Origin of the sequence: Mucilaginibacter sp. UR6-11 (genome assembly GCF_020880695.1) — a bacterium.
In the GTDB taxonomy this organism is placed as follows: domain Bacteria; phylum Bacteroidota; class Bacteroidia; order Sphingobacteriales; family Sphingobacteriaceae; genus Mucilaginibacter.
In genome coordinates, this window is sequence record NZ_JAJIWO010000006.1 from 115344 (window position 1) to 173014 (window position 57671).

At 41.9% G+C, this 57671-nt stretch carries 52 protein-coding genes (1 of these 52 only partly in view); 26 read left to right on the plus strand and 26 right to left on the minus strand.

Annotated features, from left to right (window positions below; genetic code table 11):
- Positions 1–16 precede the first annotated feature (16 nt).
- Entirely contained in the window at positions 17–2359 is a 2343-nt protein-coding gene (topA, locus tag LJ658_RS14740; RefSeq protein WP_230547288.1) for a type I DNA topoisomerase, read from the plus strand.
- Positions 2360–2452: 93 nt separating this feature from the next.
- Positions 2453–2857, plus strand: a complete 405-nt coding sequence (locus tag LJ658_RS14745) for a hypothetical protein (RefSeq protein WP_230547289.1) — start codon at positions 2453–2455, stop codon at positions 2855–2857.
- Between the two features lie 96 nt (positions 2858–2953).
- On the opposite strand, the gene LJ658_RS14750 is transcribed toward LJ658_RS14745, so the two are convergent.
- A complete protein-coding gene (locus LJ658_RS14750; protein WP_230547290.1) occupies positions 2954–3673 on the minus strand; it encodes an RluA family pseudouridine synthase in 720 nt (239 codons plus the stop codon).
- A gap of 146 nt (positions 3674–3819) precedes the next feature.
- On the opposite strand from LJ658_RS14750, the gene LJ658_RS14755 reads away from it, so the two are divergent.
- On the plus strand, positions 3820–4284 hold the full coding sequence (locus tag LJ658_RS14755) for a hypothetical protein (RefSeq protein WP_230547291.1): 465 nt from the start codon (positions 3820–3822) through the stop codon (positions 4282–4284).
- A 48-nt stretch (positions 4285–4332) separates the two neighbouring features.
- On the opposite strand, the gene LJ658_RS14760 is transcribed toward LJ658_RS14755, so the two are convergent.
- The 4 genes from LJ658_RS14760 to alaS form a co-directional block, all read right to left on the minus strand.
- Positions 4333–5022 carry a response regulator transcription factor gene (locus LJ658_RS14760; protein ID WP_230547292.1) on the minus strand — a complete coding sequence of 230 codons (690 nt, stop codon included), beginning with the start codon at positions 5020–5022 and terminating at the stop codon, positions 4333–4335.
- 97 nt (positions 5023–5119) lie between these two features.
- Positions 5120–6250 carry a TlpA disulfide reductase family protein gene (locus LJ658_RS14765; RefSeq protein ID WP_230547293.1) on the minus strand — a complete coding sequence of 377 codons (1131 nt, stop codon included), beginning with the start codon at positions 6248–6250 and terminating at the stop codon, positions 5120–5122.
- A complete protein-coding gene (gatB, locus tag LJ658_RS14770; RefSeq protein ID WP_230547294.1) occupies positions 6247–7713 on the minus strand; it encodes an Asp-tRNA(Asn)/Glu-tRNA(Gln) amidotransferase subunit GatB in 1467 nt (488 codons plus the stop codon). Before gatB ends, LJ658_RS14765 begins: the two co-directional genes overlap by 4 nt.
- Before the next feature lie 102 nt (positions 7714–7815).
- Positions 7816–10494, minus strand: a complete 2679-nt coding sequence (gene alaS, locus LJ658_RS14775; RefSeq protein WP_230547295.1) for an alanine--tRNA ligase — start codon at positions 10492–10494, stop codon at positions 7816–7818.
- Between the two features lie 177 nt (positions 10495–10671).
- On the opposite strand from alaS, the gene LJ658_RS14780 reads away from it, so the two are divergent.
- The 4 genes from LJ658_RS14780 to LJ658_RS14795 all read left to right on the plus strand — a co-directional run bounded on the left by LJ658_RS14780 (position 10672) and on the right by LJ658_RS14795 (position 15824).
- Complete coding sequence (locus LJ658_RS14780) at positions 10672–11007, plus strand: MerR family transcriptional regulator (protein ID WP_230547296.1); 336 nt, start codon at positions 10672–10674, stop codon at positions 11005–11007.
- Positions 11008–11077: 70 nt separating this feature from the next.
- Complete coding sequence (locus tag LJ658_RS14785; RefSeq protein WP_230547297.1) at positions 11078–13180, plus strand: ComEC/Rec2 family competence protein; 2103 nt, start codon at positions 11078–11080, stop codon at positions 13178–13180.
- Between the two features lie 69 nt (positions 13181–13249).
- Positions 13250–13888: a DUF4412 domain-containing protein gene (locus LJ658_RS14790; RefSeq protein WP_230547298.1), complete on the plus strand. Its 639-nt coding sequence runs from the start codon at positions 13250–13252 to the stop codon at positions 13886–13888.
- A gap of 67 nt (positions 13889–13955) precedes the next feature.
- Positions 13956–15824 (plus strand): LTA synthase family protein, encoded by a 1869-nt coding sequence (locus LJ658_RS14795; protein ID WP_230547299.1) that lies wholly within the window; start codon positions 13956–13958, stop codon positions 15822–15824.
- Between the two features lie 38 nt (positions 15825–15862).
- Here the strand turns inward: LJ658_RS14795 and LJ658_RS14800 are convergent, their stop codons facing one another.
- The 4 genes from LJ658_RS14800 to LJ658_RS14815 all read right to left on the minus strand — a co-directional run bounded on the left by LJ658_RS14800 (position 15863) and on the right by LJ658_RS14815 (position 19330).
- Complete coding sequence (locus tag LJ658_RS14800; protein ID WP_230547300.1) at positions 15863–16471, minus strand: hypothetical protein; 609 nt, start codon at positions 16469–16471, stop codon at positions 15863–15865.
- A 186-nt stretch (positions 16472–16657) separates the two neighbouring features.
- Positions 16658–17923: an adenosylmethionine--8-amino-7-oxononanoate transaminase gene (bioA, locus tag LJ658_RS14805; RefSeq protein ID WP_230547301.1), complete on the minus strand. Its 1266-nt coding sequence runs from the start codon at positions 17921–17923 to the stop codon at positions 16658–16660.
- Positions 17910–18359 (minus strand): NUDIX domain-containing protein, encoded by a 450-nt coding sequence (locus tag LJ658_RS14810; protein WP_230547302.1) that lies wholly within the window; start codon positions 18357–18359, stop codon positions 17910–17912. Before LJ658_RS14810 ends, bioA begins: the two co-directional genes overlap by 14 nt.
- Positions 18359–19330 carry a cation diffusion facilitator family transporter gene (locus tag LJ658_RS14815; protein WP_230547303.1) on the minus strand — a complete coding sequence of 324 codons (972 nt, stop codon included), beginning with the start codon at positions 19328–19330 and terminating at the stop codon, positions 18359–18361. The genes LJ658_RS14810 and LJ658_RS14815 overlap by 1 nt, the downstream gene beginning before the upstream one ends.
- Before the next feature lie 216 nt (positions 19331–19546).
- On the opposite strand from LJ658_RS14815, the gene LJ658_RS14820 reads away from it, so the two are divergent.
- Positions 19547–20740, plus strand: coding sequence for a pyridoxal phosphate-dependent aminotransferase (locus LJ658_RS14820; RefSeq protein WP_230547304.1), 1194 nt, complete (start codon positions 19547–19549; stop codon positions 20738–20740).
- A 98-nt stretch (positions 20741–20838) separates the two neighbouring features.
- On the opposite strand, the gene LJ658_RS14825 is transcribed toward LJ658_RS14820, so the two are convergent.
- From LJ658_RS14825 to LJ658_RS14840, 4 genes are all read right to left on the minus strand, one after another.
- The gene (locus LJ658_RS14825) at positions 20839–21399 is read right to left on the minus strand and encodes a hypothetical protein (RefSeq protein WP_230547305.1); all 561 of its coding nucleotides are present in this window, start codon (positions 21397–21399) and stop codon (positions 20839–20841) included.
- Positions 21400–21834: 435 nt separating this feature from the next.
- A complete protein-coding gene (locus tag LJ658_RS14830; protein ID WP_230547306.1) occupies positions 21835–24999 on the minus strand; it encodes an efflux RND transporter permease subunit in 3165 nt (1054 codons plus the stop codon).
- Positions 25000–25026: 27 nt separating this feature from the next.
- Complete coding sequence (locus tag LJ658_RS14835; RefSeq protein WP_230547307.1) at positions 25027–26205, minus strand: efflux RND transporter periplasmic adaptor subunit; 1179 nt, start codon at positions 26203–26205, stop codon at positions 25027–25029.
- A 19-nt stretch (positions 26206–26224) separates the two neighbouring features.
- Positions 26225–27577, minus strand: coding sequence for a TolC family protein (locus LJ658_RS14840; protein WP_230547308.1), 1353 nt, complete (start codon positions 27575–27577; stop codon positions 26225–26227).
- Between the two features lie 355 nt (positions 27578–27932).
- Between LJ658_RS14840 and LJ658_RS14845 the strand changes: the two genes are divergently transcribed.
- From LJ658_RS14845 to LJ658_RS14900, 12 genes are all read left to right on the plus strand, one after another.
- A complete protein-coding gene (locus LJ658_RS14845; protein WP_230547309.1) occupies positions 27933–29141 on the plus strand; it encodes a pyridoxal phosphate-dependent aminotransferase family protein in 1209 nt (402 codons plus the stop codon).
- 80 nt (positions 29142–29221) lie between these two features.
- Positions 29222–30340: a GNAT family N-acetyltransferase gene (locus tag LJ658_RS14850; protein ID WP_230547310.1), complete on the plus strand. Its 1119-nt coding sequence runs from the start codon at positions 29222–29224 to the stop codon at positions 30338–30340.
- Positions 30337–31323 (plus strand): NAD(P)-dependent oxidoreductase, encoded by a 987-nt coding sequence (locus tag LJ658_RS14855; protein ID WP_230547311.1) that lies wholly within the window; start codon positions 30337–30339, stop codon positions 31321–31323. The genes LJ658_RS14850 and LJ658_RS14855 overlap by 4 nt, the downstream gene beginning before the upstream one ends.
- Before the next feature lie 33 nt (positions 31324–31356).
- Positions 31357–32679 carry an inositol-3-phosphate synthase gene (locus tag LJ658_RS14860; RefSeq protein WP_230547312.1) on the plus strand — a complete coding sequence of 441 codons (1323 nt, stop codon included), beginning with the start codon at positions 31357–31359 and terminating at the stop codon, positions 32677–32679.
- A 1-nt stretch (position 32680) separates the two neighbouring features.
- Positions 32681–33145: a phosphatidylglycerophosphatase A gene (locus LJ658_RS14865; protein ID WP_230547313.1), complete on the plus strand. Its 465-nt coding sequence runs from the start codon at positions 32681–32683 to the stop codon at positions 33143–33145.
- 206 nt (positions 33146–33351) lie between these two features.
- Entirely contained in the window at positions 33352–35910 is a 2559-nt protein-coding gene (locus tag LJ658_RS14870) for a DUF5686 and carboxypeptidase-like regulatory domain-containing protein (protein ID WP_230547314.1), read from the plus strand.
- A gap of 23 nt (positions 35911–35933) precedes the next feature.
- Entirely contained in the window at positions 35934–36650 is a 717-nt protein-coding gene (locus LJ658_RS14875) for a CDP-alcohol phosphatidyltransferase family protein (RefSeq protein WP_230547315.1), read from the plus strand.
- A 12-nt stretch (positions 36651–36662) separates the two neighbouring features.
- Positions 36663–37235 (plus strand): DUF4833 domain-containing protein, encoded by a 573-nt coding sequence (locus LJ658_RS14880; RefSeq protein ID WP_230547316.1) that lies wholly within the window; start codon positions 36663–36665, stop codon positions 37233–37235.
- A gap of 6 nt (positions 37236–37241) precedes the next feature.
- Entirely contained in the window at positions 37242–37862 is a 621-nt protein-coding gene (locus LJ658_RS14885; protein ID WP_230547317.1) for a sterol desaturase family protein, read from the plus strand.
- Between the two features lie 2 nt (positions 37863–37864).
- Positions 37865–38803 (plus strand): phosphatase PAP2 family protein, encoded by a 939-nt coding sequence (locus LJ658_RS14890; protein WP_230547318.1) that lies wholly within the window; start codon positions 37865–37867, stop codon positions 38801–38803.
- Between the two features lie 164 nt (positions 38804–38967).
- A complete protein-coding gene (locus LJ658_RS14895; RefSeq protein WP_230547319.1) occupies positions 38968–39738 on the plus strand; it encodes a hypothetical protein in 771 nt (256 codons plus the stop codon).
- Between the two features lie 122 nt (positions 39739–39860).
- Positions 39861–40430, plus strand: a complete 570-nt coding sequence (locus LJ658_RS14900) for a CAP domain-containing protein (RefSeq protein WP_230547320.1) — start codon at positions 39861–39863, stop codon at positions 40428–40430.
- On the opposite strand, the gene LJ658_RS14905 is transcribed toward LJ658_RS14900, so the two are convergent.
- The 11 genes from LJ658_RS14905 to argS form a co-directional block, all read right to left on the minus strand.
- Positions 40427–40630: a DUF1456 family protein gene (locus LJ658_RS14905; protein WP_230547321.1), complete on the minus strand. Its 204-nt coding sequence runs from the start codon at positions 40628–40630 to the stop codon at positions 40427–40429. The genes LJ658_RS14900 and LJ658_RS14905 overlap by 4 nt on opposite strands.
- Before the next feature lie 24 nt (positions 40631–40654).
- Positions 40655–41956, minus strand: a complete 1302-nt coding sequence (locus LJ658_RS14910; protein WP_230547322.1) for a DEAD/DEAH box helicase — start codon at positions 41954–41956, stop codon at positions 40655–40657.
- Between the two features lie 79 nt (positions 41957–42035).
- Positions 42036–43412, minus strand: a complete 1377-nt coding sequence (locus LJ658_RS14915; protein ID WP_230547323.1) for a putative oxidoreductase C-terminal domain-containing protein — start codon at positions 43410–43412, stop codon at positions 42036–42038.
- A gap of 13 nt (positions 43413–43425) precedes the next feature.
- On the minus strand, positions 43426–43974 hold the full coding sequence (locus tag LJ658_RS14920; RefSeq protein WP_230547324.1) for a DUF4337 domain-containing protein: 549 nt from the start codon (positions 43972–43974) through the stop codon (positions 43426–43428).
- Positions 43975–44064: 90 nt separating this feature from the next.
- Positions 44065–44334, minus strand: coding sequence for a hypothetical protein (locus LJ658_RS14925; protein ID WP_230547325.1), 270 nt, complete (start codon positions 44332–44334; stop codon positions 44065–44067).
- 38 nt (positions 44335–44372) lie between these two features.
- Positions 44373–45050, minus strand: a complete 678-nt coding sequence (locus tag LJ658_RS14930; protein WP_230547326.1) for a pseudouridine synthase — start codon at positions 45048–45050, stop codon at positions 44373–44375.
- Between the two features lie 4 nt (positions 45051–45054).
- Positions 45055–45525, minus strand: coding sequence for a nucleoside triphosphate pyrophosphohydrolase family protein (locus LJ658_RS14935; protein WP_230547327.1), 471 nt, complete (start codon positions 45523–45525; stop codon positions 45055–45057).
- 519 nt (positions 45526–46044) lie between these two features.
- Positions 46045–46827, minus strand: a complete 783-nt coding sequence (locus tag LJ658_RS14940) for a DUF1080 domain-containing protein (RefSeq protein ID WP_230547328.1) — start codon at positions 46825–46827, stop codon at positions 46045–46047.
- 167 nt (positions 46828–46994) lie between these two features.
- Positions 46995–47240, minus strand: a complete 246-nt coding sequence (locus tag LJ658_RS14945; protein ID WP_230547329.1) for a hypothetical protein — start codon at positions 47238–47240, stop codon at positions 46995–46997.
- A gap of 130 nt (positions 47241–47370) precedes the next feature.
- On the minus strand, positions 47371–48219 hold the full coding sequence (locus LJ658_RS14950) for an SDR family oxidoreductase (RefSeq protein ID WP_230547330.1): 849 nt from the start codon (positions 48217–48219) through the stop codon (positions 47371–47373).
- Positions 48220–48327: 108 nt separating this feature from the next.
- The gene (gene argS, locus LJ658_RS14955; protein ID WP_230547331.1) at positions 48328–50091 is read right to left on the minus strand and encodes an arginine--tRNA ligase; all 1764 of its coding nucleotides are present in this window, start codon (positions 50089–50091) and stop codon (positions 48328–48330) included.
- 156 nt (positions 50092–50247) lie between these two features.
- On the opposite strand from argS, the gene LJ658_RS14960 reads away from it, so the two are divergent.
- From LJ658_RS14960 to ctlX, 4 genes are all read left to right on the plus strand, one after another.
- A complete protein-coding gene (locus LJ658_RS14960) occupies positions 50248–51702 on the plus strand; it encodes an arginine deiminase family protein (protein ID WP_230547332.1) in 1455 nt (484 codons plus the stop codon).
- 88 nt (positions 51703–51790) lie between these two features.
- Positions 51791–52411 carry a DUF2975 domain-containing protein gene (locus LJ658_RS14965; protein WP_230547333.1) on the plus strand — a complete coding sequence of 207 codons (621 nt, stop codon included), beginning with the start codon at positions 51791–51793 and terminating at the stop codon, positions 52409–52411.
- On the plus strand, positions 52411–52617 hold the full coding sequence (locus LJ658_RS14970; RefSeq protein ID WP_230547334.1) for a helix-turn-helix transcriptional regulator: 207 nt from the start codon (positions 52411–52413) through the stop codon (positions 52615–52617). The genes LJ658_RS14965 and LJ658_RS14970 overlap by 1 nt, the downstream gene beginning before the upstream one ends.
- A gap of 49 nt (positions 52618–52666) precedes the next feature.
- Positions 52667–53593, plus strand: coding sequence for a citrulline utilization hydrolase CtlX (gene ctlX, locus LJ658_RS14975; protein ID WP_230547335.1), 927 nt, complete (start codon positions 52667–52669; stop codon positions 53591–53593).
- A gap of 9 nt (positions 53594–53602) precedes the next feature.
- Here ctlX and LJ658_RS14980 read toward each other — a convergent pair whose 3' ends face one another.
- The gene (locus LJ658_RS14980) at positions 53603–55963 is read right to left on the minus strand and encodes an endonuclease MutS2 (protein ID WP_230547336.1); all 2361 of its coding nucleotides are present in this window, start codon (positions 55961–55963) and stop codon (positions 53603–53605) included.
- Positions 55964–56509, minus strand: a complete 546-nt coding sequence (locus LJ658_RS14985; protein ID WP_230547337.1) for a DUF4296 domain-containing protein — start codon at positions 56507–56509, stop codon at positions 55964–55966. It abuts the gene before it with no gap.
- A gap of 40 nt (positions 56510–56549) precedes the next feature.
- On the opposite strand from LJ658_RS14985, the gene LJ658_RS14990 reads away from it, so the two are divergent.
- Both LJ658_RS14990 and LJ658_RS14995 read left to right on the plus strand, forming a co-directional pair.
- Positions 56550–57239 (plus strand): YggS family pyridoxal phosphate-dependent enzyme, encoded by a 690-nt coding sequence (locus LJ658_RS14990; RefSeq protein WP_230547338.1) that lies wholly within the window; start codon positions 56550–56552, stop codon positions 57237–57239.
- A gap of 98 nt (positions 57240–57337) precedes the next feature.
- On the plus strand, positions 57338–57671 hold the 5' portion of the coding sequence (locus LJ658_RS14995) for a GNAT family N-acetyltransferase (RefSeq protein ID WP_230547339.1). The gene runs 134 nt beyond the window's last position; 334 of the gene's 468 nt are visible here — the first part of the coding sequence; the start codon lies at positions 57338–57340; the stop codon falls past the right edge of the window.

Sequence of the window (57671 nt, forward strand, 5' to 3'; positions counted from 1 at the left end):
AAAATAACTGTATTAAATGGCTAAAAATCTACTAATAGTTGAATCTCCGGCGAAAGCTAAAACCATTGAGGGATACCTGGGCAAAGACTTTACAGTGAAGTCGAGTTACGGCCATATCCGTGATCTGGTTAAGTCTGAAGACGCCATTGATATAGCCAATAATTTCGAACAAAAATACGAGGTTCCGGCCGATAAGAAGCAAATAGTTAGCGAGTTAAAGAAGCTGGCTAAAGAAGCCGACATGGTTTGGCTTGCATCGGACGAGGACCGCGAAGGAGAAGCCATATCATGGCATTTGTTTGATACCTTAAATTTAAAAGACGCAACCACCAAACGGATCGTTTTCCACGAGATAACTAAACCGGCCATTATGGCGGCTATAGATAACCCGCGCAAAATAGATTATAACCTGGTAAATGCACAGCAGGCGCGCCGGGTTTTAGACAGGCTGGTAGGTTTTGAACTTTCGCCGGTTTTATGGAAAAAGGTTAAGCCATCCTTATCTGCCGGTCGTGTTCAATCGGTTGCAGTACGTATAATTGTTGAACGCGAGCGCGAGATCAATAAGTTCCAGTCAGAAGCTGCATTTAAAATTGTGGCCATTTTTGGTAAAGGCAAACAAGCGTTTAAGGCCGAATTGCCCGAGCGTTACAGCAGGCAGGAAGATGCAGAGCAATTTCTGACCGATTGCATTGGCGCCGATTTTAACGTCAGGTCGCTTGAAACCAAACCGGCAAAACGATCGCCGGCGGCACCATTTACCACGTCTACCCTGCAACAGGAAGCCAGCCGTAAATTAGGTTATTCTGTTTCGCGGACGATGCAGATCGCACAAAAATTATATGAGGCGGGCCACATTACTTATATGCGTACCGACTCGGTAAATTTATCAGAGACCGCTCTGGCCGCCGCCTCGCAGGAAATTATATCCGCCTACGGCGATAAATACCATCAGCATAGAAAATATAAAACTAAAAGCGCGGGCGCGCAGGAGGCTCACGAAGCGATACGCCCCACGTATTTTAGCAACCATACCATTGAAGGCGACGGCAGCGAAAAACGCCTTTACGAGCTGATCTGGAAACGTGCCATAGCTTCGCAAATGAGTGAAGCCCAGTTTGAGAAAACCACTGCAAAGATCAGTATATCAACACGTAAAGAAGAACTGACCGCCAATGGCGAGGTAATGAAGTTTGACGGTTTCCTGAAAGTTTACCTGGAATCTGACGACGACGAAGATGACACCCAGCAGGATGGCGAGAACACCATGCTGCCGCCTTTAACAACAGGACAGCGGCTGGACCTGGAAGAAATGGCAGCTACCGAGCGCTTCTCCCGCCCGCCGGCAAGGTATACCGAAGCCAGCCTGGTTAAAAAATTAGAAGAATTGGGCATAGGCCGTCCGTCTACCTACGCCCCTACCATATCAACGATCCAAAACCGCGGCTATGTGGTTAAAGAGGAACGCGAAGGCAAGCAAAGAAAATTCAGGGTATTAACGCTGAAAGATAAAAATATAGTTAAGGAAGAGCGCCTGGAAAACACCGGTGCCGAGCGCGGCAAGCTGTTCCCCACGGATATAGGCGCTGTTGTAAATGATTTCCTGGTACAGCATTTTAAAGGGATTGTCGATTTTAATTTTACGGCTAAGGTTGAGAAACAGTTTGACGAAATAGCTGCGGGACTGGAAGAATGGACGACGATGATAGGCAACTTTTATAAGCCTTTCCATGCTGATGTACAAAGCACCATTGAAACTGCTGATAAAGCTACCGGGATCCGTGATCTTGGTGTGCATCCTGAAAAAGGCGAAAAAGTATCTGTACGCATCGGCCGTTACGGCCCTTTTGTACAGGTAGGCGAAAATGCCAGCGATGATAATAAAGACTACAAACCGTTATATGCCAGCCTGCGCAGCGGGCAAAGCATAGAAACCATCACGCTTGACGAAGCGCTTGAGCTTTTTAAACTGCCTAAAGTTATAGGCGAGTATGAAGGTAAACCCATGAAGGTTGCCATAGGCAGGTTTGGCCCGTATATCAGCCATAACAGCGCGTTTGTATCGTTACCCAAAGAGATTGACCCGCATGACGTAACCGAAGAGCAGGCTATCACTTTAATTGAGGAAAAACGAAAAAAAGACGCCGAAAAGCTGATCAAAGCCTTTGATGAGGACCCGACCGTTAAAGTATTAAACGGACGTTGGGGGCCCTATATTGAATTTGGTAAACAAAATGTTAAGATCCCCAAGGATATAACCGACCCGCTGACGCTGACATTTGAACAATGTAAAGCCTTGGCAGCAGCCGATGCCAAAGCGCCCAAAAAAGGCGGTAAGAAATTTGCAAAGAAAAAGTAACGGTTGCAAGGTTGTGTTGTAGGTTGTAAGTTATGAGTTGTATGAATCTAACTTACAACCTACAACCTGTAACTTACAACATACACCACTAAAATGATAAAAGACCTCCCCGAAAATAATGTAACTGATATTGCGGTAGCGGTAGCTTTAGAAAAAGAAAGCGCCGAGAGCAAAACCTGGCACGTATACCTGATCAATCTTAAAAAAGAGCCTATTGAAAATGTGCTGGTCACCTCTAAGGGCTACGGCGAAAAGAATGGCGAGCAGGTTAAAACATCTACCCTGCGCCACATGTTCCCGGTTGTAGCCAATGGTTCGTACCAGCAAATTGAGATGATTGACGAGCAGACGTTTGGCTTGAACAATGAGTACTGGGTTAGTTATTACATCGGCACCCAGATCTACGATAAGAAATTCATCTTCCTGCCCGAAAGTATTATTGATACCAACTTTATTAAGCTGCCCGTGGTTAATAAACCGGGGGTGATGATTAAGTAGTGTGATGAGTTGTGAGTATTGAGTGGTGAGTGTTGAGTGGTGAGTGTTGAGTTTTAATTTTTAGTAATGGGGTTAAATCTATCACTCAAAACTGAATTACGAATCAAACTTCTCCAGCAACTTCAGCAAGGTTTCAAAATCCTTTGGATACGGCGCATGAATGGTGATTGGTGTGCCATCCATTTTCTTGAAGGTAACCTCGTAAGCATGCAGCGCAAACCTTTTCATGATGGGCAGCTCTTCCTGATCCTTGCCTAAATGATATTTACGTTTGATGGCCGACAGGAACACCGGCTTACCCTTATACATCTCGTCGCCGGCTATTGAGGCCCGTTGTGTGGCCAAATGTATCCGGATCTGGTGCATGCGGCCGGTTACCGGGCGGCACTCAACCAAAGTATAATGTTTGAAAAATCTTAACGACTGGAACCAGGTCTCGGCACGTTTGCCCTCCTGCCTGCTGATGGTTACATTGCCTTTGCCAACGTTCAATATCGGGAGGTCAACCAATAGTTTATCAAATACATGCGTACCGTCAATTACCGCGTGGTATACTTTGTTAACCTGGCGTCTCTCAAACTGCATTGATACAGCCCGGTAGGCTTCGGGGTTCTTAGCCACTATTAAGGCGCCTGAGGTCTCTTTATCAAGCCGGTGACATATCTGGGCGTCGTCCGAATAATCTTTCGCCATACGCAGTATATTGATCTCGCCACCCTCCCGTTCATCAAGCGAGCTTATAAAGGCAGGCTTGTTAATCACAATCAGGTCATCATCTTCAAACAAGACGAGGTCGGCAAACTTTGGAATCTTCATGTATTAAATAATAGGCGGTAAAAGTACGGTTTTTTAAGCATTTATGAGCCTGGCATGTTGCAATAGCTATGTAAATGCAAACAAACCACCGTTGGTGCGGTTATTGTATTTTGTAAAACATATTATTCAATCTAACTATAAACACCATGAGTAAACAACCAACCAAACCTGAAGAAAAGGGATTTTTCGAGAAGGTGAAAGAAACCATTGAAGAGCTTTGGGACGGTACCAAAGACAAAGCCGAAGATATAAAAGAAGCAGCCGAAGATAAATATGATGACATCACCAAAAAAGCGGCCCCGGCTAAAAAGGCGGCAGCTAAAAAGGTGACTGCCGCTAAAACAGCCGTAAAAGCCAAAGCCGCAAGCACAACCGCCAAAGCAAAAACCGCTGTTAAGGATGTTAAGGCTAAAGCCGATACCAAAGTAAAAGAAGTGAAAGCGAAAGCTGCTGATGTTAAAACTAAAGCCGATGCCAAAGTGAAAGACATTACCGCAAAAGCAAAAACCGCAGCGGCCGACGTAAAAGCCAAAGCCGATACCAAAGCTAAGGCGGTTACCGCTAAAGCCAAAACAGCAACTGCTGCTGCAAAGAAAAAACCGGTATTGTAATTTAAATCTTACAAAACAACAAAGGCCCCGGTTATGGGGCCTTTGGTTTTATGCTTCAAATTTATAGCCTACGCCTTTTACGGTGGCTACAATATCGTCTCCTAATTTTTCGCGCAGTTTACGGATGTGTACGTCTATGGTACGGTTGGTTACTACCACCGAATCTTCCCAGATATTTTTAAGGATCACCTCGCGGGTATAAACTTTGCCGGGTTTAGATGCCAGCAGATACAGCAACTCAAACTCCTTTTTGGCCAAAACAACTTTTTCGCCCTTTTTAAAAACCAGGTAAGCCTCACGGTCAATCACCAGGTCGCCTATTTCTAGTTTGTTATCGCTGATGTCTTCGGCCGGTGCATTTCTGCGCAGTATAGCGTTGATACGGCTCACCAGGGCACGCGGTTTTATCGGCTTCGCTATATAATCATCAGCGCCAACGTTAAAGCCGGCTATTTCCGAGTACTCTTCGCTCCTTGCTGTTAAAAATACCATAAAGGTGTTTTTAAACTCGGGCATGGTGCGCATTATACGGCAGGCCTCGATGCCATCCATTTTAGGCATCATAATATCAAGCACGATAAGGTCGGGTAATGATCTTTTAGCTTCGGTTACAGCCTCCTGGCCATTGCGGGCCAGAAATACCTGGTAGCCTTCTTTTTTCAAGTTATACTCAATAAGCTCCAAAATATCCGGCTCATCGTCAACTATCAGTATCTTTTGTTTTGTAGAGTTGCTCATGAACGATTCTAATTTTGTTATAAAAGTATGTACTTAAAAAAAGCTTACAGTAAATATAATATTAACAAATTGTTAAGTAGTACTTTATCTTAACATATTATTCAGGCTTATTAAACGTTTTGTTTAAAAAGTCTTCAAGAGCAGCGCCGGTAATGTTCTTGGCTATGATAACTCCCTGCGGATCAATAATAAAGTTGGCAGGTATCGCTTCTATATGATACAGGCGTTCGGTCGGTCCGTCAAATCTTTGCAGGTCTGACGCATGTGCCCAGGTTAATTTGTCAGCAAGTATAGCCTTTTGCCAGTCGCCCTTTGCTACATCAAGCGATATGCCCAATATATTAAATCCTTTATCCTTAAATGCGGCGTAAGCTTTAACTACGTTAGGGTTTTCGGCACGGCAGGGGGTGCACCATGATGCCCAAAAATCAAGCATCACATATTTACCTTTGTAGTTTGATAGGCCAACCGGTTTACCGTCAAGGCCCGCTGTTGTAAAATCAGGCGCTTTATGACCGATTGAGGTTGGCTTAATCTCCATCATCTGGTGGATGAACCGTTGTACAGCCGGGTTATCATCAAACAGGTTTTTATCTTTTAACTCATCGGCATAGGCCACCATTGGCTGCTCATATTTCATGGGCTCTAATGATGACATGGCGTAAAATGCAGCTAGCGATGTTTTGTTATCATTAACAAATTTCAAAACAGCAGTTGCATAATCCTCCATGTTTTTCAAAAACAACGGCCGGTAGATAGCAACGAGCGAGTCTGATTCTTTGCCCAGTTTCTCTACCCTGCCCTGGTATTCTTCAACTATTTTGCCGTTTTTTTCGCCCCAGTAATTGCTTAACTTATTAAACTCCTGTATTTTTTCAGAATTTTCTGATCCTTTAACTTCATAGCTGTGCACTTTATCAGCCTGGTCGGTTGAAAATTCAATGGCATCACCATTTTTGGCGATCAGGTCATAAACGGCTCCGCCTATCCGCAGTTTATATAAATTGGCATACGGCGCAGGATGTTTAAATTCAAATTTACCATCGCTGCTTAATGCTGTCGAGTCAATAACGCTTATTTGTACGCTATCTGCCACCAACAGGTAAACCTTCTTTATTTTATCTGGATTTTTAACTGTACCTGATAATTTAAATACAGATTCATCTTTACATGAAGCCAATACCAGGATAAAAGCGACCGCGCTATAAACTATTGAACGTAATTTCATTTTGACTCTAATTCTTTGATTAATAATTGATTGGTGGCCTGCGGATCGATCTTCCCTTTTGAGCTTTTCATGATCTCGCCCATAAACAGACCCAAAACGCCTTTCTTGCCTTTTTGGTATTCTCTGACCTTATCGGGATACTTGGCAATGGCATCCTGGATATATTTGCTTACATCATTGCTATCGGTAGTGATCAATAAGTTCAATTCGGCCGCAAGCAGATCAGCAGTTTTGCCGGGCGATTTTAGCATAGCCGGAAATAACTTATGTGCAGCAACGGTATTATTGATTGAACCGTCATCCACCAGCTTAATTAAGCCGGCCAGATTAACCGGTTCTATATTTAAACCGGTAATATGCAGGCCGGTTTCATTCAGGTATGATTTAACGGCACCCATCATTAAGTGTGCGGCGGCTTTATAATTGGCCGTATGTTTTATCAGCTCTTCAAAGTATAAGGCCACTTCTTTATCCGCAGTAATTACCGAAGCATCATAATCTGACAGCCCCAGGGCTAAATATTTTTGGTAAAGCTGACCGGGTAATACGGGTAATGAATTGCGGATATTTTCGACATAAGCGTTATCCAACACCAGCGGCATTAAATCGGGCTCGGGGAAATAACGGTAATCGTTAGCCATTTCTTTTGAACGCAGTACCGACGTTTCGCCGGTATCGGCATTAAAGTTTAAGGTATTTTGGTCTATGCGCCCGCCCGCTTCAATAACTTTTACCTGGCGCGCAAATTCATGTTCTATAGCACGTTGTACGTTGCGGATTGAATTAAGGTTTTTTACCTCGCAGCGGTTGCCATATTCAGCGGCGCCGTGCAGGCGAACGGAAATATTGGCATCGCAACGCATACTGCCTTCTTCCATATTACCATCGCAGATATCCAGGTACCGCAACAACTTGCGGATCTCGGTTAAAAATTGCCCGGCCTCTTCCGCACTGCGCATATCCGGTTGTGAAACGATCTCGATCAGCGGCACCCCTGCCCTGTTCAGGTCTATCAATGAGTCTTCATGATGATTATCATGCATGCTCTTACCGGCATCTTCTTCCATATGGATATGGTGGATGGCCAGTGTTTTGACGGTACCGTTTGCCAGCTTTACGTCTACCGTGCCACCCAAACAGATCGGCTCATGGTCCTGGGTGATCTGGTAGCCTTTAGGCAAATCGGCATAAAAATAATTTTTACGCGCAAAACTGTTTTTTAAATTGATGGTACAATTACAGGCCAGCCCCATTTTAACGGCATATTCTACCATGCGTTTGTTAATACGCGGTAAAGTACCGGGATGACCGAGGGATATGGCGCTGATATGATGATTAGGTTCGGCGCCAAAGGCTGCCGAGTCGGACGAGAAAGATTTGCTTAAAGTAGATAGCTGTGCATGAACCTCTAATCCAACAACTAATTCATACTTTTGGGCTATTTCTACAGGTAGAAGTGTCATAAATTAAAAGATGAGCAATATTTGTGCTTATCAACGCCAAATATAATTATTTATATGTCATTGCGCATTTTGCATTGTACGCACTGATGCCGGTGAATTCAACTAGGCGATAAAGCCTTTTGCTTTTTCTAATACAGCGGGTAATCCGTTTATATCTTTACCACCTGCGGTAGCAAAAAACGGCTGGCCGCCACCGCCGCCCTGTATCTCTTTAGCCAGTTCGCGGATAATATTGCCCGCGTTCAGGCCCTTTTCTTTTACTAGGTTCTCGGCTATCATCACCGTAATGTTTGGCTTGCCGTCAATTACGGCGGTTAGCACCAGGTAAAGATTTGGGACGATATCTTTTAAATTATAAGCCAGGTTTTTGATCGCGTCGGCGTTTGGCAGTTCAACTTTTTGGGCAATGAAATTAACACCGCTTATAGCTTCTGCCGTTTTAGCTAACTCATCTTTTAAGCCCGACGATTTCTCTAAGATGCCCTTCTCTATCTCTTTCTTCAGGCGGGCGTTCTCTTCCAGTAAGCCTTCAATGCTTTTAGCAATATCCTTCGGGTTTTTAAGCAGCTCTTTAACCTGGTAAACCAGCCTGGTTTGCTCATTTATATATTTTTCGGCACCTAAACCTGTAATAGCCTCAATGCGGCGCACACCTGCGGCAACAGCGCTTTCGGCTATTATTTTAAAGTAACCGATGGCGCCGGTAGCTTTTACGTGCGTACCGCCGCAAAGTTCTTTTGAAAACGTTTCATCAAAAGTGATCACCCGTACGAAGTCGCCATATTTTTCGCCGAATAGAGCAGTTACTCCACTGGTAATGGCTACATCATAAGGCACATTGCGCTGTTCATTCAGGGCAATATTCTCACGTACTTTTTCATTGACTATCGCTTCAATTTCGGCCAGTTCTTCCTCGGTTACCTTAGCGAAATGCGAGAAATCAAAACGCAGATAATCTGCATTAACCAACGATCCCTTTTGATTGACGTGGGTACCCAATACCTGTTTCATAGCGGCATGCAGCAGGTGCGTGGCGCTGTGGTTGTTCATGATATTGTTACGGCGTTCTTTATCCACTATAGCGGTTAAGGCGTCGTCTATATCCTCCGGCAATTTATCTACATAATGAACGATAAGGCCATTCTCTTTCTTGGTATCGGTAACATAAACCACCTCGCCGTCAGGGAAAACCAGTTCGCCGGTATCGCCTACCTGGCCACCGCTTTCGGCATAGAAAGGTGTTTTATCCAGTACCAACTGGTATTGCTCTTTGCCTTTAGCCGTAACCTTGCGATATTTGGTTACGTGTGCTATGCTTTCTGTTTCATCGTAGCCGGTGAAAACTGTATCCTCGTCTTTTAAAGTAACCCAATCGCCGGTATCAACAGCTGATGCAGCGCGTGAGCGGGTTTTTTGGGCCTGTAAAGCTGCTTCATAACCAACTAAATCGACCTTCGCCCCTTTCTCCCGAGCCATAAGCTCTGTTAAATCTAATGGAAATCCATATGTATCTGAAAGTTCAAATGTTCTATCTCCCGGAAATAATAATTCTATATCTCCCCCGATACTTGGTCCAGTTCTAATCCAACTTTGATTAACCGATTCGAAATATTCATCAAATTTTTTGATCCCTTGCTCAAGAGTTCTTAAAAAAGAGTTTTCTTCTTCCAAAACGACCTTCTGCACAAAATCTTTCTGATTATATAACTCATCAAACACACCTTTAAACTGGTCGGCTAATAAAGGTACCAACTGGTTTAAAAACGGTTCTTTAAACTCAAGGTATTGATAGGAATAACGTACGGCACGACGCAGGATCCTGCGGATAACATACCCTGCTTTATTGTTTGATGGCAATTGCCCGTCGGCAATGGTAAAACTTACGGCACGGATATGATCTGCCAATACGCGCATCGCTACCGCGGTGTTCCAATCGGCATCGCCCGGTAGCGCAGCAGCATTATAAGGCTTGCCGGATTTTTGAGCAATAAACTCGATCATCGGGCTAAATACATCGCTATCGTAATTGCTTTGTTTACCCTGTATCACCCGCACCAAACGCTCGAAGCCCATACCTGTATCCACATGCTGTGCAGGCAATGGCTGTAATGATCCGTTCTTTAAACGGTTAAACTGCATGAATACATTGTTCCAGATCTCGATAACCTGCGGATCATCAGCATTAACCAAGGTGGCACCGCTAACCTTTGCGCGTTCGGCATCGGTACGGTTATCGTAGTGGATCTCAGAGCAGGGCCCGCATGGGCCGGTCTCGCCCATTTCCCAGAAATTATCTTTCTTATTTCCTAAAAGGATATGATCTTCGGGTACAAAAGCTTTCCAAAAATCAAAAGCTTCCTGGTCTTTTGGCAAGCCTTCTTTATCATCACCCTCAAAAATAGTAACGTAAAGGCGGCTCTTATCTATTTTATATACTTCGGTAAGTAGTTCCCAGCTCCATTCAATGGCTTCTTTCTTAAAATAATCGCCAAAGCTCCAGTTGCCCAGCATCTCGAACATGGTATGGTGATAGGTATCAATACCTACCTCTTCCAGGTCATTATGCTTGCCCGATACCCGTAAACAACGCTGCGTATCCGCTACGCGCGGCGATTTGGCCGGCGCTTCACCCAAAAATATATCCTTAAACTGGTTCATCCCGGCGTTGGTGAACATCAGCGTCGGGTCGTTTTTAACAACAATAGGTGCAGAAGGCACTATGGTATGCCCCTTAGAAGCAAAAAAATCAAGAAAAGCCTGTCGTATTTGATTAGCGGTCATATTTACTATGTGTAATAGCGTATAGTTTTTGTGTACACACCTAGCGCAAAAGTGTGAAATTTTGCGTATTATATCATTATAAAATATTAACTTTTGATTTATGAATATGGAATACCAGAACATTCAAGAAAATTCCTAAATAGAAAATCTGCCATCCGAAATTTATTACATTTGCGTATGCCTTACAAAGAACACGAGATCAGTAAAATGTATTATACCATGGGCGAGGTGACGGCCATGTTTGATGTTAACGCATCTATGATCCGTTTTTATGAGAAAGAGTTTGACATCCTTCAACCCAAGAAGAATAAAAAAGGCAACCGGTTATTTACACCGGAAGACATTGAAAATCTTAAGATCATTTTTCACCTGATCAGGGATAAAGGCTATACCCTGGCCGGCGCTAAAGATCATTTAAAAGGTAACCTGGGTAACAGCAAGGACAGCCAGCGCGTTATTAACTCGCTTGAAAACTTAAAGAAGTTTTTACTGGAAGTAAGAGACCAGTTATAGCCTGAGCAAGATTTATTATTGGATTTAAGGATTACCCTGATTAAATTAGTGGTGTAAAATCCTATAATCTTTGATAGCTAATCATAAAGGGGAAATACCATTTGTAGTTCTCATCATACCTTTCCTGCTGGGGACAACCCTGGGTCTGAGCTTTGCTTTTGCCGCTCTCCTGTTTTGGATAGCGGGTCCGCTCGTGTTATCCGGCGCTGCATTTATCGTGCTTAATTTAACCTACGCCCGGTTTGGTTTATATAAAGCAAGGTGGATCGGCGGATCATTGATCACCCTGTTCCTGTTTTTATGCGGCTGGTTAAGCGTGATCAGGGGTACCGAGCTTAATAACGATACTCATTTCTCCAGAAAGCCGGCGCAATACCTGGTAGTAAAGATTAATAACGAACCCGCCGTAAAAAACGGGCTGGTGCGATTTACCGCAAATGTGGAACAGCAAATAACCAACAGGAAATCAATCCCCACCAGCGGAACCCTGTTAATAACCGTAAAAGACACTACAGCTAACAAACTTTATTACGGTGACGAATTGCTGATCCCGGCTAAATACAACGCTGCTGACCCGCCCTTTAACCCGGCAGAGTTTAATTACAAGCAATACCTCGCCAATCAAAATATCTGCCGGCAGGCCTTTTTATATCCCGGGCAATACGTGGTTCGGGCGCACGGCAAAGGCAACCCGGTAATTGCTTTTTCATTACGGCTACGGCAGCGTTTGGTTGAAAAGTTAAAGACAAACATGCACGATACGTCCGCCCTAGCCGTAGCGTCAACCCTGATCTTAGGTTACAAGGCCGACTTAAGTAACGAACTATTGCAGGCTTATTCAAAAACCGGCACCATACATATCCTGTCCGTTTCGGGCGGGCATGTAGCTATAATTTATTTACTCCTAAATATTGTTTTTGGCTTTTTGGGGCGATATCAAAACGGGAAACCAGTAAAAGCCATCCTGATTATAACGCTGATCTGGTATTATTCGCTGCTCACCGGTTTTTCGCCAGCGGTATGCCGGGCCGCTTTAATGATCTCGCTGGTTATCATCGGAAAAACTTATAGCCGTTATATCAACACCCTCAATATATTAGCGGTATCGGCGTTCATGCTGCTGCTATATAACCCCTACCTTATCGCGGATGTCGGCTTTCAATTGTCTTACCTGGCGGTTGCGGGGTTAATTATTTTTCAGCCGCTGGTTTATAAATGGCTGACATTTAAAAATAAATGGGCCGATAAGTTATGGGCCGCAGGCACGGTATCCATCGCTGCGCAGGTAGTTACGTTTCCGTTAAGCGCGTTTTATTTTCACCAGTTCCCGGTTTATTTCCTGTTGAGCAATTTAATCATCACTTTACCCGTATTGGTAATCATGTATGCGGGATTAGCCTGTTTGCTGGTACCGCAGTTGCCTTACCTCTCGGCAGGTTTAGGTTATATTTTAGAAAAATCAATTCTGTTAATGAACAAGGCATTAGTGTTGATTGAATATTCGCCATTTGCCGGCATCGGCAAAATCTGGTTTACCACGTTTGAGTACTTGCTGGCTTATGTAATTATTATCTGCCTGTTTTATTTCCTGTCAGACAGGAAGAAATGGTTACTGATGGCCGGTTTAACCACTATGCTTATATTAGGAACAAGCATCAGTTTAAAACGGATCAATGCGTTGCGGCAAACCGGTATTGTATTTTTAAACCTTAAAAAACACCCGGGCCTTATATTTAAACATGGTGATAAAGCAGTAATCATAGCAGACATTAACCATACCGATAAGATCTACCAGTACAGCATACAACCCTACCTGGATAGCAGCAAAGTGGCCGATACTATGATCTGTGGCCTTGCAAAAAACATACGCTCAACCTTCCTGGTAAAAAGCGATAACCTGATCCAATTTGAAAATAAAAAGATTTTGCTTTTTAATCAACAGCTGCAACACCGGAGGCTACCTGAGAAATTAAATATCGACTACCTGTATATAACGGGCAACCCGCAAACTTCTGTGGGTCAGCTAAATGAAAATTACAACTATGCCATGTTAATAATTGACGGGAGCAACGCGGACAGGTCAGTTTCTGAATGGGAAAAGCAGGCTAAATATTTAAATGTAAATTACCGGGTATTAAAACGTAACAAATCGCTGGTTGTATTGTCTAACTAAGATATTTATTAAACCGAAGTTTGCTTAATAAATGTTAAACAACTAAATTGTGCTTATAAACGAAAAAACATGAATACTAAATTAAAAATTGCCTTAGGCCTGGCATTTACGGCTTTAGCATTTAGCGCCAGCGCTCAAAAAACATATACGCAGGGAGTAGCTGTTTATACCTTAAAAACCGCCATGGGCAACGGCGAGTCAAAAATATATTTCACAACCGATTCAAGTGCAGCTGTAACGCAACAAGGCCCGGCTTTGGTTAAAATTCTTACCAACAGCAAAAGCACTTACGTAGCTATTTTGGTTGATGTACCTGTTGCGTCGATAAAAAAGGCCGCTGTCCTGACGCCGGATGAAATTGAGCAGGGGTTAGCAGCAGCGCCTAAATTTACGTTTACGCCGGCTGCAGAAACTAAAGTTATCAATGGATTTAACTGTATAAAAGTTGACGTAAAGGATTCAAAAAGCGGAAGCAGCTATGTAGCCTGGGTTACTAAGGATGTGGTAGCTCCTGCCAACAGCTTAACAAAATATTTTGCTGAAGCAGGTGGTTTCCCGGTTCAATTTACTACTATACAACAGGGACAACCAATTGATGTTACTTTAAAATCAATCAACGAAGAAAAGGTTCCTGCCGGAACTTTTGGTATCCCTGCCGGTTTTGATAAGATCACACTGGACGACCTTAAAGCCATGAGCGGCAAATAAGTCAACCGTATAACATTTTTTTAAAGGCTTCTTAACCTTATGGTAAAATAACTATTTTTGCCCTCCGATGTTAAGAAGCCTTTATAGTTTTATACGTTTTTATATTTTTTGGCTGCTGTTCTTTGCTTTAACAAGGGCCACATTCGAAATATATTTTCGTGACAAACTTCGCGGGACGACCAATACGGATATCTTAAAAACCTATTTGTATGGCATCCGCATGGATGCATCTGCCACCGCTTATATCGCGGTAATCCCCCTGCTGATTTTCCTTATCAACTGGTTTATAGCTAACGGCCGCATTAAAAGCATATGGTTAAAAGTCTATACCTGGTTCTGTTTGTTCTGTATCAGCCTTATTGCGGTTGTTGACCTGGGTATATTTGCCGAATGGGGCGCCAAGGTAAACTTCAGGGCATTTGACACACTGTATAATTCGCCGGCAGAATCTATGTCGTCAACAGCCTCGTCGCCCATTGCTTTGCACCTCACCATCATGATGTTCTTATTGGTTACCGGGGTGGTTTTCTCTCATTATATACTTGATCATTCTTTTAAAAAACCGGTAACAACTACCAGAAACAAGATCATCGCGCTGGTATTGCTGACCGGTACAAATTTTATGCTATTACGCGGCAGCCTGTCGCCCGATCCCATTAACCAGAGTGCCGGTTATTTTTCTGACAACCAGCTCCTGGACCTCTCGGCACAAAACACCGAGTGGAACCTGTTTAACAACGTTTTTGAAAACCTGCGAAAACCCTATAACCCTTATTTATTCTTACCTGCTGCCCAGGCAAAAACTATTGCAGAAGAATCGTTCAAGGTAAAAAAAGACACCACCCTGCAACTGCTAAACACCCAAAAGCCCAATGTGGTTATCATCCAGCTGGAAAGTTTTACCGCAGATGTTATAGCATCATTAGGCGGCGAAAAAGGTGTTGCGCCAAACTTTGAAAATTTTATCAAAAACGGCGTTTTGTTTGACAGTATCTATGCCGCCGGCGACCGTACAGATAAAGGTATTATCGCTATTTTAAGCGGTTTCCCATCCCAGGCAATCCGTACCATAGTTGTTGATACGCCCAAACAAAAGCAGTTACCCTCATTGATGACCGAGTTTAAGAATAACGGCTATAACACCTCTTATTTTTATGGCGGCAACAGTGATTACATGAATTTTGGCACTTATATGGCCGACCATCGTACTGACTATATCATGGATGCCAAAGTCATGAAGAAAGAAGAGATCGGTACAACCTGGGGAGCTTATGACAATGTACTTTTAGACAAGCATATAGCTTATCTTAGCAAACAAACCAAACCTTTTTTCTCACTGATACAAACATCAACCAATCACGAACCGTTTCTGTTGCCCGGCGCCCCGCACTTTAAGGGCAAAACCGTCGCCGATCAGTTTAGGAGCACCGCCTGGTTTACTGATTCTTGCCTGAATGCCTATTTTGAAGAAGCAAAAAAACACGAATGGTATAAAAACACCCTGTTTATCCTCGTGGCTGATCATGGGCACCGGTTACCAAAAAGTACCGCCGCCGCTTTCGACCCGGCAAAATATCATATCCCGCTGTTGTTTTTTGGCGATGCGATAAAACCGGAATACCGGGGTACTAAAATAACCAAACTGGGTAATCAGACCGACCTTGCCGCAACCGTTTTGGCGCAGCTTAATCTATCGCCGCAAAAGTTTAAATGGTCTAAAAATTTATTGAACCCTTATGCGCCGGCATTTGCTTTTTTCGACTGGGACAACGGATTCGGATTTATGACGCCCGAACAGTCGGTATCCTATGACAGCTCCGGACAAAGGATAATCTACCGTAAAAACAAAAATGCCAACCCTGCTTTAACTGAAAAAACCCTGCTTACCGGCAAGGCTTTTATGCAACAGATTTTTACCGAGTACCTGGCTTATTAATATTTTACGGGAGTAAATGTTTGAAACCGTACAAATAATTAATTCACCTCATTACCTAATGCTACCACCCAGTTGTTAAACAATTTAGTTTCCATCTCCACGGCCTTACCGGCATGGAGCTGCCATTGAGGCGAGAATTGTTTAAGCTGGTTAATCATCTCTTCCAGGTGCCCTTCTTCTTCAACGATAATAGATTTTACATTGATCTTGCTGCCCGCCGCATCCAAAGCATCCTGGTAAATAGGGTAAAGCTCATCTGCACGCACTTCAATGGCATAGGTCACCAGCAAATAAGCCGCAAAGCGTAGTTCTTTACCGGCAAGTCCCAATTCTTTTTTAAGGTACCGGCACACCTCAACATCCAGCATATTCAAATAGTACTTGCTATAAGCCGAAGCTACCAGGTATTCGTCAGCATAGGTAGGGCACAGTTCCCTGCCAGTTTTCTCGATCTGCTTTTTCAGGTAAAAAGCATGACGATGCTCTTCGGCTGCATGTTTTAATATAATGTAGGTAACAGTAGTTGGGTCCTCGCTGGCCGAGATCTTGCGCGCGCCGGTATTTTCCATCAATGATAAGGTGTTTAGCCAGCGGGCATGTAATTTATTATCGGCAATTATGGTAGGCAGTATGTTGTTTAAGCTCATAGTTACTTTTTCTTTATATTCATTGGTTGGGCGTTCCCTTCGGGCCAGGCTTTCCGCTCATACTGCACGGGCCTTAGCCACAGGCCGGTATCCGCTTCAATCCTTAACGCACTGCTAGTTAAGTGGTAGAGATCAGTGATTAGTTGAACATAAACTAATCTCAAATCACTATTAACTAATCACTAACTATATCTCTTCCAGCGCCTGTTCAATTTTGCTGTAAATGTAATCCAAGTCAGCGTCGGTAATGCAATATGGGGGTAAAATGTAAATAATATTCCCAAGTGGGCGCAAAATTATGCCTGCATCTAAAAAGTAATAATACAGTTTATCGCGCAGCAAACTAAAGTACGATGTATTATCGCCGGTCTCCCACTCCATCGCTACAATGGTACCTGTTTGACGCACGGTTTTTATTTTAGGATGATGCTTAATCCTTTCCGCAAACCGCTTATGTGCGCGGGCTATCCGTTCTATATTCTCCGGGGTCGCTGCATCCATAAACAAATCCATACTGGCCAGGGCCGCAGAGCAGGCTATCGGGTTAGCGGTGAATGAATGCCCGTGAAACAGGGTCTTTAATTTATCATCAGATAAAAAAGCGTCAAAGATCTGTCCGGTACACGTAGTTAATCCCAGGGCCATAGTGCCGCCTGTAAGCCCCTTAGAGAAACACATGATATCCGGCTTCTCAGTTAGGTGGTCGCAGGCAAAACGTTTGCCTGTACGGCCAAAACCGGTAAATACTTCGTCGGCAATCAACAGCACACCTTCTTTACGGCAATGCGCCATTAGTTCATTCAGATACTCCGCCCCATACATAATCATCCCGGCTGATCCCTGCACCAGCGGTTCAAATATAAAACAGGCTAATTCAGATTTGAGGCCTGAAATTTGAGATTTGAGATCTTGCAGGTTGTTTTTAGCGGGTAAATCAATAAATTCAACTTCAAATAATAAAGAATCAAACGCAGCAGTAAAGGCACTGCGTCCGCTTACGGCCATAGCGCCAAAGGTATCACCGTGGTAGGCATTTTTAAACGCCAGTATTTTTGTCCGTTTATTGCCCTGGTTGTTCCAATATTGCAGGCACATCTTTATGGCAACTTCAACGGCGGTCGACCCGTTATCTGAATAAAATGCCTTTTGCTGATTATCAGGCAGGATGGCTAATAGCCGCTCGGCCAGTTCAACAGCGGCTGGGTGGGTAAAGCCCGCAAATATTACATGTTCGAGCGTGGTTAACTGCTCGGCAACTTTTTGGGCAATATAAGGATGCGAATGCCCGTGGATATTAACCCACCAGGACGAAACGGCGTCAATATATTTTTTGCCGCTTGCGTCAAACAAACAGGCACCTTCTCCCCTCACAATCGGCACCGGCGGTTGCACTGTTTTCATTTGGGTATAAGGGTGCCAAATAACTTTTAGGTCTCGTTCAACTAAATTCATAACTGTCAATTAATAGCTTTGCCACGTATTTATCAGTCGGGAAGGTAAAATCATCCTCGCTTAAGTCTCGCAGCTTTATCCACCTGAACGACTGTAACACTTCGCCCTCCCCGTCAAAATCAAACACCACCGTTTTAATAGGAAGATCAAGCGGAGCGACGTTTTTAACCAGGTAGTAAATACTGATGATCTGCGAGTCATTAAAGGCCGATTTTACAAAAAAATCGGTGGTATAAAAATGCGACAGCACTTCTATCTCAGCATTGCATTCCTCTATAAATTCACGTTTCAGGCCATCGGTCATGCCTTCCCCATATTCCAACCCGCCGCCCGGGAATTTGGTAAATTGCACACCATGCTCCTGCTCGTCGCTTATCAGTATTTGCTGTTCATCATTAATCAGCAGGCCGTAAACACGTACGTTAAATTGATACATTATTCGAAATGTTTTTTATTGCGGATCACTCTGTCCATCGTCCAGATTATATCTTCAGTTTTAGGTTCGGCTCTTACCGGGCAATTGGGCATATTACAGTAATGACAACAATCCGGCAAACAGGGGTCAGCGTGTATAAAAAGTTCGGTTTTAGTCACATCGCTGTTGATCAGTTTATCTACCATGGATACCTCTTCATGCACCCGGTTCAGATCAAAATAATAAGGTAACGTTAAATGGCAGTCGATATGAAGCTCATTCCCGTATTTCTGCGCCCTAAAGTTATGGATATCAATCCACTCGTCCCGGCGTTTATCATTCAAAAATTTCACAACCTCGGTCACTACATCAAAATCAGCCTCGTCCATTAACCCGCCAACAGATTTGCGTACCAGTTTATAACCGGTAAAAACGATATAGGCACCTACCACGATAGATAGTAAGCTATCCAACAATTCAATTCTGGTAAAATACATCAGTAACAAACCAACAACCAGGCCGGCGCTGGTAACCATATCGGTTATTAAGTGCCTGCCATCCGCCTCGATGGTTATAGAGGGAATTGACCGGCCTTTGCTGATCATATAAAACCCCAGGCCGCCGTTTACAACGCCGGTTATACTTATGATAACGGCGCCGGTTAACAGATCATGAATAATATTGGGGTGAAATATGCCGTAGGTCGCTTTTATAATGATAACCAACCCGGCAATAAGTATTAATGTACCTTCAATAAAAACAGAAAAGTATTCGATTTTGCCATGTCCGTACGGATGGTTTTCGTCACGGGGTTGTGAAGAGAGATAAATACTGAAAAAAGCAAATGAGCTGGCTACTACATTAACAATACTTTCTGCAGCATCTGTTAAAATAAAATTTGAATTTGTTAAAATATAGGCGCTAAACTTAGCCAGCATTAGCACAACACCGGTGATAAGCGAAATAAGGATGATCTTTTTTTGTAGTAGCAAAATGGCTTAATTATTGGGCAAATTTATAAATATCAACGGTAATAACCGGTAATTGTTCCTATTAGTTTCTTCTCAGGTGGCTGTGTCCTCACAGACAACTATTTGCAGCATGTAGCCGTTTGTGAGGACACAAACGGCAGTAAAAGACTTTCATTTTTAACCTATCCGCTTACTATAGAATTTCTATATTTGCCGCAACAACAATAAAATTCAACTATGAGTGCATTAAGTAACAGGATAAATAACCTGTCAGAATCAGCTACGATTAAAATGGCCAAAATGGGCCGCGAACTTGCCGCTAAAGGTGTCGATGTGATTAACCTTAGCTTCGGCGAGCCGGATTTTAATACACCTACCCATGTTAAGGATGCCGCCAAGAAGGCAATGGATGACAACTTCACCTATTATACCCCGGTACCTGGATATCCTGAACTGCGTAAAGCTGTTGCTGCCAAGTTGAAGAACGAGAACGGATTAGATTATGATTTTAGCCAGATCGTAGTTTCAACAGGTGCTAAGCAATCAATTGCCAACGTATTGTTTTGTCTGGTAAACCCGGGCGATGAAGTGATCATCCCTACCCCATATTGGGTATCCTACTCAGAGGTAGTGAAGCTGGTTGAGGGAGAAAGCGTTTTTATTGATACTACAGTTGAACAGGATTTTAAAATAACGCCCGAGCAATTGGAAGCCGCTATCACGCCTAAAACAAAAGTGTTCCTGTTCTCATCACCCTGTAACCCAACCGGCAGTGTTTATAACAAAGCCGAATTAGCTGGCCTGGTTAAAGTGTTTGAAAAATATCCGCAGATCTACATCATATCTGATGAAATTTATGAGCATATTAACTTTGTGGATAAACATGAGTCGATAGCGCAGTTTGACAGCATAAAGGACCGCGTAATCATTATAAACGGATGGTCAAAAGCATTTGCCATGACCGGATGGCGCCTGGGTTACTCGGCCTCAAACAAAGAGATTGCAGCCGCCTGTGATAAATTACAGGGACAGATCACTTCGGGTACCTCATCTATCAGCCAGCGTGCAGGCATTGCCGCTTACGAGGGTGGTTTAGAAACCGTATTGGAAATGCGCGAAGCGTTTAGAAAACGCCGCGATATCGTGTACAAATTAATGAGCGAACTGGATGGCGTTAAAGTAAACCTGCCCGAGGGCGCATTTTATTTCTTTCCGGATGTTACTTACTACTTCGGTAAAAGCTACAACGGCAGGACAATTAATGACGCGGATGAATTAAGCATTTACCTTTTGGAGGAAGCCCACGTATCTACCGTTGGCGGTGATTCATTTGGTGATAAAAAATCAATCCGCATGTCTTATGCTGCTTCCGAAGAGAAATTGATTGAAGCGATGGCCAGGATCAAAGCCGCCCTTGCTAAACTTTCTTAGCAAAACCGGCAGCCTTCGCCTCTTTAAAAAGACTAACAATTATACAAAAAAAGCCCCTTTGCAAATTGCAAAGGGGCTTTTTTGTAAGGATCTGTTTATTACAAACCAAATCCGTAAGCCAGACGCAAGCCTACTAAACCGTAGTTATTGCTTTGACCAGAATAGTTTTCATAACGTACACCAAGATCCCAATGTTTGCTGGCATATCCAATTGCAGGTGATACGATAAGCTTAGTGTCTTTTTCAACAAAAGCCTGGTTTATGCCTTGTGGCAAAAAAGTTTTGGTTTCTATACCAGCACCAACTTCAGCACCGAAATAAAGATTGTCGGTAAAGAAAGCTTTGATACCCAATTTAATTGGCACCATACCTAGTGATTGATATTTGTCAACCCCGTTAGGTTCAGTTTTTCCGAAGAAATTATAGTAACCAGAGGTAAGGGTAAGTGCTAAGTTTTTATCCAAACCATATTGTAACCTTGCAGTACCGCCTAATTCAGCATTTGAATAAGTACTCGCGCTACCAGTTACAATGCCACCTTCAACTCCAACACCAAAACGAAGTTTCTTTGGGGTAATTATTTGTGCGTTTACATTTGTTCCGATTAATAGTGCTGCACCCGTTATGGCTACTGCTGCTAATTTTGTTAACTTTTTCATTGTTGTGTTCTCTTTAGTAAATAAGTAAATAGATTAAAAAATATAATATCAGCACTTAAACAAATACTTTGCCAGTGTGGCGGATTTATGTTTTTTTTAACATTTAAATGAGTTTTATTAATACGTTCAATACAGCCGTTATTAACAATTGTTAACAGCTACAGGCTGATAATGAGTTGCCGAAGATCTTTATCATCAAATAAAGCCCATATTAAATTAAGGTTAATTCTCGATTTGAGATTATAAGCATTTTGGGGGAGTTGTGGACGATTGACCCTTTTAATAGGCATTTTACCTTATATAAACCAGGGTTAATAACCTAAAACGACTAAAACTGTAGTAATATTAGTACAAAAATATAATCCTGACAATATAAAATGGCTTTAAACAAAAACGCCCTTAACATTGCTAGGGGCGTTTTATGCTATTTTATTATTAATGTAATTCTTCCGGATCTTCTTTATAGTTTTTCTCCAGTTCTGCCAGTTTCTCTTTACCATAGGCGAATCGCGTGATAAGGAAGAAAAGTACTGGCACTATAAATATTGCCAGTGAGGTTGCCGCAAGCATACCGCCAAATACGGTCCAGCCTATCGTCTTTCGCGCTTCGGCGCCGGCGCCGGATGCAAACAGCAATGGCGCGACACCCAAAATAAACGCCAGCGACGTCATGATTATTGGCCGTAAACGAAGTTTAACCGCTTCAAGCGTTGCCTTTTCCAGCTCCATACCCGCGTCTACCCGCTCTTTGGCAAACTCTACAATCAGGATGGCATTCTTTGCCGCTAGCCCTATTAAGGTTATTAAGCCTATCTGCGCGTAAATATTATCAATCAATGTCTTATTAAGCGTTAGGAACAATATGGCGCCAAACGCGCCCAATGGCACTGCCAGAAGTACCGAGAAAGGCACCGACCAACTTTCGTACAGCGCAGCCAGGAACAGAAACACAAAACCGATGGACAAAGCAAAAATGTAAACGGTCTTGGAGCCCGACAGCTTTTCCTCGCGGCTCAAGCCGGAAAACTCATAGCCGAACCCCTGCGGTAAAGTCTGGGCAGCAACCTCTTCAAGGGCTTTTAACGCGTCACCACTACTATAACCTTCTTTAGGGTTACCATCAATCTCCGCAGAGCGGAAAAGATTATAATGCGAAATTAACGGCGCATTCTCAATCATCTTATAAGAAGTAAGTGTACTCAGCGGCACCATCGTGCCACCCGAGTTACGTACGAAGTATTGTCCCAGGTTGTCCATATTGGTACGATAATTTGTGTCGGCCTGCGCCAACACCCTAAAATTACGGCCATATATGGTAAAATCGTTGATATAAGCGCTGCCCATATAGGTTTGCAAGGCATTGTTGATGTCTGATATCTGCACACCCAGGCGTTTTGCTTTTTCACGGTCAATAGTTAACTGGTAAGCCGGCGTACGCGCGGTGAAGAACGAAAAGGCCTTACCAATCTCCGGGCGTTTTGATACCGCGGCTATAAAGGTTCTTAAAACAGCTTCAAAGTTTTTAATATCTCCGCCTGCCTGTTTTTCTTCAAGGATAAAAGAGAAACCTGCTGTTGTACCCAAACCGGGAATAGCCGGCGGCGGAATAACCACCACGCTGGCTTCTTTAAAGCCGGATAGTTTTTTTTGTAATATCGGCACCAATTGCAACGAGGTCATTTTACGTTCGTCCCAGTTTTTGAGCTGTACAAATATGGTAGCACTGTTTGACTTGGTTGCAAAACTAACCACGTTCAGTCCGCCCAATGCGGCGTAATGTGCAACTTCCGGAACTTTTTCAAGGGTATCCATCATGGCATGAAGTACAGCTACAGTCCGTTCGGTAGATGATGCTTCAGGCAGGTCATAGGTAATATATATCCGGCCCTCATCCTCAGTTGGTATAAAGCCGGTAGGTTTACTCTTAAACAGCAATATGGTACCTACCACAATACATACCAATATAATGATCACAAATTTAGAGTTCTTGATCCCCCGGTGTACACCACCGCGATATTTGCCGGTAAGCCTTTCAAACCAGCTGTTAAATTTAAAAAAGAACTTATCCAGGCCGGCTGATTTATTGTCGATTTTATGCGGTTTCAATAATAATGTACACAGAGCCGGTGTCAATGACAAGGCCACAAATGCAGAGATCAATACGGATATAGCTATAGTTATTGCAAACTGCTGGTATAACCTGCCCACAATACCGGGGATAAACCCTACCGGAACAAACACGGCAGCTAATATCAGCGCGATGGCAATTACCGGTGCAGAGATATCACGCATGGCATGCAGGGTGGCATCTTTAGGGGACATCCCCTTTTCATCCATATAATGCTGAACGGCTTCAACTACCACGATAGCGTCATCCACCACAATACCTATAGCCAGCACGAAACCAAACAGGGTAAGCGTGTTAATGGTAAAGTGTAATGGTATAAAAAAGATGAACGTACCAATAATGGATACTGGTATGGCCAGCACGGGTATTAAAGTTGTCCGCCAGCTTTGCAGGAATAAAAACACCACCACAATTACCAGGAACAAAGCGATGACCAAAGTCTGGATCACTTCATGCACCGATACTTTTACCACGGTAACCGACTCAAAAGGCACCACATAATCAACCCCGGCAGGGAATGATTTTTTTAATTCTGACATCGTCGCATATACCGCGTCGGCAGTTTCAACCGCATTACTGTTCGGGGCCTGGTAAACTAAAAGATAAGACGCCTTTTTGCCATCAACAAATGAGTTTCCTGCATAGTTAAACTTGCCTAACTCAATCCGGGCGACATCTTTTAAGTGAACAACAGCTCCGGTACCGGGTTGGCTGCGCACAATTACGTTACCAAATTCTTCAGGTTTTGCTAAACGGCCCTTTACAAGTACAGAGTACTCAAAGGTCTGCCCTTTTTCCTGCGGGGTCGCGCCAACTGTACCTGCAGCAACCTGGGCGTTTTGCTCATTTAAGGCAGCAGTTACATCAGCGGGAGTCATACCTAAAGCAGCCAGCTTATCCGGCTTGAGCCAGATACGCATGCTGAAGTCATCAGCACGTGATACCACATCCCCCACGCCTTTGGCACGCAACAGCGCGTCTTTAATAAATACGTTGGCATAGTTGTCTAAAAAAGTGACATTATGTGTTCCGGTTGGCGAAAATAAAGCCACCAGCATTAAAATACTGGGGTTCTTTTTACGAACAGTTAGTCCCAAACGCTGTACCTCCTGTGGCAGCGTTGGCGTTGCAATTCCCACACGATTCTGTACGTCAAGGGCAGCAATGTTAATATCTGTACCCACCTCGAAGTTGGCGGTCATACTCAAAGCACCGTTATTGGTACTGTTACTTTGCAGGTACGTCATACCCGGTGTACCGTTAACCTGGGTCTCGATTGGTGTGGCTACGGTTTGTTCAACCGTTAACGCGTCGGCACCTGTGTAATTACCCGTTATAGTTACCGTTGGCGGCGTAATCTCCGGATATTGCCCGATTGGTAAGCTGTTGATAGCTAACATACCAACTATTACAATTACAATGGAGATAACAATGGCCGTAACGGGCCTTTTTATAAAAGTCTCTGCGATCATCTAAAAATTCATTTAAAATACCCCGAATTATTTTTTTGCCGGTTTACCGCCCGCAGCGCCGGGCGCGGGCGCTGCGCCCAGGGTAACCATACCACTGTCGCGCAACCGCTGAAAACCATCGGTAATAACCTTGTCACCGGCATTTATCCCGGTCATAATTACCACCTTATCACTTAAACGCGGACCTAAAATAACTTTGCGTTGCAGCGCAATGGTGTCTCTTTTATCCGCACCTTCTTTTTGTTTCATGGTAGTATCCTTGGTTACAAACACAAAAAATTCGCCCATTTGCTCGGTAACGGCTTTATATGGAATAATTACCCGGTCGCCTGATTTATTGTTAAGCACCTTTAAAGTAGCGCTCATCCCGTCCTTCAGGATAGCCTGATCATTAGGAAATTGAACCCTTACTTTAATTGAACCTGTTTGGTTATTTACCCCGCGATCAATAGCCAAAATTTTACCCGGTTTTTTATAGAAGGTAACTCCGTCAGACAACACCAGTTTAAAGGTGGAATCGGTGCTGCTTTTTTCCAGATCATAAAACCGGTTAATGTCCTGCTCATTGATCACTACGTCAACACCTATCGGATTTTCGCTTGATACGGTATTTAATAAAGTAGTGCCTGCGCTAACCTGTGAGCCTAATCTAACCTGGGATATTCCGATACGCCCGGTAACCGGGGCGGTAATAGTAGCATAAGAAAGATCTGTCCTGGCAGATGCCACAGCTGCTTTGGCTACCGACACCTGGCCCCTGCTTGTTTCATAAACAGCCGTTGCCTGGTCAACCGTCTGACGTGCAACGGCATCATTCTTTAATAGCATATTGTACCGGTCAAGGTCTTTCTGCGCTTTAACCAGATTGGCGTTTGCGTTGGCTAAATTAGCCTGGGCCTGCACCAAGGCGTCCTGAAACTTACGTTTATCAATTTCATAAAGGGGCTTACCTTTTTGAACAACTTCACCCTCCTTAAAATATATACCGGTTATAAAACCTGATACCTGGCTGCGCAGCTCGACATTGTTTAATGAAACAACTGTTCCCTGATATTGGTCGTAGTAAACTGCATCACCTTTTAAAGCCTCGGTAACATTTACCGGTGTCGGCGGCGGCGGGGCGTCTTGTTTTGCAGTCTTGTCTTTACATGATGCCCATGCTAACATTGCAACCGGGGCTAACCAAAATATGTACCTTTTTTTCATTATTTATAGCTGGTGAGAATTATTCGTTATTATTATTTATTGTTGTGTCAACCGTTAGTGTACCCAATGCCTTTTTTAAATCGATCTTGCTGGATAGCACCTGAAAAAGTGCATTGTAATAATTAAGTTCAGATGTCCGCAAATCAGACTGTGCCACAATCACGTCAAGGTAAGTTTTTACCCCTTCGCGATATTGCAGGCTTACCACATTATATACATCCTTAGCCAGCGCTACGTTTTGTTTAAGTAGCTGCCAGTTGGTATAGTTACTTTTATAGCTGGCCAGCGCCTGGATATATTGCGTGTTAATTGTGTTTTGCGAATTTACAACGTCCAGATCGGTACGCTCAACTTCCAGACGGGCTTTACTTAAATTTTGTAAACGCTTTGTACCCTGGAAAATAGGCAGCGTTAATGACAGTCCGGCATATCCGCTGGGGAAAGCATTACTATAAAGGTCTGAAAAACGTGTATTCAAATAAACCAGGTTATAACTGCCGACTGCTGACAGTGACGGTAGAAATCCCCAGCGGTAATAATTAACATTCAGGTTCTTAAGATTTTTTTCTGTTTGCAGTAATTGATATTCAATACGGTTGTTAACATTAACCATTTGATTGGTATCGATATAAGCTTCCCTTTCATAACTGGTCGAATCATACGCCAATGTTATTCCAAATTGGGGGTTAACTCCCATTATTTGTTTAAGATAGGCCTGTTTACCATTAATCGTTTCGGCTGTTTGTTTGCGCAGAGCTATTTCATTATTAAGTGCTATGGTCGCCTGTTTATAATCGATTTTGTCCACAACCCCCGCCTGATACCTGTTGTAGGCATCCTTCAGGCTTCTTTGCAGGCGTACAATGTCCTCATTAATAATATTTAATTGTTTTTGCGATAGCAGTACGTCAAAAAATGCCTTGCTTACATCTGCTACGACATTGATCTGGCTGCTTACCGTATTTTGCTTGTAATATAAACGCGAATAATTGGCGGTTTTTGAAGCCAGCAATACATCATTATTATAAATAACCTGGCTGGCCTGTAAACCAAGACTTGAATATTCGTCTATTGATGACACAACGCCGGGGGTTGTAGAAGCTACCGGGCTGCCTTTAAAATAATGGGTATAACTGCCGGCCGAGTTAAGTTGAGGTAGCCACCCGGATAGTCCGATACGTATATCACGTTCATTTATCTGCTCATCAATAGCAGCCTGCCTTACCGCCGGCTGATTGCGTAATGCAAAAAGTATACTTTGTTTTAATGTTATTACGTTAGGTATGGTATCAATACTTTTTTGAGCAAAAATTGCACTGGTATTAAAAAATAAGATAAAATTAATTATCAACAAAAATGATGTTTTTTTCATATGATAGTAGTGATCGGCAGATCTGTAAACAAAAAATGCAGTAAATAGATTTACTGCTTTTTGGGATTTAAATTATTAGGGAATGCGAATATGAGGTATTTAATTTTAAATATAATTTAACCACAACATTTTTACGTAAATAATACATAATAGCTATAAACAACCTTGTTTTTGATACTTTTTTGAAAAAAATGAAAATTATAGACACTAAATAAACAAAAAAATTAATTAATTTGCCGAGTGGGAAGTGCACTGCATTTTGAAAAAAATGGAATGTTAAAAAAAATTACATACTAAATATAGGTTATAAACTTATTCATGGTATTTTTACAAAAAATTTAAGCAGGGTTAATACATGGTTAAAAAACTACATGAGAAGATTGCTCAATTTCAAGATGCAGCAATGATCAGGGAGAAGGGACTGTATCCTTACTTTAGGCCTATTGAGTCTGGACAGGATACAGAAGTAATTATTGATGGCAAGCGTGTATTAATGTTTGGGTCTAATTCTTACCTGGGGCTTACTAATCACCCAAAGATCAAAGAAGCATCAAAGAAAGCAATTGACAAATACGGAACGGGATGTGCGGGGTCAAGATTTTTGAATGGTACACTTGATATACATGTTGAATTAGAGAAAAGACTGGCTAATTACGTTGGTAAAGAAGATGCTGTATTGTTTAGTACAGGTTTCCAGGTTAACCTGGGCGTTTTATCATGCGTGTCCGGCCGTAATGACTATTTAATTTTAGACGAATATGATCACGCCTCATTAATTGACGGCAGCCGTCTTTCGTTTTCGAAAGTTATTAAATACGCCCACAATGATATGGCCGATCTGGAACGCAAGCTGAGCATGCTACCGGAAGAAGCTGTAAAAGTTATTGCTGTTGATGGTATCTTCAGTATGGAAGGTGATATTGTTAAATTACCGGAAATTGTTGAACTGGCTGATAAATATGGTGTAAATATTATGGTTGATGATGCCCACAGTTTGGGTGTAATCGGTCATAAAGGCGCGGGAACTGCATCACACTTTAATTTAACTGATGATGTCGACCTGATTATGGGTACCTTCAGTAAATCATTAGCTTCATTAGGTGGTTTTATTGCTGCCGACCATGCTACTATTGATTACATGAAACACCGGGCACGTTCATTAATGTTCAGCGCAAGTATGACACCTGGCTCGGTAGCCAGCGTTATTGCCGCATTAGATATCATTGAATCGGAGCCGGAGCGGATCCAGAAACTTTGGGACAACACCAATTATGCAATGAAACTTTTGTTGGACGAAGGATTTGACCTTGGCCCTACAGAAAGCCCTATCCTGCCTATCTATGTAAGGGATAATGATAAAACCTTCCTGGTTACCAAGCACCTGCAATCGTCAGGTGTGTTTGTTAACCCGGTAGTATCACCCGCTGTCCCTTCAGACTCGTCTTTATTGCGTTTCTCTTTAATGGCTACACATACTTTCGCACAGATTGATGAAGCAGTTGAGAAGATCACGAAGGCATTTAAAGATGTAGGCGTACCAATGGGTATCAAAGAAAAAATATAATAAAATTCAATATAAAGTGCGGCTATTTAAAAGATGGCCGCATTTTTTGTTTACTATAATCCATAATTCCTGCCAGCTACATGAAAAAGATAATTCCGGTAAATTCGAAAAAAGAACTTACAGCATTTATTGATTTTCCACATGATCTTTACCAGGATGACCCCAACTACGTTCCTGAGTTATTTATAGCGCAAAGAGACCTGTTAACCAAGCATCCTTTCCATAAACACAACAAACTGCAGGGATTTTTAGCTTATGAGGGTGATAAAATAGTTGGCCGTATTGCCGCCATATTAAATAACAGCCATAACGAGTATAATCAGGTTAATGATGGATTCTTTGGTTTTTTTGATTGCGTTAATGACCGGGAAACAGCCAACCTGCTTTTTGAAACTGCCGCAAACTGGCTAAGAGAAAAAGGCGTGACCGAAAAATTTATCGGCCCGGTTAACTTCTCAACCAACGAAGCCTGCGGATTACTGATCAAAGGATTTGATACGCCGCCGGTATTAATGTTTACTTACAATTACCCTTATTATGCCAGCCTGATAGAAAACTGGGGCTTCGATAAACAGATTGACCTGATTGGCTGGAACTGGCAGGGTCAGGCTTATGATGACAGGTCGGTTAAGCTATTGGATGCTTTGCAGGAGCGGTTAAAACGCAGTAATATTATTATCCGTAAGGTGGACCTGAAAAACTTTAAACAGGAAACCATTAACCTGCGCGAAGTTTATAACAAGGCCTGGGATCAAAACACGGGCTTTGTACCGTTAAATGATGAAGAGTTTGATTATTTGGCCAAGGACCTGAAACTGATACTCGACCCTGATTTTTGTTTGATTGCCGAGCAGGAAGGTAAAATAGTAGGCTTTGGCATTGCGCTGCCGGATTATAATGAGATCTTTAAAACCATTAAAAAAGGCCGCTTACTGCCTACCGGTATATTTAAACTGCTATTTAACAAAAGCAGGATAACCGGCATAAGGATATATGCGCTTGGCGTAATTGAAGGTTACCGGAAACTGGGGATTGAGGCTTGCCTGTATGGCACCATTATAAAAGAATACAAGCGCAAAGGCTATTTAAAAGCTGACGCCGGCTGGACGCTTGAAAACAATGTGATGATAAACAAAGCTATCGAGGCTATCAAAGGCGATCCTTACAAAACATACCGCATCTACGAAAAAGCCATATGAAAGAAAAGGTTTTGATAACAGGGGCCAGTGGCTTTGTTGGTTACCATCTGATTATTGAAGCATTACATAATAACCTTGAAGTGTTTGCCGCGGTTAGAAACAATAGTAAAATTGACCATCTGAAAGACCTGGCTATTGAATATGTTTATCCGGATTACACAGATATAACGTCATTAAAAAAAGATCTGCTGGAAAAACAATACGACTATATTATACACGCAGCCGGCATTACCCGTGCGCGGTCGGCGGCCGAATATGACCGCGTTAATGCAGAATATACGGCAAACCTTGCGCAGGCGGGGCTAGAATTGGGAAGCCAGCTAAAAAAATTTGTGCTGATAAGCAGCCTGGCCGCAGTTGGGCCACTTAAGGCTTTAGACGGAATAATCACCGCGGATACCCCGCCCGATCCTATTACCGCCTACGGAAGCAGCAAATTGCTGGCCGAAAAAAAATTAAAGGCAATCGGGGATTTAAATTATACCATCTTAAGACCAACCGCAGTTTACGGCCCGCGCGATACCGGCATATTTATTTTCTTTAAACAGGTTAGCAGGCATTTGGAAGCTTACATAGGCCGTGGCGAGCAAAAATTAAGCTTTATTTACGTTAAAGATTTGGCGAAGGCAAGCATAAGGGCGCTGCATAGCGGTAATAAGCAAACCTTTAATTTAAGTGATGGTAATTTTTACGATAAATATCAGTTGGGCCATCTCTCGAAAAATATATTGAAGGTTAAAACGTTCAAGTTTCATCTTTTGGTAAATTTTGTAAAATTAATTGCCCTCGTATCAGAAAAAGTTAGTTCTTTGAGAAATACTGCCCCTATTTTGAATCTCGAAAAACTGGATGAGTTAACTGCTGTTAACTGGTCATGCAGTATCGAACCGGTAAAACAGGACCTCGGATTTTATCCACAGTACTCATTGGAGGATGGTTTATACGAAACGCTTGAATGGTACCGCACTAATAACTGGATTTAAACAAACAATAATTCTACATATTTAAATTACATAATGAAAAGCAACATCAAACCTGCCGAGGGTAAACTTGGTATTTTGCTGCCTGGATTAGGCGCAGTAGCGACAACTTTAATTGCCGGAGTTGAAGCGGTAAAAAAAGGAATTTCACAACCAGTAGGATCTCTTACCCAGATGGGTACTATCCGCTTAGGTAAAAGAACAGAAAACCGTCGTCCGAAAGTTAAAGATTTTGTGCCGTTGGCTGATTTGAACGATATCGTTTGGGGTGGTTGGGATGTATATACGGACAATGTATATGAATCTGCAATGAACGCCAAAGTTCTTGAGCCGGGATTATTATATGCTGTTAAAGAAGAGCTGGAAAAAATTAAGCCAATGACTGCGGCTTTTGATCAAAACTATGCTAAAAACTTAACTGCAAGCCACGTTAAAACCGGTACGCGTTATGAGTTGGCTCAACAGGTTATGGAGGATATCCAAAATTTTAAAGCGTCGAATGGTCTTGACCGTGTTGTATTGGTGTGGTGCGGATCAACCGAGATTTATTACGAAGCGTCTGACGTGCACAGCACATTAGATAAGTTTGAAGCCGGATTAAAAGCTGACGATAAATTAATTGCGCCAAGCATGATCTATGCTTACGCGGCTTTAAAATTAGGTGTACCGTTTGCTAACGGCGCGCCAAACCTAACCGTTGATATCCCTGCACTTATTGAATTGGCTGCTATCACCCAAACACCTATTGCCGGTAAAGACTTTAAAACAGGCCAAACTTTAATGAAAACCATTTTAGCGCCCGGTCTTGCTGCAAGATCATTAGGTGTTAACGGCTGGTTCTCGACCAATATTTTAGGTAACCGTGACGGTTTGGTACTGGATGACCCGGATAACTTTAAAACTAAAGAAGTTTCAAAACTGGGTGTATTAGAGGATATTTTTAAACCTGAGGATAATCCTGAGTTATATGGCGATATCTTCCATAAAATACGCATCAACTACTACCCTCCGCATGGTGATAACAAAGAGAGCTGGGATAACATTGACATCTTTGGCTGGTTAGGCTATAAAATGCAGATCAAAATTAACTTTTTGTGCCGCGACTCTATCTTAGCTGCACCAATTGCATTAGACTTAGCTTTATTTAGCGATTTTGCTAAAAGGGCCGGTATGAGCGGCGTACAAGAGTGGTTATCATTCTACTTAAAATCACCGCAAACTGCACCGGGCTTACCTGCAGAGAACGATATATTTAAACAACTGATCAAACTGGAAAATACGTTACGCTACTTAATGGGCGAAGATCTGATCACCCACCTGGGCTTAGATTACTACGAAGAATTGGTTGAAGCAAAATAATATGTTGTTTCATAAACTGGCCGCTACTGTTTTTGGCATCGGTTACTTAGGTAAGGGTGTTGGAACGGTAGCGGCCTTTTTTGGCTGTATATGCTGGTATTTACTCTGGCATAATACTACCCCGGCGGCGCCCGCTATAGCCTTGACGCTGGCTGTTACGGTGTTAGGCATCTGGAGCGGTAATAAAGTTGAACCACTATGGGGTAAAGACCACGGCCGTGTGGTAATTGATGAAGTTGCAGGTATGTTTTTAACCCTGCTTTTTATACCGGTAACTATACCTTATATTATTACAGGTTTCGTTCTGTTTAGATTCTTTGATATTGCAAAACCATTGTTAATCAGGAAACTTGAAGCCCTGCCCGGCGGTTGGGGTGTGATGGCAGACGATCTGCTTGCTGGTGTATATGCCAATATATTATTACAGGTGATTATCAGGCTGATTTTGCCGAATGTCAAATTTTAGTAAAACCTGTTAAATTTTGTTAATCTCTCCCCATTATTTGACTTTCTGACCACAGAAGTCTATTGGATTTAGTTACCTTTGCCCCCTGTTATCAAACTGGATTGTAAGCATATCCTGCAACAAAGTGATTTATCTGAACTTGTTTTTCAAATAACCGCAGTTTTAAAGGAAGAGCATTATCGACAAAGTTTGTATTTAATAAATACATGGATCTTAAAAGTTTATTCAGAAAGTTTTCGTTTGTAGCTTTCTTATTATTTAACACCGCCGCATTATTTGCGCAGACCACCCATGTTACCGGTGTGGTAACAGATGGTAGTACAAAAAATGGCGAGCCGATGCCCTTTGTAACCGTTGGGTTTGCAGGTAGTACCATTGGCGCCCCTACCAATAATGACGGACGTTTCTCTATCTCGTCTGATAAAATCTATAAACAAATCAAAGCTAGTTTTATAGGTTATAAAGATGTTTTTATAAATATTGTACCCGGCATATCGCAGGTGGTTAATATTAAGATGATGCCTGCACAAACCGAGCTTACCGAAGTAGATGTCCGGGCCGGCAAAAAACCGCGTTACCGTAACAAAGGCAATCCGGCTGTGGAACTGATACGCCAGGTTATCGCTCACCGCGAGCAAAACCGGCCCGAGGCTTACAATTATGTGGAGTATAAAGAATATGATAAGATGCAATTTTCCATTGCCAACTTATCTTCTAAAATCGCCGAAAAGAAATTTTTCAGGAAATATAAATTCGTTTTAGACAACCGCGACAGCACTACGGTACCCGGTAAGTCATTATTGCCGATATTCCTGGATGAAAAAATATCCCAATACTACTACCGTAAACATCCTGAAAAGGAAAGAACAATAATACTGGGCCAGCGTAATGTTGATTTCGGCGGCTCGATAGATAACGAAGGCGTAGGTCAGTTTTTTAAGTACATGTACGGGAAGGTTGATATCTATGAAAACAGCATTAACCTGATCACCAATAACTTTTTAAGCCCCATTGCTAACGGCGGCCCTACTTTTTACAAATATTTTATTACCGATACTATTGTAACCGAGGATAAAAAGAAACTGGTTGAGTTAAGCTTTACGCCGCGCAACACCCAGGATATGCTTTTTGAAGGTAAGATATATATCACCCTTGACAGTAACTATGCGGTGCAGAAAGCCAAATTGGGTATCAACAAAAACATCAACCTTAACTTTGTAAAATCAATGACGGTTAACCTTGATTTTGAAAAAAATCCGGATGGACGTTATCATTTGAGCAAAAGCAACACACTGGCTGATTTTGGGGTAAATAAAAAGAAATCAGGCGGTTTCTTTGGCATCCGTACGCTTACTTATAAAAACTACGTGGTTAACAAGCCGCTGGCCGATACAGCGTATGTATCCGGGACCCAGGACATCGTTGTGTCAGACGAAGTTAAACACCGTAGCGAACAGTTCTGGCGGCAAAACCGGTTGGATACATTAACCACGGCCGAGTCAAAGGTCTATAAAAATATCGACAGCTTATCGCATATGCCTTCGTTTAAACGCACGTTGGATATTGCCACGCTGTTACTCGCGGGTTATAAATCATTTAACACGTTTGAGATAGGCCCGTCAAACACGTTTTACAGCTTTAACCCTATCGAAGGTTTTAAATTACGCCTGGGTGGCCGTACCACCCCTGAGTTGAGCAAGCGTTATTATTTTGAAACCTATGCAGCATACGGTTTTAAGGATGAAAAATGGAAAGGCTTTTTGAGTGCCACCTATTCAATTAACGATAAGTCTATTTATAAATTCCCACAGAATTATATACGGGCCAGCTTTCAGCGCGATACCAAAATACCGGGCGCTGCTTTGCAGTTCGTACAGCAGGATAATTTCTTGTTGTCATTTAAACGTGGGGTTAATGATAAATATCTTTATAATGATTTTTATAAGTTTGATTATGTACACGAATATGAAAACCATTTCTCCTACAATCTTACTTTAAAGAAGTGGACACAGTCGCCCGCCGGATCATTATATTTTATCAACAACACTGGCCCTATCAATAATCTTACCACCTCAGAGGTATCGCTTAATTTACGATATGCACCCGATGAGCAATTTTACCAGGGTAAAATCTACCGGGTACCTATCCCAAGCAAACACCCGGTGTTAAATTTTGATTATACCAAAGGCTTTAAGGGTGCGTTTGGCGGTGCATACAATTACCAGACGGTACACCTGCGTTTAGACAGGCGTAATTATCTGTCACAATTGGGATATATGGATATGGTTATTGAGGGCGGTAAAACCTTTGGACAGGTACCTTATCCGTTGCTGACCATCTTCCGTGCCAACCAAACTTATGCTTATGATTTATATTCATACAACTTAATGAACTTTTTAGAATTTGTAAGTGACAGGTATGCCTCTATAAATTTAGATCAGCACTTTATGGGTTTCTTCTTTAACAAAATACCGCTGCTGCAAAAATTAAAACTGCGTGAGGTTGCATCATTTAAGGCTATTTACGGTCAGTTAAGTGATCAAAACAATCCGGCGTTACATCCGTCTTTATATCAGTTCCCGGTAACAAGTACCGGGCAGCCCATCACCTACTCTTTGGGTAACACGCCTTATATTGAGGGTAGTGTTGGTGTGGAAAACATTTTTAAATTTATACGTGTTGATCTGGTGAAAAGATTTAACTACCTGGATCACCCGGATGTTTCACCACTGGGCGTACGTGTAAGATTAAAGTTTGATTTTTAATAAAGCAGTATAATTAACAGTTAATGGAACAACAAACATCCATACGTACAAATCTTCAATTAGGTATCTACAAGGTAATTGACCCCTTTGTAAAAGTTTTAATAAAACTGGGCCTTACCCCGAATGCTGTTACCTCTATTGGTTTTTTGCTAAATGTAGGGGTAGCGGCGATATTTATTATAGGGGGCGAAGAAGGAAATCGCGGTGACCTCAGCTACATCGGCTGGGCAGGCGGCCTGATTTTATTTGCGGGCCTGTTTGATATGCTTGACGGGCAGGTTGCACGGCTGGGTAACATGAAATCGACTTTCGGGGCTTTGTATGATTCGGTTTTAGACAGGTATAGTGAGCTGGTAATGTTTTTTGGCATTTGTTATTACCTGGTTGCACAACATTATTTTCTGAGTTCGATATTTGCTTTTATAGCTTTAATAGGCTCAATGATGGTAAGTTATGTACGTGCACGGGCCGAGGGGCTGGGCATTGATTCAAAAGGCGGTTTGATGCAGAGACCTGAGCGCGTGGTAACCATTGGCTTATTTGCCATAATTTGTGGTGTGAGCTCGGTTTATATCGGCGGGAATTATAAACTATATGTACCGGGTGTAAAGTACCACGTTTTTGAAACCATGTCTATATTTACTATTCCGATAACCATACTGGCTGTGTTAACAAATATAACTGCGTTTAAAAGATTAACAAATGCAAAAACCAGCCTTGAAGAAAAAGAAAAGAATTAACGTTGCCTATTGATGAAATTATTACTTTTAATATCACTTACTTTTTGTTCTTATTTGCCGGTAAACAAAGTACCGGATGAGCCGATTGCCAAACCCATTCTAACAACAGCAACTGCAGAAGATGACAAGTTTCCGCCACCACCCGAAAGTGTGAGCCGGTTATTTTATATGCAGCGTACATCAAACGCCAACACGTTGATCTACGAGCTTAACGCGCCTTACGGGCGCCTTGATGAAGATAACCCTTTACATGTTTACTGGATCAGAAACGCAGAGAAGGGACAGAAAGAAGAACTTAATTATATACAACGCAAATTTGCATACGGTTTGGTAACCAAAAAACTGACGAATGATCAATACGATGTCAGATTTGTATCATACAAAAAATTTCCACTGCTTTTGATGAAAGCAAACGACGGAAAATATCATATCTTCGCAACAATTGCACAGAAGCAAATAGTGCTTAACCGTATATTTGTAAAAATTGAAGGCGGCTCTTTCTGGCTGCCCAATATTGTTTATGTGGAACTAAAAGGAACAGATCAATCAACAGGCAGAGAAATTATAGAACGTTTTAAACCCTGATACACCATGGCAAAAAATTTCATATCAAATTCACAGGAGTCAACAAGGATGTTTAAAAACGACCTGTTGGAAGCTTTATCAAAAGTTCATTTCCTGGTACCGGTATTTATTTTTGTACCGGTTATACTTGCAAGTACCTATATTGCTTTATTTGTTAAGGCGATTGGCATACTTACTTATATCGAGTTTTTCATTGTTGGCCTCTTTGTCTGGACGTTTGTTGAATATGTTATGCACCGCTTTGTATTCCATTACGTACCTAAAAACAAAATAGGCTTACGTTTGCATTTTATTTTTCACGGTGTACATCATGATTATCCAAGTGATGCCAAACGTTTGGTACTGCCCCCATCGGTAAGTATCCCGCTAGCAACCCTGTTTTATTTTCTGTTTGACGCTATCTTACCCGTTAACTATGTTTTTGGGTTTTTCCCGGGGTTTATATTAGGATATCTGTTTTATGATATATCTCACTACGCCATCCATCACTTTAACTTTAAAGGAAATATCTGGAAAAAGATAAAGCAACACCATATGTTGCATCACTATCAAAGCCCTGACAAGGGTTATGGTGTGAGCTCGCCATTATGGGATAAGATCTTCCGCTCAGACTTTGAAAAAAAATAAGAATGAGTGGTGCTGTTAACCAGGGTTCGGTAGTCAATACCAGATCAATCCTGATTGTTTCATTTCTATCGGTTGCTTATTTACTGCTCTCTTCCTGGGTCGTAGGGTTTAAATCAGACCAGGTAGTGTTATTGGTTATTTTTAACACCCTGTTTTATGCATCGGCTATTACCCGCAAATTTATACTGGGCTTTTCGGTTTTCATCGTTTATTGGATCATATTTGATTACATGAAGGCTGTGCCCAACTATAATGTTAATACGGTACATATTGCTGATCTGTATAATTTAGAGAAGCATCTTTTCGGTATCAATTACAACGGGCACCTGTTAACCCCCAATGAATATTGGAAAGTTAACTCCACAACATTTTTAGACGTAATAGCCGGTTTGTTTTATATCTGTTGGATCCCGGTGCCGCTGGGCTTTGCAACTTATTTGTTTTTTAAAGACAGGCGCGAATTTTTATCTTTCGCAACAACATTTCTGCTGGCTAATCTTATAGGATTTATTATCTACTACGCCTTCCCCGCCGCGCCGCCGTGGTATATACAGGAACATGGCTTTGTTTTTAACGCCGCAACACCCGGTAACACGGGAGGCTTGTCACGGTTTGACAGCTACTTTGATATTCAGCTTTTTCATTCTCTTTATCAAAAAGGATCAAATGTATTTGCAGCAATGCCTTCGCTGCATTCTGCTTACCCGGTTATTGTTATTTACTATGCTTTCAGAAATCATTTAGGCTTTATGAAAGTTGTTTTAGGTACGGTTATGGTAGGCATATGGCTTACAGCTATTTACACCAGCCACCATTATGTATTAGATGTATTAGCCGGAATTATAACCGCCATAGTCGGAATTAATTTGTTTAACTTATTATTTACCAAAGTGCCCTTTTTAACCCGGTTACTGGATAAATACGAAGCCATTATAAAATAACCCGCCTGATAGTGTACTGTTTTGTATACTATAAATTTCGTGTTTTAAATATTTCTGGTTATATTTAATTCCTTTTCACAATAGGATCTGTCTTTAACTCAAACAGTTGCATAATAGGCATGCTATTTGAATACTGTTGAACAGCTGTGTAAAGGCGGATTTATATGAAGAAACTTATTATACTTATCATTATATCATTATACGGACTAAAGTCTTCCGCTTATGCTGTGACTGATAGTACATTACTTCAGTCGGCTGTTCACGCTACACTTATAGACAGTTTGAAACAGCAATTGCAGCTCTCATCAAACGATACTTTGAAATCGGCTTTGTATACGCAACTGGCTGCCGAATATTTAAAATATGACAAACTGGATAGCAGAACCAGAAAATTTTATCAGGCCCAGGCTTTAAATTACAGTTACCTGGCGTTGCATTTGTATTCAGGCATGAACGATACTACCGGCCTGCGTACCTGCTTTAACAGCCTTGCCAAGGTATATCGCTCGCAACGAAAATATCCACAGGCAAAATGGTTTATACTACAATCAAACACCTTATCACGCCTTAAAAAGGATGTTCCCAACATATTGGAATCACTCATTGTATTGGCTAACATAAAAATGGAAATAAAGGATTACACCCTTGCAATGCGTGATCTTAATGAAGCGCTCACATTATCAAAAGCTAATCATTATCCCAAAGTGGAATCAAACGTACAGGAAAGCTATGTTCTGTTATATACCCATCTAAAGAATTATACCAAAGCAGATATCGCTGCAAAAAGACATGACTTTATCGAGGATAGCCTGTTAAAAGACGAAGAAAAGCTGGTGGCTAAGACCCGGGATACGCTGCAGGCGAAAAAAAAAGTTTTTCAAGCCAGCAGGAAACCTTACAAAGCAAACTACTCCAGAAGGATAGCCTCATTATAATATTAATAATTACCATCGGGCTGATCAGCCTGGTAGCAGTTACCATATCCTTTTACCGGAGACGGAGAAGACGGCGCAGACGTACCCATTAAACTTACTATCTTAATAACTGTCCAATAAGCATGAGAAATGTTATTTTATCAATAACCATTGTATTAACGTTTGTAACATCAGTTGTATTTGGCCAATCGCCGGGTAGTAATAAGTTCAAAAAGGAATTCTTAAGGGTAATTAACCGCACGCGCGCAAATGGCTGTATCTGCGGCACAAATTATATGCCCCCCGCCCCACCATTGATGTGGAATGATAAGTTAGAGAAAGCAGCAAAGGGACACGCACAGGACATGGCGTCACGAAGATATTTTAGTCATGTTAGTAAAGACGGGCGCGACGCTATGGCACGGGCGGAAAATGCCGGTTATGATCATTTTGGTTTTAAGAGTTTTACAGTGGGCGAAAACATAGCGCAGGGCCAGCCCACTATAGCAGAAGTAATGACCGGCTGGATCAACAGCGAAGGCCATTGCCGAAACTTAATGAACCCTGACTTTAAAGAAGTTGGAATATGGGTAACAGACACCTACTGGGTGCAGGATTTTGGCGGGCGCGAGGAATTTTCGGCGGAAATGAAACAGATGATTAAAAGTGGCAAGGCCCGGATTATACAAGGATCAGTGCACGAGAGTCATTAAGGCTTTGGTCCGCGTTTATAAATAATCAATCCGTTTAAAAAATTCCGGAGTATCTGATCACCACATGGTTTAAAATTGGGATGATCTTCTGCCCTGAATATCGCCCCCAGCTCCGTTTTGGTGATCCTGAAATTAGCTAGTTCCAACACCTTCACAATATCGTCATCTGTAAACTTCATAGCTACCCTAAGCTTTTTCATTATATCATTATTGCTCATATATTCTTATCTTGATATTTCGATCTTTACTTTTTTATTTTTAATCTTCTCACCTTTAACGCGCTCCACCAGCTGTTCTATTTGGGTGCGTTTTACCGCGGCGTATGAGGTATTATCCAATACTTCAATCAAACCAAGATCCTCTTTGGGCAACGCTCCTTTCTTTAGTAATAACCCAACGATATCTACTTTGTTCACCTTATCTTTTTTACCTGCGGCGATATACAAAGTGGCCCATGGTGTAATTTCAGGTAAAGACAGTTTTTCGGGTAATTCTTCTATTTCAGGTTTTTGTTTCAGATAGTCCTGCTTCTCCTCTTCGTTTAATATCAAATAAGCAGTTCCTTTAGCGTGCATACGTGCGGTACGGCCATTACGATGCGTAAACGCCTCTTCATTATGCGGTAGCTGATAGTGAATAATGTATTCAATCTCGGGGATATCCAGCCCGCGCGATGCCAGGTCAGTAGTGATCAACAAACGGTGACTACCGTTCCTGAATTTCAACAATGCCCGCTCCCGGTCGTCCTGTTCCATCCCGCCATGAAATATGTCATGAATAATCCCGCGGTCCCAAAGTAAATCACTAATTCGATCAACAGCCTCGCGATGGTTACAAAAAACCAGCGTGGCCTTGTTACCGATTTTGCAGATCAGCGAAAACAAAGTATCCAGTTTATCAGCGGCATCAGCAATAACTGCTTTTAATTTAATATCGGGTGTATTGGATTTATTGTTAAGATAATTTAGTTCAACCGGGTTGGTCACTCCTGTAAAATCGGGTATTTCATCCATGCGGGTGGCTGATGTTAAAATCCGCCTGCCCAAATGTGCCAACTGCCGGATAATTACAGTCATATCTGTTTGGAAACCAAACTCCAGCGACTTATCAAATTCGTCTAAAACCAGTGTATGAATTGCCTCCGGGTTAAAGTTTTCATGGCGCAGATGATAAGCGATACGGCCGGGCGTTCCTATAAGAACCGCCGGTGGCTGCGAAAGATTATTCTTCTCTATTTTGGTAGAATGGCCACCGTAACAACAATTAACTTTAAAGCCACTGCCTATTGTTTTGAAAACCTGTTCTATTTGCAAGGCCAACTCGCGCGATGGCACCAATATTAAAACCTGCACCAGGTTAATATCGCGATGCAATAATTTAAGCACCGGTAATAAAAAACCCAGTGTTTTGCCCGAGCCTGTGGGCGAAAGCAAGATCAGATCACTTTTAGGATCGGCACTAAGCGCCGCGTTTTGCATTTCGTTCAATGCAGTGATCTTAAGGTTTTCAAGCGCTTTTTTTATCATGGCGCAAAGATACGGGTAATTGTCCGAACTAAGATTGATGGATAACTTTGATTATATAATCCTTTAGGTATTACAAATTTTAGTGCTTACGCTTAGCCAGCGTTAACGCGGTAGTAGTTGTATAGTACTTGGCAATCATGTTTGGCACCTCCCATTCCGGCATATCGCCTTCGCGCAGGTAATTAAGATATTTTTCTGTCACACGGCCAAAATGCGCCTCATGTCCGTCTTTATATTTCTCGGGGATTATAACTTCCCAACCTTTATCATTCCTTTTAAGTTTAACGCCCGGATATTTACCCTGTATGGCCTTTAAGTTTTCAAACAGCTGTTTTTCATAAGTTGTGCTTTCATTATTTAGCGGTTGGATGTATAAAACAGGAGCATATTTCTCTGCAGCGCCCTGCTTTATATACAAATCTGCCTTAGTACCATGCAGCGCTGAATTGTGGCTATCGCCGCTTCCATCGGGTGCAGCGTAGGCCCATTTAGCGGTAAGTTTTATGTTAGTGCCAAACAGTTTATAATTAACAGATCCGTTAGCGTATACTTTTAAAATAGTGTCTTTAACGATATTGTCTTTTAAAAACGCCGGGAAGCCATCCAGTTTGGTGATTGCTTTAAACTGACTGAGATTGATATAAGAAGGCCATCTTTTTGCACTTGTAAACTGGATATCTTTTTTATAATTGATGACTTTTTCGGGGAAACATTCCCATTGGGTAAGATCAACTAAATGTACACCAACGTCCTGCAAACCCTCGCCTTGTTGTTTTACATCAAAAAACCAGGCGGGCCGGCTCAATACACTACCTGATACATATTTATAAAAATAGTGTACGCTCTCCATCTCAACCGCAGGTTGCTGCGGTGTACCTTTTTTTAACTGGCCAAACACTTCGGGCAATAGTGCGAACTCGCGCTGTAAAGTATTTGTTATTTCATAACGCTCGGTCATGATATCATATAGCACCAGCTTTTTCTTAGCGGCCACTGCAAATGCGTTCCTGAGCATTTCAAAATGTTCATTGTCAATAGCCATTGGCTTATCACCCAAAACATTAAAGCCTGCATCAATTGATTTTTTGATATACTCGGTTTTCTTTTGGTTATTACCAGCCATAACTACCACGTTGCCTTTTTTCTCGGCAATCATTTTATTAAAAAAGTCATCGCCGGTATAAACTATTTCGCTCCAGTGCGTTGGGTCGGTCTTACGAAAATTATAAGCATCAATTTTATCAAGATGCGATTTAACATCAGGGCCCTTGGGCGCATATACATATACATCCGGTTCAATATCGGGCAAGGTTGTTTTTTGCACCAGCGCGGCATGGAAATGACCGGGATCAAGTGTGATCAGTTTTATTTTTTCATTTTCTTTGAGCTGGCCATAGGCAGAAAACCCAATAAAAACCGTGCAAATTATAACACAAAAACTTCCGATATTTTTCATAATACCCGTTTGATTAAAACCAGATCCCCTGGGTCAAAAAGAAAATGCCTATTAAAGCAAATCCTATACTTACCAGCCATAAACTTTTTCGTTTAATAATAATAGATATAGCACCTATCGCTATCGAGATTTGAAACAAAGTAATGCCGCGTGCAAAAACGCTATGTTTAACTACATGCAGGTCTGATTCTTTTTGGAAATCTTCGGCTTTTTCTTTTATTGCCGCCTGCTCTTGTTTATTCTGTTTTATTTTTTCTTCGTCTGCAGCTATTACAGGTTTCCCAAATGCCGATAATATTTTACTGGTTTGATTCAACGTTTCGGTTTTGATGCCCTTTGCCTGGTAAAACGCCCATTGATCTGAAGCACGGATTTGGGCTAACATGGCTTCATCGGCATGTTCGCCCGCCAGCAAACCGGTTATGGCAGCTAGTACGGCAATTAATGCTGTAGAAAGCGCTACAAACAGCACCCACCGGTCTTTACCTTCAGACAGAATATGATGGGCGTGTTCATTACTTTGTTCGTGAATTTTTTCGGCGTAGTTTTCTATTTCGTCCATTTAAAAATTTCAGCTATTAATAATCTTCTATAAAGATAAAACTAGAAATAATTAGCTACAATAACTATACAACTAATTGTATACCACAACTCAAAAGCTTGCAGACAAGGCGTTTTTTGCCTGTATAAACCCCGCTATCTCGGCAGCGCTCTGGTGGGTGAAATCGCCCATACCGGTATATTCCCACTGGTTCATATTATCATCAAATATAATATCACCCATACCCACATTACCCTCTGTTAACCTAAACACACCGGTAACGTAAATATCCCCGCCCGGTATATTTTGGTTCACGGGGGTAATGGTGATATTATGTTCTTCCCCATCTATATAAATGGTATAATTTATAGGATCTGTCATGTGTTTACTACAAAAAAATAATCTGTTTGTTTGGATAATTACCAATTCATCAAATCCATCACTCTGTTAAATTCGTGATTAACGGGAGCCATGATAGTAATATTACTATTGTCTACCGGATGATTGAATATTAACCTGGATGCATGCAGCAATAAAGTGGTCATGTCCCATTTTTCTCTGAACAGTTTATTTTGTTTGTTACATCCGTGAGTTGTATCGCCAATTATGGGATGATTAACGTGGCTTAAATGCTTGCGAATCTGGTGCATGCGCCCGGTAGTCGGCTTAACATCTATCAGGGAATATCTTGATGTTTCGTGCTTACCAAATGGTACCGGCAGATCGGCGTAATTAAGTGTTTTATAAGCTGTAAAAGCATCCTGCAAAGTGCCGTTTTCTTTACGCAGCGGATAATCTATTTCTTCGGCATCCGCAGTATATCCCCTCACAATGGCCAGATAGTTTTTTTGAACCTGGTTATCAGAGAACTGTTGCTGCATTGTTATTTCAACCTCTTTATTCAAGGCAAACAACAATATACCACCGGTTGCCCTGTCTAAACGATGAACCGGATTAACTTTAAAACCGACCTGGTCTCTAAGTAATTGCAGGGCAAACTCTCCAGCATCGGCCGCTATAGCTGAGCGGTGAACCAACAAACCATGTGGTTTGTTAATAGCTATCAGATATTCATCCCGGTAAAGTATATCGAGCATTTAATTACCCTAATATTTTCCCCAAATCTGCAGGCGAGTAGTTAATTGATTTCAGCGTCTTATTATCAAGTGTTCTGTAAACAAGGAATAATCCGTCAATCTCTTTATGATAAGAGTCCGTATTGTCTTTTCCCTTATAGTGGGCTATTGTATCATTTGCTTCGTCAACGGTTTTGCAAGCCTTGCTCATGTTTGAGCGGTGAACTTCATCAAAAAGCTCCTTAAATTTCTCGCCTAGTCCAAACTCTAAAACAGCACCTGACAATACATATTGCAGATCACACAGTGCATCAGCAATTTCAATAAGATTGTCGTCATCAATAGCCTGTTGTAGCTCTTTCAGCTCTTCGGCTAAAAGCTCAACCCTTAATTTACAACGCTCTTTTGATGGAATGGTTGGCTGGGGAAGAATGGGATGTTTAAACGTAGTATGAAACTCGGCAACCTGATTCAATGAGTTTAAGTCTTTTATCATGATATTCTTTAGATTATTTTATAGCAACCGGCACCAAAGCCAGGAATTGCTAAGTTATGAATAACCTCATACTTATCAATGACAGTTTATTATTTCAGGGTATATAAACGGCTCCTTTTTTCGCCAAAGAGGTATAATTTGTTTTTACAGTAAAAAATTCTTGTTTCGCGTCGATGAGTGTTAAAACAACATACTCCGTGTTCCACTTTCCTACTGAAAATACGTGATATGGCTGTGGATGTTTATTATACACGGCTGTGTTGTCAATAACCTGCTTTGATGCCGAACATCCGAAAACAAGAAAACAGAAAACCAGGGGAAGTTTCTTCACGCTTTATTTAATCAAATAGTTACTCTAAAAATACTAAATCGTTAATAATGCAACAATATTTTACATAATAATGTTTCGATTAAATAAAAATATTTTCATTATTTATATGATGAAATTTAACAAAAAAAAGCGTCAGGATAAATACAATAGTAATTATCCTGACGCTTAAACTGCATTGATAAAAGCCGCTAAAGCTCTCTTAACCAAATATTCCTGTAGCTTATCGGTTCACTTCTATCTCCGTGTGCCTGTAATTTTATCGGCGCAGGGCCATGTTTGGCATTATTATAAGATGCCGTACCTATATATTGTGTCGGACCCAATAATGATACATTATTTTGAACTAACACACCGTTATGAAACACGGTAGCCCTCGCCGGGGTTTTAACTGTGCCATCCTCATTAAATGTCGGCGCAGTCCACACTATATCATAGCTTTGCCATTCGCCTGGTGGCTTGCTTGCGTTAACCAACGGAATAAATTGTTTATAAATGCTACCTGCCTGTCCGTTAACATAGGTTTTATTTTTATAAGAATCCAGTACTTGTAACTCATATCCGGCATCGCCTTTTCCTAATGATGCCAGGAAAACGCCGCTATTGCCACGGGCCTGATCACTACCAGTGATATTTGCAGGTATCCGCCACTCAACATGCAATTGATAACTTCCAAATGATTTTACCGTTTCTATATTACCACTATGTTTATTCACCGTTAATATACCACCTGCAACTATCCAGCTGGCGGGTGTACCGCGCTGATCTGTCATCGTCCATTGGCTCAGATCTTTACCGTCAAATAAAATTATAGCGTCTGATGGTGCGTCACTATTGGTCTTTCCCGGTGTTACAACTTTGGGTACGGGTTCATATACTTCTGTATCTTCGTGCCTCGGATTATTTTGCGCGTTAGCGGCAAACACACTTATGGTCAGTATTAATGCCAGTATTAATGTTGGTTTTATATTCATAATATTTAAAGATGTTTGTGGCAAACATAATAAAAACGTCTGTATAAATAAGATGACAGTGTTGTATAAAATATCAGAATGCAGAATTTATTACAAAACCTGATTTAATCGGGATACAAATGGATATATTATTGGCCATTCGCAATATGATCTGGCTTAACCAAGTATTATGCTACTCGGGTATAACTGAAGTTAGAAAGCATTTGCCGGGACGGCACATCAAAATATCGTTGTTTTGTGCTTTCATTTGATGTTGAATTAGGAATTTTTGGACTTAACCGCATACTAATGCATAGAGTTACAATTGCTATAACCAACAACAAATTGGTTTTTATTTTTTTATACTTCTCACGTTCGTCAGCATAATAGAATGCTGATTCTAATTGCTGCCTTTGTAAAAGTCTCTTTTCCATATTACTATTATTTCAACCAAATACGTAACCTCATACCAGAAACACAACAATTGAGCCAGTTTTTGTATAGGCGTGTCTTATACCGAAACTTTTTAAATATCCGCTTTACAATAAAAACTAGCCGCCATGGTTAACCGTTAACTACTTCGCCGCCGTTAACGTGTATAACCTGCCCGGTTATAAATGAAGCGTCATCAGAAGCAAGGAAAACATAGGCCGGCCCCAGTTCAGATGGTTGCCCTGCCCTGCCCATAGCCGTTTCTGATCCGAAATCCTTGATTTTCTTTTTATCAAACGTTGATACGATCAACGGCGTCCAAACAGGCCCCGGGGCCACTGCATTAACGCGAATATTTTTATCCGTAAGATTAGTTGCTAACGAACGCGTAAATGAGGTGATAGCTCCCTTGGTTGATGAATAATCTATTAAATTAGGCGAAGATCTGTAAGCAGTAACCGAGGTTGTGTTAATAATTGTGTCCCCAGCTTTCATATAGACAAGAGCCTCATTAACGAAATAGAAATAAGCAAAGATGTTTGTGCGAAAGGTCTCCTCTAACTGCTTATCATCAATATCCTTCGGATTTTTTTGCGGTACCTGCATCCCGGCATTGTTGACCAAAATATTTATCTTACCAAGCTCCTTTACGACCTGCCGAACTGCTTTTTTACAAAAAGCGCCTTTTTTAACGTCGCCTTTTATCAGCAGGCATTTGCGGCCGTATGATTGGACAATCTGCTGGGTCTCTAACGCGTCTACATCTTCGTCTAAATAAACTATGGCAACATCTGCCCCTTCTCTGGCAAAATGCACGCTTACAGCACGGCCTATGCCACTATCGCCACCTGTAATAAGTGCCGCTTTACCCATTAGCTTTCCTGCAGCTTTATAAGTTGCTTTTATATATTCAGGCCGGGGGTCCATCCTGGCTTCAATGCCCGGTTGTCTATTTTGTTTTTTCGGAATTTTAGGTGCCATATTGTTATGAAATATCTTCCTTTAGAACTACTGGTTTTAAAAGAAGTTTTCAATAAACAAAAAAAGCCACCTAACGGCAGCTTCAAATTTATCTTACGAGGTGCAGGCTTACATTCGTTCAGGAACTTCGATCCCCAGCAGATTCATGCCTTTGCTTATCACCCTGGCTGACGCTGCCGAAAGTTGCAGCCTGAATTGCTTTATCAGCTCATCTTCGGCCTGTAATATGGAATGCTCATGGTAAAACTTATTATAAGCCTTGGCTACTTCATAAATATAATTAGCAACGGCACCCGGATTAAACGCTATTGCCGCCTGATTAATAACCTCCGGAAATTGGGTTAAAACAACTATCAGATCGCGCTCGCCCGCCGCCAGTTCTCGGGGTTCTGCATTAAGGTTGGTTATGGTGGCGCGGCTTAATACAGATTTAATACGGGCATGGGTATACTGAATAAACGGGCCGGTATGTCCCTGAAAATCAACCGATTCATTGGGGTCAAACAATAGCCGCTTTTTTGGATCAACCTTCAACAGGAAATATTTCAGGGCGCCCATGCCTATAGTATGGTATAACTTAACTTTTTCCTCTTCGCTGAAATCATTGATCTTACCTAATTCTTCAGTAACCTTCCTGGCGGTGCTTTCCATCTCGGCAATCAGGTCATCCGCGTCAACCACCGTGCCCTCGCGTGACTTCATTTTGCCCGATGGCAGATCGACCATTCCGTATGATAAATGGAACAATCCCCTGGCCCAGGTTTTGCCCAGTTTCTGCAGGATCAGAAACAACACTTTAAAATGATAATCCTGCTCATTGCCTACCACGTAAATAGACTCGTCCATTTTAAATTCGTCATACTTAAGCTGCGCGGTACCCATATCCTGGGTGATATAAACCGAGGTGCCATCGGCACGTAATACCAGTTTCTCATCCAGGCCATCCGCAGTAAGATCTATCCAGACAGAACCATCAGCCTTTTTAAAGAAGACCCCGCCGGCCAGTCCCTCGTCAACAATATCTTTTCCTAATAAATAGGTATTTGACTCATAGTAATATTTATCAAAAGCGACGCCCATTTTCTCATAGGTTTTGGCAAAGCCCTCGTATACCCAGCCGTTCATGGTTTGCCAAAGGTCAATTACAGCATCATTGCCGGCTTCCCACTGTAACAGCATTTCCTGGGCTTCTTTAATTAGTGGGGCATTCTTTTTTGCCTCCTCTTCTGTCTGGCCGGCTGCTTTTAACTCCTCTATCTGCTTTTTGTATTCCTTATCAAATACCACATAGTATTTACCTACCAGGTGATCACCTTTTTCGCCGGTCGACTCCGGCGTTTCGCCATTACCAAACTTTTGCCAGGCCAGCATTGATTTACAGATATGTATACCACGGTCATTCACCAGATTGGTTTTAATAACTTCATAGCCCGCAGCAGATAGTATTTGCGCTACCGAATAACCCAGCAGGTTATTACGCACGTGGCCCAGATGCAATGGTTTATTGGTATTTGGCGACGAGTACTCAACCATCACCTTTTTACCATTAGGTTTAAAAACCGCAAAATCAGCAGCGGTAATTACTTTATAAAGCTGTTCAAGCCAATAAGCATTAGATATTGAAATATTTAAAAATCCTTTTATTACGTTAAATCCAGATACCTCCGTTAATTCATTTTTAAGGTATTCACCAATCTCGGTGCCGGTTTGCTCAGGCGACTTGCGCGAAAATTTGGTGAACGGAAAAGTAACTATGGTAACCTGGCCCTCAAACTCTTTACGGGTCTCCTGCAAACTAACTTCGGCAGGCGTAATCGTTGTTTGATATAAGTGTTTAACGGCTTTAACGGTGGCATCAATAATAAAATCCATGCGGCAAAATTAATAAAATAGTTCAACTAGCCCCCGCTAAATCTCCCCGGGTTGGGGATACTTTTAACAGATATTTAAAAGCCCTCCCTTCCGGGAAGAGCTGGGTGGGGCTGATATCAATTATTCTCTATAGCTTTGTTGTAGCTAAAAACACCTATGATACTACCTGATAAAAATTTTAAATTAAATGTAAGTTCAGAGATCGGCGACCTGCGCGCCCTGTTAATTCATAGCCCTGATAACGGCTTGGGCCGTGTTGTCCCTTCAAAAGCGCAGGATTGGCTGTTTGAGGATATTGTACACCTGGACAGCATGCGCAAAAACGAATACGACTATTACATCAAGCTCCTGCTCTATTTTTTAGATCCGGATAAAATAAAAGGAAAGCTTAAAGAGATAGACGCCCGGGAAAACAACCGCAGCTTCTTTAAACCGGATAACAAGGATTTTTATGCGTCGGACAAAGTAATTGAGATCCAAACCTTGCTGGCGGATATTTTGGAAAACGATGATATCCGTAATAAACTTACAGCATCAGTTTGTGCTATTGAAAGCTGCAATTATCGCTTACAGCAAAAACTAACCAATACTGCGCCGGTTGAACTGGCCAGGATATTTATATCGGGATCATTAGACAGTAATGAGATGATCTTTGCCCCTATCCCCAATTTAATATTTTCTAGGGACATTGGCATCGCTATTAATAATTATATGCTGTTAAACAAACCGGCAAAGAAAGCAAGGTCACGCGAGACATTGCTGGCCCGTTACATATTTTTTAATCATCCGCTTTTTGCCGACTACCGCGATAACATACTGGAAATACCGGAAACAGTACAACATTTTTTACGCCCCGGCGAAGATCAGGACGAAAAAACCACTTTGGAAGGTGGTGATGTAATGATGATAAGCCCGGAGCATTTAATTATCGGCTGTAGTGAGCGCACGTCTGCCAGCGGAGCTAATGAGGCCATTAAACTGTTGTTTGCAGCGGATATCGTCAAAAAAATAACTGTTGTAAAGATCCCCCACCGGCGTGATTATATGCATATTGACACCGTATTTACGCAGGTAAAACGTAATGTATGGGTGGTGCTCCACTCGCTTGCTGTTACGCAAAGCCCGGCAGAGGATAGCGAACCTATTGCGTGGCTGGCAGAAAAGAAAACAAAGGAAAAGGACAGGACAGATATTATCCAGTTTGAAAAAGGCAGGAAAAAACCACGCACATTTAATTGTTTGGAAGATTTGCTGACCGACATCAGCCAGAATGATTTGCAAAGCCAGGAAGAAACTAAATTCATCTATTCAGGCAATGATACCTTCCCTTACGACGCCCGCGAGCAATGGACAGACTCTTGCAACCTGTTAGCCATTAAAGAAGGCGTTGTGCTGGGTTATGACCGCAACGACAAAACCATCGAAGCATTTAAACAGAATGGTTTCCAGGTTATAAAAGTGAAAGACCTGCTTAGGAAATTTGAGAATGATGAACTTGATCCGCAGACGATGAGAAACACGCTGATTTTAATGCCTTCGGCTGAGCTTTCAAGGGCAAGGGGCGGGTTTCATTGCATGAGCATGCCTTTACAAAGAGACTCTATAATTTAAATTACGATGATTATTTTATGTTTTACATAAAATAATTTTTGTTTTATAAATATTAGTTTTTATGTTTGTATCACTAAACGATATGAATATGAAAACAAATTCACACTGGCTACTCAAAACAATTAAGGTTGTGCTTGCCCTTATATGGTACGTAAATATTGTGTTGATAATAATAGCATTTTCGGTACTTACCTTAAAATTTTGTACATCCGATTTTACAGAATTCAGCAATCCTGTAAAATACAACTCGCACCTCGGGATTATAAAATTGCCCCCGTTAACACCCGATGCAAAGGACATTATCGTAACAAATGATCAGGGTATATTAAAAATGAAACTTAAAAACACGTTCGGTAATATCATAAGCGCTTATTTCTTTTTGATAGCACTTGAAACCCTGGTGACAATAATTATCTATCAATTGCGTAAATTTTTTGCCAGCCTTGATGATAGTACTCCTTTTAAATATGACAACATAAGCAGGTTAAAGCTTATTGCATTATGTTTTGCGTTACTTACCCCCCTGCATATATTGCTGGGGATAGATACCGCCTTCATTTTACATAGCCAGGTAAAAGGGTTTGACCTGTTTAACATGGTTTGGACAGAAAGTTTAACAGGGCTTATATTAGGCGCTGTAATTTATGTAATGGCCGATGTATTTAATTACGGTTTTAACCTGCAAAAAGAAAACGAGGAGTTTGTATAATGGCGATTATAGTAAATTTAGATGTTGAGATGGCTAAAAATAAAATCTCATTAAAGGACCTGGCTGAGCGGCTGGATATCAGTATGACCAATCTCTCGTTGTTAAAAACCGGCAAGGTCAAGGGCGTACGGTTTGACACGCTTAATGCCCTTTGCGGCGAACTAAACTGTAAACCCGGCGATATATTGGATTATAAAACAGATTAGTTAACAATTACTATAAACCATTGTTATATTGCTTACATAATCTTGTACCATGCAAGCAACTTCAAATCTGTTAATGATACGCCCGGTGGCCTTTGGATTTAATGAGCAAACAGCCGGCAGTAACGCCTTCCAAATCCGCGATACCGACCAGCAACAAGTACAAACGAAAGCTGCAGCCGAGTTTGACGGGCTGGTTAATATTTTGAAGGATAATAAAGTAAATGTTATTGTTATTGACGATACCGCACAACCCCATACGCCTGACGCTATCTTCCCTAATAACTGGGTATCATTTCATGATAATGGTGATGTATTTTTATATCCCATGCAGGCAGAAAACCGCCGGCTGGAACGTCGCGAAGATATTATTACACAGCTGGAAGATAATTTCAGGCTTAGGCATGTAACAGACCTAAGCCATTTTGAACAGGAAAACAGATTTTTGGAGGGTACCGGTAGTATGGTGCTCGACCGCGAAAGTAAGATCGCTTACGCCTGTTTATCGCCTCGCACAAATGAAAAGGTGTTGGCCGCTTTTTGTGGACAAAGCGGATATACTATGCTTACCTTCCACGCGGTTGATGAAAACGGTCTGGCCATTTACCATACCAATGTGATGATGGCAATGGGTAGCAACTTTGCTGTAATTTGCCTGGATAGCATTCAAAATTCCGCTGAAAAAGAATTGGTTATAAAAAGCTTAAAAAGTACCGGTAAAGAGATCATCAGCATATCTTTTGATCAGATGAGCCATTTTGCCGGCAATATGCTGGAGGTAAAAAATACCCGGGGCGATACTTTGATAGTTATGTCTTTAAGCGCTTATCAATCGCTTACCTATCAACAAAAGGCGGTCCTGTCTGCCTTTGGCAAATTGGTTTACGCAGATATAGGTACGATTGAAACCAATGGCGGCGGCAGCGCGCGTTGCATGATTGCGGAGGTACATTTGCCGCAGTCAGGTTTACCAGCCTAACAACAAAGATTATTTGAAATAGACGTAAGTAATGCCGTCCCCGCCGCGGTCGGCATGTTCATCTTCCATGCGGTCAACCTGGTCATATTTCTTTAAATATTGGCGTATCATTTTGCGCAGGATACCGTCGCCTTTGCCATGCAGTATTTTAAGATTCCCGAAACCCATCATCAGGGCACGGTCAAACAGCCTTTCAATAGCCGATAATGCGTCTTCGGTACGCATACCACGTACATCAATCTCGGGACTAAAGCTGGCAATATCGCCGGTGTGGCTATTCATGCTTCGCCTCACCTCTTTGGGCACAACCGATTTAGCCACCTTTTGCACCCGTTTCCGTTTGGCAACGGTACGCAGATCACCTATAGCGATGACAACATTGTCTTTGATCAGCTCAATGATCTGCCCGGTAGTTTCTGAGTCGGCCAGTCTCACCCAATCCCCTACTTTAAGTTCCTCATCGGTAGCGGCAGATTTTGCCGGCGCGGGCTTCGCAGTATTTTTCTGCAGTTCGCGGTTAAGGTTTTCGCGCAGATCTTTTGTCTTTTCCTTATCAGCATTATTGCTTTTTATTTCGGCAATGGTATTTTCCACCAGCTTATTAGCGTTCAGGATGATGTTCTTAGCTTCCTCCTTAGCTTCACGGATCAGTACTTTTTTATTTTCTTCAAGATAGGCTTTCAGTTTTTCATTTTCGGCCAGTAAGGCATCAACCTGTCTTTGCTGCTTATCCAGTTTTACACGGGTGTCCAATATTTCTTTCTTCTCGCGCTCCAACCCTACCAATAACGTATCCACGTTTTTTTGCCCGGCACTGATCTTGTTTTTAGCAAGGTTAAGCACTTGCTGCGGCAAACCTATTTTTTGAGCTATTTCAAAAGCATATGAACTTCCCGGTTTGCCCACCTCCAGCATATAAAGGGGCTTCATCTCTACGTTATTAAACAGCATTGATGCATTTTCAATTCCTTCGGTATTACCGGCAAAAATTTTCAGGTTTGAGTAGTGGGTAGTTACCATACCTTTTACTTTTTTATGGTTCAGTGATTCCAGCACCGCTTCGGCTATAGGGCCGCCAAACTGCGGATCGGTCCCGGTGCCAAACTCATCAATCAGGATCAGCGACTTGCCATTGGCATTTTCCACAAAGTTTTTCATTTTGGATAAATGTGCGCTGTAGGTGCTCAGGTCACTTTCTATCGACTGGTCATCGCCGATATCAACAAAAAATTGCTTGAAGACACCTACTACGCTGGCTTCATCCGCGGGGATCAATAAACCCGCCTGCACCATGAGCTGTAATAAGCCAACGGTTTTCATACAAACAGATTTGCCGCCTGCGTTAGGGCCCGATACCACAACCACCCTGGTGTGCTCATCAATCTGCAGGTTTAATGGCACTACCGTTTTATGCTCTTTCTTGAAGTTTAAAAACAACAGCGGATGTCGCGCATTTACCAGCTTAAGGCGTGCCTCATTAATCACCTGTGGCAATTCGCCTTCTATATCAATAGCAAACAGAGCCTTGGCACGCACAAAATCCAGTTTGGTAAGCAAACTGTGGTAAGAAAGCAAAAGCGGCACGTAAGGTCTTAACTCGTCGGTTAAACCGGTCAATATTTTTATTATCTCGCGTCTGCGTTCAAACTCAAGGTCACGGATACGGTTGTTTAACGTAAAAACTTCCTCCGGCTCCACGTATACAGTTTGGCCGGAAGCTGATTCATCATGGATAAAACCTTTCAGCTTGCGTTTATTTTCGGCCAGTAGCGGTATACATAAGCGTCCATCCCGAATGGTTAATGAGCCGTCAGCCGTCCAGCCATTGCCCGACGCGCTTTTAAAAACCTGGTCTATCTTCCTTCTTGCTTCCTGTTCGGCTTTGGCTATTCCTGCCGATATATCAGCCAGTTCGCGGGATGCATTTGGCTTTATCTTTCCTTTGGGATCAATTACCTGTTCTATTTTTTTGATGATGGCCTTTTCTATCGGCAAGTGTTCAAACAATGCCTCCAGGTTTGGGTATTGGCCCTCGCGTTCATTAAAATAGGCTATAACAGCAAATACAGTGGTTAACGATGCCAGCACCTGGAAAAATTCTTCCTCCGTTAAAAAAGCGCCTTCAAGCCTTACTTTGTTAGCCAGACCTTTAATATCATAAAAATGCTGAATTGGCAGTGCGGCATCATTTTGCAGTATGTTTTTAAATTCGTGAGCCTGGCTTAAAAACTTGCTTATCTGCTCGTAATTGCTCATCACCTGTATCTTGTCAACCATTTGCTGACCCATGACGCTAAGGCAATGTGCTTTTATTAATTCCTTTACCTCGGTAAATCCCAGCTTATCAATACTATTCTCAGGGTAAAGCATTTATTGTAAATGTAGATTTTTAAGTTTTTTCTTCGGTTTTTTATGCTTCCCGGCCGGTTTTATGCCGCTTGCCTTGTTAACCGAGTCTTTTTTAATTTTATCCCTATCGTTCTTCATTTTTAAGGCGATAGAGTCTTTCTTCATCTTATCAGCTTTTCGCTGAAGCGCCGCCGTCCGTTTTCGGGTGATTTCATTTTCATCGGCAACAATTTTATTCATCGAATCAAGCTTGGCCTGCAGTATTTTTTCAATATCCTCATACATCTTCACCATTATTTCGGGCTGAGCAGCGTAAAACTTCATACTGTTTTTAAATTGCGCCGAATCAGTATGATATTGTTTAAACAGGTATAAATACCGTCCGGTGCCAAAACGGTATAAACTATCGCCGTTGGGCTGCGTAGCCAGGCTGCCATCTACCAGATGGACATCGGCCAGCAACCGTACCATTACATCGCGTTTAATAATATCTTTAGTGGCATTGCCCTCTTTACAGGCATACAAAAAAAGCAAAGCTGAAAAAAACAAGATAATATGTTTACGCATTCTGTAATTTAGCGGTTTAATAGCGCAAAATTACGGATAAATGAGCATTGCAGATAACATCAAAAGCTTAAAAAGCGAAACTATAGCTAAAAAGGTGACTTTAGTAGCGGTATCAAAAACAAAAACAGTTGCCGATATACAGGAAGCCTACGACGCAGGGCAACGTTTATTTGGCGAAAACACCGTTCAGGAAATGGTGGAAAAGTATGAACAACTACCAAAAGATATAGAGTGGCACCAAATTGGCCATCTGCAAAGCAATAAGGTAAAATACCTGGCCCCTTTTATCAGCATGATACAATCTGTTGATAGCCTGAAACTGTTGCAGGAAATTAACAAACAGGCTGCAAAGAATAACCGGGTAATTGATTGCCTGCTGCAGATCTATATTGCAGATGAAGAAACCAAATTTGGTTTAGGTTTTGATGAGGCTATTGAGCTGTTGCGGTCTGACGAGTTTGCCGCGTTAAAAAACATCCGCATACGGGGGCTCATGGGAATTGCTACCAATACTGATAAAGAAAAACAGCTTAAAGACGAGTTTCAGGAACTGAAGGTATTTTTTGATGGCGTGAAGCAAAGCTTTTTCAGGAAAGAAGCTAGCTTTGATGTGATATCAATGGGGATGTCATCAGATTATGAACTGGCCATTGAGCAAGGCAGCAATATGATACGTGTAGGCAGTACCATTTTTGGCGGCCGGGTTATCAAACATTGGAAAAATAATTAACGCCCGGCGCCGCCCTCAAAGGAAGGGGTTCTGATTAAAGAGAATAAAAAGATGTAAACCCTCCTCTTCTTAAAGAGATTAGGGTGTAAATAACAACTATGACCATCCATTTAAGAGTAGCCGTAAAAGAAGATTGCATTCGCCTTTTGGAATTAGTGAACGAACTGGCCCTGTACGAAAAAGCGCCCCAGGAAGTAACTGTAACCCTGGAGGAGTTTGAAGCCGCCGGTTTTGGCGAGAAACCGGTATGGAAAGCCTATGTGGCCGAAGTTGGTGGCCTGATTGTAGGGTTTGCATTATATTATGTTCGTTTTTCAACCTGGAAGGGCTGCCGCATGTACCTGGAAGATTTTATAGTGACTGAGCCCATGCGCGGCCGTGGCATTGGCAAGTTATTATTTGATCAGTTAATTGCCGAGGCCAGGGAAATGG

What these genes read in the sequence shown, in the direction of transcription:
- topA (WP_230547288.1), top strand. Translation starts at nt 17, where the DNA reads ATGGCTAAAAATCTACTAATAGTTGAATCTCCGGCGAAAGCTAAAACC.
- LJ658_RS14745 (WP_230547289.1), top strand. Translation starts at nt 2,453, where the DNA reads ATGATAAAAGACCTCCCCGAAAATAATGTAACTGATATTGCGGTAGCG.
- LJ658_RS14750 (WP_230547290.1), bottom strand. Translation starts at nt 3,673, where the DNA reads ATGAAGATTCCAAAGTTTGCCGACCTCGTCTTGTTTGAAGATGATGAC.
- LJ658_RS14755 (WP_230547291.1), top strand. Translation starts at nt 3,820, where the DNA reads ATGAGTAAACAACCAACCAAACCTGAAGAAAAGGGATTTTTCGAGAAG.
- LJ658_RS14760 (WP_230547292.1), bottom strand. Translation starts at nt 5,022, where the DNA reads ATGAGCAACTCTACAAAACAAAAGATACTGATAGTTGACGATGAGCCG.
- LJ658_RS14765 (WP_230547293.1), bottom strand. Translation starts at nt 6,250, where the DNA reads ATGAAATTACGTTCAATAGTTTATAGCGCGGTCGCTTTTATCCTGGTA.
- gatB (WP_230547294.1), bottom strand. Translation starts at nt 7,713, where the DNA reads ATGACACTTCTACCTGTAGAAATAGCCCAAAAGTATGAATTAGTTGTT.
- alaS (WP_230547295.1), bottom strand. Translation starts at nt 10,494, where the DNA reads ATGACCGCTAATCAAATACGACAGGCTTTTCTTGATTTTTTTGCTTCT.
- LJ658_RS14780 (WP_230547296.1), top strand. Translation starts at nt 10,672, where the DNA reads ATGCCTTACAAAGAACACGAGATCAGTAAAATGTATTATACCATGGGC.
- LJ658_RS14790 (WP_230547298.1), top strand. Translation starts at nt 13,250, where the DNA reads ATGAATACTAAATTAAAAATTGCCTTAGGCCTGGCATTTACGGCTTTA.
- LJ658_RS14795 (WP_230547299.1), top strand. Translation starts at nt 13,956, where the DNA reads ATGTTAAGAAGCCTTTATAGTTTTATACGTTTTTATATTTTTTGGCTG.
- LJ658_RS14800 (WP_230547300.1), bottom strand. Translation starts at nt 16,471, where the DNA reads ATGAGCTTAAACAACATACTGCCTACCATAATTGCCGATAATAAATTA.
- bioA (WP_230547301.1), bottom strand. Translation starts at nt 17,923, where the DNA reads ATGAATTTAGTTGAACGAGACCTAAAAGTTATTTGGCACCCTTATACC.
- LJ658_RS14810 (WP_230547302.1), bottom strand. Translation starts at nt 18,359, where the DNA reads ATGTATCAATTTAACGTACGTGTTTACGGCCTGCTGATTAATGATGAA.
- LJ658_RS14820 (WP_230547304.1), top strand. Translation starts at nt 19,547, where the DNA reads ATGAGTGCATTAAGTAACAGGATAAATAACCTGTCAGAATCAGCTACG.
- LJ658_RS14825 (WP_230547305.1), bottom strand. Translation starts at nt 21,399, where the DNA reads ATGAAAAAGTTAACAAAATTAGCAGCAGTAGCCATAACGGGTGCAGCA.
- LJ658_RS14830 (WP_230547306.1), bottom strand. Translation starts at nt 24,999, where the DNA reads ATGATCGCAGAGACTTTTATAAAAAGGCCCGTTACGGCCATTGTTATC.
- LJ658_RS14835 (WP_230547307.1), bottom strand. Translation starts at nt 26,205, where the DNA reads ATGAAAAAAAGGTACATATTTTGGTTAGCCCCGGTTGCAATGTTAGCA.
- LJ658_RS14840 (WP_230547308.1), bottom strand. Translation starts at nt 27,577, where the DNA reads ATGAAAAAAACATCATTTTTGTTGATAATTAATTTTATCTTATTTTTT.
- LJ658_RS14845 (WP_230547309.1), top strand. Translation starts at nt 27,933, where the DNA reads ATGGTTAAAAAACTACATGAGAAGATTGCTCAATTTCAAGATGCAGCA.
- LJ658_RS14850 (WP_230547310.1), top strand. Translation starts at nt 29,222, where the DNA reads ATGAAAAAGATAATTCCGGTAAATTCGAAAAAAGAACTTACAGCATTT.
- LJ658_RS14855 (WP_230547311.1), top strand. Translation starts at nt 30,337, where the DNA reads ATGAAAGAAAAGGTTTTGATAACAGGGGCCAGTGGCTTTGTTGGTTAC.
- LJ658_RS14860 (WP_230547312.1), top strand. Translation starts at nt 31,357, where the DNA reads ATGAAAAGCAACATCAAACCTGCCGAGGGTAAACTTGGTATTTTGCTG.
- LJ658_RS14865 (WP_230547313.1), top strand. Translation starts at nt 32,681, where the DNA reads ATGTTGTTTCATAAACTGGCCGCTACTGTTTTTGGCATCGGTTACTTA.
- LJ658_RS14870 (WP_230547314.1), top strand. Translation starts at nt 33,352, where the DNA reads ATGGATCTTAAAAGTTTATTCAGAAAGTTTTCGTTTGTAGCTTTCTTA.
- LJ658_RS14875 (WP_230547315.1), top strand. Translation starts at nt 35,934, where the DNA reads ATGGAACAACAAACATCCATACGTACAAATCTTCAATTAGGTATCTAC.
- LJ658_RS14880 (WP_230547316.1), top strand. Translation starts at nt 36,663, where the DNA reads ATGAAATTATTACTTTTAATATCACTTACTTTTTGTTCTTATTTGCCG.
- LJ658_RS14885 (WP_230547317.1), top strand. Translation starts at nt 37,242, where the DNA reads ATGGCAAAAAATTTCATATCAAATTCACAGGAGTCAACAAGGATGTTT.
- LJ658_RS14890 (WP_230547318.1), top strand. Translation starts at nt 37,865, where the DNA reads ATGAGTGGTGCTGTTAACCAGGGTTCGGTAGTCAATACCAGATCAATC.
- LJ658_RS14895 (WP_230547319.1), top strand. Translation starts at nt 38,968, where the DNA reads ATGAAGAAACTTATTATACTTATCATTATATCATTATACGGACTAAAG.
- LJ658_RS14900 (WP_230547320.1), top strand. Translation starts at nt 39,861, where the DNA reads ATGAGAAATGTTATTTTATCAATAACCATTGTATTAACGTTTGTAACA.
- LJ658_RS14905 (WP_230547321.1), bottom strand. Translation starts at nt 40,630, where the DNA reads ATGAAAAAGCTTAGGGTAGCTATGAAGTTTACAGATGACGATATTGTG.
- LJ658_RS14910 (WP_230547322.1), bottom strand. Translation starts at nt 41,956, where the DNA reads ATGATAAAAAAAGCGCTTGAAAACCTTAAGATCACTGCATTGAACGAA.
- LJ658_RS14915 (WP_230547323.1), bottom strand. Translation starts at nt 43,412, where the DNA reads ATGAAAAATATCGGAAGTTTTTGTGTTATAATTTGCACGGTTTTTATT.
- LJ658_RS14920 (WP_230547324.1), bottom strand. Translation starts at nt 43,974, where the DNA reads ATGGACGAAATAGAAAACTACGCCGAAAAAATTCACGAACAAAGTAAT.
- LJ658_RS14925 (WP_230547325.1), bottom strand. Translation starts at nt 44,334, where the DNA reads ATGACAGATCCTATAAATTATACCATTTATATAGATGGGGAAGAACAT.
- LJ658_RS14930 (WP_230547326.1), bottom strand. Translation starts at nt 45,050, where the DNA reads ATGCTCGATATACTTTACCGGGATGAATATCTGATAGCTATTAACAAA.
- LJ658_RS14935 (WP_230547327.1), bottom strand. Translation starts at nt 45,525, where the DNA reads ATGATAAAAGACTTAAACTCATTGAATCAGGTTGCCGAGTTTCATACT.
- LJ658_RS14940 (WP_230547328.1), bottom strand. Translation starts at nt 46,827, where the DNA reads ATGAATATAAAACCAACATTAATACTGGCATTAATACTGACCATAAGT.
- LJ658_RS14945 (WP_230547329.1), bottom strand. Translation starts at nt 47,240, where the DNA reads ATGGAAAAGAGACTTTTACAAAGGCAGCAATTAGAATCAGCATTCTAT.
- LJ658_RS14950 (WP_230547330.1), bottom strand. Translation starts at nt 48,219, where the DNA reads ATGGCACCTAAAATTCCGAAAAAACAAAATAGACAACCGGGCATTGAA.
- argS (WP_230547331.1), bottom strand. Translation starts at nt 50,091, where the DNA reads ATGGATTTTATTATTGATGCCACCGTTAAAGCCGTTAAACACTTATAT.
- LJ658_RS14960 (WP_230547332.1), top strand. Translation starts at nt 50,248, where the DNA reads ATGATACTACCTGATAAAAATTTTAAATTAAATGTAAGTTCAGAGATC.
- LJ658_RS14965 (WP_230547333.1), top strand. Translation starts at nt 51,791, where the DNA reads ATGAAAACAAATTCACACTGGCTACTCAAAACAATTAAGGTTGTGCTT.
- LJ658_RS14970 (WP_230547334.1), top strand. Translation starts at nt 52,411, where the DNA reads ATGGCGATTATAGTAAATTTAGATGTTGAGATGGCTAAAAATAAAATC.
- ctlX (WP_230547335.1), top strand. Translation starts at nt 52,667, where the DNA reads ATGCAAGCAACTTCAAATCTGTTAATGATACGCCCGGTGGCCTTTGGA.
- LJ658_RS14980 (WP_230547336.1), bottom strand. Translation starts at nt 55,963, where the DNA reads ATGCTTTACCCTGAGAATAGTATTGATAAGCTGGGATTTACCGAGGTA.
- LJ658_RS14985 (WP_230547337.1), bottom strand. Translation starts at nt 56,509, where the DNA reads ATGCGTAAACATATTATCTTGTTTTTTTCAGCTTTGCTTTTTTTGTAT.
- LJ658_RS14990 (WP_230547338.1), top strand. Translation starts at nt 56,550, where the DNA reads ATGAGCATTGCAGATAACATCAAAAGCTTAAAAAGCGAAACTATAGCT.